This window comes from Rossellomorea yichunensis, from assembly GCF_032337515.1.
GTDB lineage: Bacteria > Bacillota > Bacilli > Bacillales > Bacillaceae_B > Rossellomorea > Rossellomorea yichunensis.
Genome location: NZ_JAVYAD010000001.1, coordinates 557,436 through 615,106, shown reverse-complemented (window position 1 = coordinate 615,106; position 57,671 = coordinate 557,436). Strand labels below are relative to the sequence as shown.

General features: G+C 40.9%; 61 protein-coding genes (1 of these 61 only partly in view). All 61 read right to left on the bottom strand.

The annotated features are described in order from the left end of the window. Positions 1 to 1,065: the 5' portion of a flagellar biosynthesis protein FlhF gene (flhF, locus tag RSX31_RS03105; protein WP_315633244.1), read on the bottom strand. Its footprint begins 93 nt before the window's first position; the window shows 1,065 of its 1,158 coding nt (coding positions 1-1,065); the start codon lies at positions 1,063 to 1,065; its stop codon lies beyond the left edge, outside the window. Next, entirely contained in the window at positions 1,062 to 3,098 is a 2,037-nt protein-coding gene (flhA, locus tag RSX31_RS03100) for a flagellar biosynthesis protein FlhA (protein WP_148968752.1), read from the bottom strand. Before flhA ends, flhF begins: the two co-directional genes overlap by 4 nt. 18 nt (positions 3,099 to 3,116) lie before the next feature. Beyond that, positions 3,117 to 4,199 carry a flagellar biosynthesis protein FlhB gene (gene flhB / locus RSX31_RS03095; protein ID WP_148993618.1) on the bottom strand — a complete coding sequence of 361 codons (1,083 nt, stop codon included), beginning with the start codon at positions 4,197 to 4,199 and terminating at the stop codon, positions 3,117 to 3,119. A gap of 1 nt (position 4,200) precedes the next feature. Beyond that, positions 4,201 to 4,977 carry a flagellar biosynthetic protein FliR gene (gene fliR / locus RSX31_RS03090; RefSeq protein WP_315633243.1) on the bottom strand — a complete coding sequence of 259 codons (777 nt, stop codon included), beginning with the start codon at positions 4,975 to 4,977 and terminating at the stop codon, positions 4,201 to 4,203. 4 nt (positions 4,978 to 4,981) lie between these two features. Continuing rightward, positions 4,982 to 5,251 (bottom strand): flagellar biosynthesis protein FliQ, encoded by a 270-nt coding sequence (gene fliQ, locus RSX31_RS03085; RefSeq protein ID WP_044337389.1) that lies wholly within the window; start codon positions 5,249 to 5,251, stop codon positions 4,982 to 4,984. 14 nt (positions 5,252 to 5,265) lie between these two features. After that, positions 5,266 to 5,931: a flagellar type III secretion system pore protein FliP gene (gene fliP / locus RSX31_RS03080; RefSeq protein WP_148968749.1), complete on the bottom strand. Its 666-nt coding sequence runs from the start codon at positions 5,929 to 5,931 to the stop codon at positions 5,266 to 5,268. Further along, on the bottom strand, positions 5,924 to 6,556 hold the full coding sequence (locus RSX31_RS03075; RefSeq protein ID WP_148993616.1) for a flagellar biosynthetic protein FliO: 633 nt from the start codon (positions 6,554 to 6,556) through the stop codon (positions 5,924 to 5,926). Before RSX31_RS03075 ends, fliP begins: the two co-directional genes overlap by 8 nt. Positions 6,557 to 6,580: 24 nt before the next feature. Next, entirely contained in the window at positions 6,581 to 6,943 is a 363-nt protein-coding gene (locus tag RSX31_RS03070; RefSeq protein ID WP_098351769.1) for a response regulator, read from the bottom strand. A 27-nt stretch (positions 6,944 to 6,970) separates the two neighbouring features. Next, on the bottom strand, positions 6,971 to 8,143 hold the full coding sequence (gene fliY, locus RSX31_RS03065) for a flagellar motor switch phosphatase FliY (protein WP_315633239.1): 1,173 nt from the start codon (positions 8,141 to 8,143) through the stop codon (positions 6,971 to 6,973). Continuing rightward, positions 8,133 to 9,131, bottom strand: coding sequence for a flagellar motor switch protein FliM (gene fliM / locus RSX31_RS03060; protein WP_148968746.1), 999 nt, complete (start codon positions 9,129 to 9,131; stop codon positions 8,133 to 8,135). Before fliM ends, fliY begins: the two co-directional genes overlap by 11 nt. 32 nt (positions 9,132 to 9,163) lie before the next feature. Then, positions 9,164 to 9,589, bottom strand: coding sequence for a flagellar basal body-associated protein FliL (fliL, locus tag RSX31_RS03055; protein ID WP_148993614.1), 426 nt, complete (start codon positions 9,587 to 9,589; stop codon positions 9,164 to 9,166). Next, complete coding sequence (locus tag RSX31_RS03050) at positions 9,586 to 9,801, bottom strand: flagellar FlbD family protein (RefSeq protein WP_148968827.1); 216 nt, start codon at positions 9,799 to 9,801, stop codon at positions 9,586 to 9,588. Before RSX31_RS03050 ends, fliL begins: the two co-directional genes overlap by 4 nt. 83 nt (positions 9,802 to 9,884) lie before the next feature. Then, the gene (locus RSX31_RS03045) at positions 9,885 to 11,108 is read right to left on the bottom strand and encodes a flagellar hook protein FlgE (RefSeq protein ID WP_148993613.1); all 1,224 of its coding nucleotides are present in this window, start codon (positions 11,106 to 11,108) and stop codon (positions 9,885 to 9,887) included. Positions 11,109 to 11,178: 70 nt separating this feature from the next. After that, positions 11,179 to 11,565, bottom strand: coding sequence for a TIGR02530 family flagellar biosynthesis protein (locus RSX31_RS03040; protein ID WP_148993612.1), 387 nt, complete (start codon positions 11,563 to 11,565; stop codon positions 11,179 to 11,181). Between the two features lie 12 nt (positions 11,566 to 11,577). Further along, positions 11,578 to 12,210, bottom strand: coding sequence for a flagellar hook assembly protein FlgD (flgD, locus tag RSX31_RS03035; RefSeq protein WP_148993611.1), 633 nt, complete (start codon positions 12,208 to 12,210; stop codon positions 11,578 to 11,580). An 8-nt stretch (positions 12,211 to 12,218) separates the two neighbouring features. After that, a complete protein-coding gene (locus RSX31_RS03030) occupies positions 12,219 to 13,466 on the bottom strand; it encodes a flagellar hook-length control protein FliK (protein WP_148993610.1) in 1,248 nt (415 codons plus the stop codon). A 29-nt stretch (positions 13,467 to 13,495) separates the two neighbouring features. Continuing rightward, positions 13,496 to 14,086: a MotE family protein gene (locus RSX31_RS03025; protein WP_315633230.1), complete on the bottom strand. Its 591-nt coding sequence runs from the start codon at positions 14,084 to 14,086 to the stop codon at positions 13,496 to 13,498. A gap of 4 nt (positions 14,087 to 14,090) precedes the next feature. Continuing rightward, complete coding sequence (gene fliJ / locus RSX31_RS03020) at positions 14,091 to 14,537, bottom strand: flagellar export protein FliJ (RefSeq protein WP_315633228.1); 447 nt, start codon at positions 14,535 to 14,537, stop codon at positions 14,091 to 14,093. Positions 14,538 to 14,542: 5 nt separating this feature from the next. Further along, positions 14,543 to 15,862 carry a flagellar protein export ATPase FliI gene (gene fliI, locus RSX31_RS03015; RefSeq protein ID WP_315633226.1) on the bottom strand — a complete coding sequence of 440 codons (1,320 nt, stop codon included), beginning with the start codon at positions 15,860 to 15,862 and terminating at the stop codon, positions 14,543 to 14,545. Then, entirely contained in the window at positions 15,859 to 16,635 is a 777-nt protein-coding gene (gene fliH / locus RSX31_RS03010) for a flagellar assembly protein FliH (protein ID WP_315633224.1), read from the bottom strand. Before fliH ends, fliI begins: the two co-directional genes overlap by 4 nt. Further along, a complete protein-coding gene (gene fliG / locus RSX31_RS03005; protein WP_148993605.1) occupies positions 16,628 to 17,647 on the bottom strand; it encodes a flagellar motor switch protein FliG in 1,020 nt (339 codons plus the stop codon). Before fliG ends, fliH begins: the two co-directional genes overlap by 8 nt. 5 nt (positions 17,648 to 17,652) lie before the next feature. Further along, positions 17,653 to 19,251, bottom strand: a complete 1,599-nt coding sequence (gene fliF / locus RSX31_RS03000) for a flagellar basal-body MS-ring/collar protein FliF (RefSeq protein WP_148968735.1) — start codon at positions 19,249 to 19,251, stop codon at positions 17,653 to 17,655. Between the two features lie 33 nt (positions 19,252 to 19,284). Continuing rightward, positions 19,285 to 19,590: a flagellar hook-basal body complex protein FliE gene (gene fliE / locus RSX31_RS02995; protein ID WP_148993604.1), complete on the bottom strand. Its 306-nt coding sequence runs from the start codon at positions 19,588 to 19,590 to the stop codon at positions 19,285 to 19,287. Positions 19,591 to 19,607: 17 nt separating this feature from the next. Next, positions 19,608 to 20,069 carry a flagellar basal body rod protein FlgC gene (gene flgC / locus RSX31_RS02990; protein WP_148993603.1) on the bottom strand — a complete coding sequence of 154 codons (462 nt, stop codon included), beginning with the start codon at positions 20,067 to 20,069 and terminating at the stop codon, positions 19,608 to 19,610. Between the two features lie 2 nt (positions 20,070 to 20,071). After that, positions 20,072 to 20,461, bottom strand: a complete 390-nt coding sequence (gene flgB, locus RSX31_RS02985; protein ID WP_148994268.1) for a flagellar basal body rod protein FlgB — start codon at positions 20,459 to 20,461, stop codon at positions 20,072 to 20,074. Positions 20,462 to 21,215: 754 nt separating this feature from the next. Continuing rightward, positions 21,216 to 21,995, bottom strand: a complete 780-nt coding sequence (gene codY, locus RSX31_RS02980; RefSeq protein WP_148968731.1) for a GTP-sensing pleiotropic transcriptional regulator CodY — start codon at positions 21,993 to 21,995, stop codon at positions 21,216 to 21,218. 96 nt (positions 21,996 to 22,091) lie between these two features. Continuing rightward, positions 22,092 to 23,504 carry an HslU--HslV peptidase ATPase subunit gene (hslU, locus tag RSX31_RS02975; protein ID WP_148994267.1) on the bottom strand — a complete coding sequence of 471 codons (1,413 nt, stop codon included), beginning with the start codon at positions 23,502 to 23,504 and terminating at the stop codon, positions 22,092 to 22,094. A 68-nt stretch (positions 23,505 to 23,572) separates the two neighbouring features. Continuing rightward, positions 23,573 to 24,115, bottom strand: a complete 543-nt coding sequence (gene hslV, locus RSX31_RS02970) for an ATP-dependent protease subunit HslV (protein ID WP_282137999.1) — start codon at positions 24,113 to 24,115, stop codon at positions 23,573 to 23,575. Between the two features lie 19 nt (positions 24,116 to 24,134). Beyond that, positions 24,135 to 25,034 carry a tyrosine recombinase XerC gene (gene xerC, locus RSX31_RS02965; protein ID WP_148993601.1) on the bottom strand — a complete coding sequence of 300 codons (900 nt, stop codon included), beginning with the start codon at positions 25,032 to 25,034 and terminating at the stop codon, positions 24,135 to 24,137. A 61-nt stretch (positions 25,035 to 25,095) separates the two neighbouring features. Further along, complete coding sequence (trmFO, locus tag RSX31_RS02960) at positions 25,096 to 26,394, bottom strand: FADH(2)-oxidizing methylenetetrahydrofolate--tRNA-(uracil(54)-C(5))-methyltransferase TrmFO (protein WP_148993600.1); 1,299 nt, start codon at positions 26,392 to 26,394, stop codon at positions 25,096 to 25,098. 239 nt (positions 26,395 to 26,633) lie between these two features. Further along, positions 26,634 to 28,709 carry a type I DNA topoisomerase gene (gene topA, locus RSX31_RS02955; RefSeq protein WP_148993599.1) on the bottom strand — a complete coding sequence of 692 codons (2,076 nt, stop codon included), beginning with the start codon at positions 28,707 to 28,709 and terminating at the stop codon, positions 26,634 to 26,636. 300 nt (positions 28,710 to 29,009) lie between these two features. Continuing rightward, positions 29,010 to 29,885, bottom strand: coding sequence for a DNA-processing protein DprA (dprA, locus tag RSX31_RS02950; RefSeq protein ID WP_315633215.1), 876 nt, complete (start codon positions 29,883 to 29,885; stop codon positions 29,010 to 29,012). 79 nt (positions 29,886 to 29,964) lie between these two features. After that, entirely contained in the window at positions 29,965 to 30,867 is a 903-nt protein-coding gene (gene sucD / locus RSX31_RS02945; RefSeq protein WP_315633213.1) for a succinate--CoA ligase subunit alpha, read from the bottom strand. Positions 30,868 to 30,883: 16 nt separating this feature from the next. Then, positions 30,884 to 32,044: an ADP-forming succinate--CoA ligase subunit beta gene (gene sucC / locus RSX31_RS02940; protein ID WP_148968724.1), complete on the bottom strand. Its 1,161-nt coding sequence runs from the start codon at positions 32,042 to 32,044 to the stop codon at positions 30,884 to 30,886. A gap of 253 nt (positions 32,045 to 32,297) precedes the next feature. After that, positions 32,298 to 32,579 (bottom strand): EscU/YscU/HrcU family type III secretion system export apparatus switch protein, encoded by a 282-nt coding sequence (locus RSX31_RS02935; RefSeq protein WP_148968723.1) that lies wholly within the window; start codon positions 32,577 to 32,579, stop codon positions 32,298 to 32,300. Beyond that, positions 32,576 to 34,396 (bottom strand): hypothetical protein, encoded by a 1,821-nt coding sequence (locus tag RSX31_RS02930; RefSeq protein WP_315633211.1) that lies wholly within the window; start codon positions 34,394 to 34,396, stop codon positions 32,576 to 32,578. The genes RSX31_RS02935 and RSX31_RS02930 overlap by 4 nt, the downstream gene beginning before the upstream one ends. Before the next feature lie 68 nt (positions 34,397 to 34,464). Further along, positions 34,465 to 35,220: a ribonuclease HII gene (locus tag RSX31_RS02925; protein ID WP_315633525.1), complete on the bottom strand. Its 756-nt coding sequence runs from the start codon at positions 35,218 to 35,220 to the stop codon at positions 34,465 to 34,467. Positions 35,221 to 35,321: 101 nt separating this feature from the next. Then, positions 35,322 to 36,188: a ribosome biogenesis GTPase YlqF gene (ylqF, locus tag RSX31_RS02920; protein WP_148968721.1), complete on the bottom strand. Its 867-nt coding sequence runs from the start codon at positions 36,186 to 36,188 to the stop codon at positions 35,322 to 35,324. Positions 36,189 to 36,216: 28 nt separating this feature from the next. Beyond that, positions 36,217 to 36,756 carry a signal peptidase I gene (gene lepB / locus RSX31_RS02915; RefSeq protein ID WP_282138004.1) on the bottom strand — a complete coding sequence of 180 codons (540 nt, stop codon included), beginning with the start codon at positions 36,754 to 36,756 and terminating at the stop codon, positions 36,217 to 36,219. A 186-nt stretch (positions 36,757 to 36,942) separates the two neighbouring features. Continuing rightward, a complete protein-coding gene (gene rplS, locus RSX31_RS02910) occupies positions 36,943 to 37,287 on the bottom strand; it encodes a 50S ribosomal protein L19 (protein ID WP_032088854.1) in 345 nt (114 codons plus the stop codon). Between the two features lie 136 nt (positions 37,288 to 37,423). Further along, entirely contained in the window at positions 37,424 to 38,158 is a 735-nt protein-coding gene (gene trmD, locus RSX31_RS02905; RefSeq protein ID WP_187443348.1) for a tRNA (guanosine(37)-N1)-methyltransferase TrmD, read from the bottom strand. Continuing rightward, positions 38,158 to 38,676 carry a ribosome maturation factor RimM gene (gene rimM, locus RSX31_RS02900; RefSeq protein WP_148968718.1) on the bottom strand — a complete coding sequence of 173 codons (519 nt, stop codon included), beginning with the start codon at positions 38,674 to 38,676 and terminating at the stop codon, positions 38,158 to 38,160. Before rimM ends, trmD begins: the two co-directional genes overlap by 1 nt. A gap of 17 nt (positions 38,677 to 38,693) precedes the next feature. Further along, positions 38,694 to 39,080 carry a YlqD family protein gene (locus tag RSX31_RS02895; protein ID WP_315633206.1) on the bottom strand — a complete coding sequence of 129 codons (387 nt, stop codon included), beginning with the start codon at positions 39,078 to 39,080 and terminating at the stop codon, positions 38,694 to 38,696. A 238-nt stretch (positions 39,081 to 39,318) separates the two neighbouring features. Then, on the bottom strand, positions 39,319 to 39,552 hold the full coding sequence (locus RSX31_RS02890) for a KH domain-containing protein (RefSeq protein ID WP_148993591.1): 234 nt from the start codon (positions 39,550 to 39,552) through the stop codon (positions 39,319 to 39,321). A 12-nt stretch (positions 39,553 to 39,564) separates the two neighbouring features. Beyond that, positions 39,565 to 39,837: a 30S ribosomal protein S16 gene (gene rpsP / locus RSX31_RS02885; RefSeq protein WP_032088859.1), complete on the bottom strand. Its 273-nt coding sequence runs from the start codon at positions 39,835 to 39,837 to the stop codon at positions 39,565 to 39,567. A 118-nt stretch (positions 39,838 to 39,955) separates the two neighbouring features. After that, positions 39,956 to 41,299: a signal recognition particle protein gene (ffh, locus tag RSX31_RS02880; protein ID WP_148968716.1), complete on the bottom strand. Its 1,344-nt coding sequence runs from the start codon at positions 41,297 to 41,299 to the stop codon at positions 39,956 to 39,958. 12 nt (positions 41,300 to 41,311) lie between these two features. Continuing rightward, on the bottom strand, positions 41,312 to 41,644 hold the full coding sequence (locus RSX31_RS02875) for a putative DNA-binding protein (protein ID WP_148968715.1): 333 nt from the start codon (positions 41,642 to 41,644) through the stop codon (positions 41,312 to 41,314). A gap of 183 nt (positions 41,645 to 41,827) precedes the next feature. Next, the gene (ftsY, locus tag RSX31_RS02870; protein ID WP_315633199.1) at positions 41,828 to 42,817 is read right to left on the bottom strand and encodes a signal recognition particle-docking protein FtsY; all 990 of its coding nucleotides are present in this window, start codon (positions 42,815 to 42,817) and stop codon (positions 41,828 to 41,830) included. 18 nt (positions 42,818 to 42,835) lie between these two features. Further along, positions 42,836 to 46,402 carry a chromosome segregation protein SMC gene (gene smc, locus RSX31_RS02865; protein ID WP_315633198.1) on the bottom strand — a complete coding sequence of 1,189 codons (3,567 nt, stop codon included), beginning with the start codon at positions 46,400 to 46,402 and terminating at the stop codon, positions 42,836 to 42,838. A gap of 11 nt (positions 46,403 to 46,413) precedes the next feature. Next, the gene (gene rnc / locus RSX31_RS02860; RefSeq protein ID WP_148993586.1) at positions 46,414 to 47,160 is read right to left on the bottom strand and encodes a ribonuclease III; all 747 of its coding nucleotides are present in this window, start codon (positions 47,158 to 47,160) and stop codon (positions 46,414 to 46,416) included. Positions 47,161 to 47,342: 182 nt separating this feature from the next. After that, positions 47,343 to 47,588, bottom strand: a complete 246-nt coding sequence (gene acpP / locus RSX31_RS02855) for an acyl carrier protein (protein WP_315633197.1) — start codon at positions 47,586 to 47,588, stop codon at positions 47,343 to 47,345. A 92-nt stretch (positions 47,589 to 47,680) separates the two neighbouring features. After that, the gene (fabG, locus tag RSX31_RS02850) at positions 47,681 to 48,424 is read right to left on the bottom strand and encodes a 3-oxoacyl-[acyl-carrier-protein] reductase (protein ID WP_315633196.1); all 744 of its coding nucleotides are present in this window, start codon (positions 48,422 to 48,424) and stop codon (positions 47,681 to 47,683) included. Then, on the bottom strand, positions 48,425 to 49,369 hold the full coding sequence (gene fabD / locus RSX31_RS02845) for an ACP S-malonyltransferase (protein WP_315633194.1): 945 nt from the start codon (positions 49,367 to 49,369) through the stop codon (positions 48,425 to 48,427). A 1-nt stretch (position 49,370) separates the two neighbouring features. Further along, positions 49,371 to 50,360, bottom strand: a complete 990-nt coding sequence (gene plsX, locus RSX31_RS02840) for a phosphate acyltransferase PlsX (protein WP_315633192.1) — start codon at positions 50,358 to 50,360, stop codon at positions 49,371 to 49,373. After that, on the bottom strand, positions 50,361 to 50,942 hold the full coding sequence (gene fapR, locus RSX31_RS02835) for a transcription factor FapR (RefSeq protein WP_315633190.1): 582 nt from the start codon (positions 50,940 to 50,942) through the stop codon (positions 50,361 to 50,363). Between the two features lie 92 nt (positions 50,943 to 51,034). Next, positions 51,035 to 53,086, bottom strand: coding sequence for an ATP-dependent DNA helicase RecG (gene recG, locus RSX31_RS02830; RefSeq protein WP_282138011.1), 2,052 nt, complete (start codon positions 53,084 to 53,086; stop codon positions 51,035 to 51,037). Beyond that, complete coding sequence (sdaAA, locus tag RSX31_RS02825; RefSeq protein WP_148993580.1) at positions 53,073 to 53,966, bottom strand: L-serine ammonia-lyase, iron-sulfur-dependent, subunit alpha; 894 nt, start codon at positions 53,964 to 53,966, stop codon at positions 53,073 to 53,075. The genes recG and sdaAA overlap by 14 nt, the downstream gene beginning before the upstream one ends. A 50-nt stretch (positions 53,967 to 54,016) precedes the next feature. Next, positions 54,017 to 54,679: an L-serine ammonia-lyase, iron-sulfur-dependent subunit beta gene (gene sdaAB, locus RSX31_RS02820; RefSeq protein ID WP_148968705.1), complete on the bottom strand. Its 663-nt coding sequence runs from the start codon at positions 54,677 to 54,679 to the stop codon at positions 54,017 to 54,019. A 98-nt stretch (positions 54,680 to 54,777) separates the two neighbouring features. Next, positions 54,778 to 56,442 (bottom strand): DAK2 domain-containing protein, encoded by a 1,665-nt coding sequence (locus tag RSX31_RS02815; RefSeq protein WP_148993579.1) that lies wholly within the window; start codon positions 56,440 to 56,442, stop codon positions 54,778 to 54,780. Positions 56,443 to 56,457: 15 nt separating this feature from the next. Then, positions 56,458 to 56,820 (bottom strand): Asp23/Gls24 family envelope stress response protein, encoded by a 363-nt coding sequence (locus RSX31_RS02810; protein ID WP_034755738.1) that lies wholly within the window; start codon positions 56,818 to 56,820, stop codon positions 56,458 to 56,460. A gap of 325 nt (positions 56,821 to 57,145) precedes the next feature. Next, positions 57,146 to 57,334 (bottom strand): 50S ribosomal protein L28, encoded by a 189-nt coding sequence (rpmB, locus tag RSX31_RS02805; RefSeq protein ID WP_034755741.1) that lies wholly within the window; start codon positions 57,332 to 57,334, stop codon positions 57,146 to 57,148. Between the last annotated feature and the right edge of the window lie 337 nt (positions 57,335 to 57,671).

The window sequence follows — 57,671 nt, the reverse complement described above, 5'->3', positions numbered from 1 at the left end:
ACCGATCGTTACATAAGATGTACCGATTTTCACCTCTGTCATCATATTGATCATAGAACCGTAACTGGATGTTTCATCTAGTTTCGTGAAAATAAACCGATCAATGCCAATTGAAGAAAACTGTGAAATGATTTCCTTCATATCCCTGTCCTTGCTCGTCAGGGAAAGAACCAGGAACGTCTCCATGTGGTGGTCGAAGTCAATAATTCCCCGCAAATCCTCTACATATTTCTTTTCCCTGAAATTCCTGCCTGCAGTATCAATGAAGACATGGTCGTAGTCCTGGAATTTATCGATTGCTTTTTTAAAGTCTTCTATTTTATAGACTACTTCAACTGGAACATTCAACAGACCTGCATACGTCTTTAATTGCTCGATCGCTGCAATACGATATGTATCTGTCGTGATGAAAGCTATTTTCATCCGTTTCTCAATGACTGCTTCAGCCGCCATTTTCGCTAAAGTAGTTGTTTTCCCCACACCTGTTGGGCCTATGACGTTAATGTATTTCTTCTTGTAACTCATACCCCCAAGAGCGATTCCTTGCAGAAGACCATCCAGAAAATGTTGGACTTCCTGTTTAGCCCATTCATTTCGATTGTTCCCAGGAAGAAATCCACTCTTGATTCTCTCTTCAAGGTAGTCGCCCAATCGGAAGAGAGTTGTATCACTGATGTCATGATTTTTAAGGAATAGCAAGATTTCTTGAACATCTTCAGGGAATTTCTCGAATTGATTTTTTGATTTAATAGTAGAGATCATTTGTTTTAGTTCTTTTAATTCTGACTCTACCAATTTATTAGGTACTTCGTATTTTTTTTCGGATGGAGAAGGAGGAGCGATTGGTGCATATGTCGCTTTCATTCTACTCATCTCTAACCTTTCACTCTCAACCTCTGGATCAATGGCAGCAATGACTTCAATCATTTTCTTTTTGAATAACCCTATGAAACCGCCCGTATATGCTACTTTAGAGTTTAGGATGACGGCATCATCCCCTAATTCAGATCTTACCTTTTTCATTGCCTCATTCATGGAAGGCGCTGCATATTTCTTTACTTTCATCCGACATTCACCACCCCTAAACTTTGAACTTCTACATTTGCTTCTAATTCGTTATATGAAATGATCGGTACTTGAGGAAAATACCTTTCTGTCAATTGTCTTACGTACATTCTCACAGCCGGGGAACACAGAATGATCGGTGACTCCTCCATAAGAGACAACTGCTCCATTTGTGATGCGACTGCCTCAAGGATTCCTTGAGAATCGTTTGGATCCATGGATAAATAATTTCCATGTTCCGTTTGTTGAATGGCGTCGGCAATCAATTTTTCAACCTTTCCCGACATAGTCACAACCTTTAAGGAAGCATCTCCTTGAACATATTGACTGGTGATTTGCCTTGCCAACGACTGCCTGACATATTCAGCTAAAAGATCTGTATCTGAACTCATTTTGGCATAATCAGCAAGTGTTTCAAAAATAATCGGCAAATTTCTGATAGACACATTTTCCTTTAACAACTTGGCTAATACTTTTTGTACTTCACCTACTGTTAAAGGATTCGGCGTCACTTCTTCCACTAATATCGGGTAGGAGTCCTGCAGGTGATCAATGAGCTGTTTCGTCTCCTGCCTGCCCAGTAGTTCATGGGCATTTGTTTTAATCATTTCGGTTATGTGGGTCGACACCACTGACGGCGGATCCACAACCGTATATCCGAATATTTCTGCCTGCTCTTTCATTTCTTCTGAAATCCATTTAGCCGGAAGACCGAATGATGGCTCGATTGTATCAATTCCCTCAATGGAATCATCCTCCACACCTGGACTCATGGCTAAATAATGATCAAGCAAAAGCTCTCCACGGGCCATCTCATTGCCTTTGATTTTCAAACGATATTCATTCGGTTGAAGTTGTATGTTATCCCGAATCCTTACTACAGGTATGACCAGCCCAAGCTCTATCGCTAATTGACGGCGTATCATTACAATCCGGTCAAGGAGATCTCCTCCCTGATTCGTATCGGCAAGGGGAATCAGACCATAGCCGAACTCAAATTCAATCGGATCAACATTCAGTAAGTTCACGACACTCTCCGGACTTTTCATTTCGTCCTGCTCTACTTCTTCTTCCATTTCCATCATGTCGGATTCAGTTTCCTTCGGTGACCTTGAAAGCATGTAGGCCCCTATCGCTAATAAGGCTGCCACTGGAATGGTTAAGATATCATTAATAGGAGTTGCTACACCCAGCATGAAGATCGTGAAGGCAGCTACATACAGCATTGCAGGATAAGCAAGTAGCTGATTCATGATATCTTGTCCCAGATTTCCTTCAGATGCGGCTCGTGTCACCACGATGCCCGTAGCGGTTGAGATCAACAGGGCAGGTATCTGACTGACGATTCCATCTCCGACTGTAAGTAAGGAATAACGGGTTGCCGCTTCGGCAATAGGCAGCCCTTGTTGTGTCATGCCGATAATAATACCGAAGATTAAATTGATCATGACAATGACTATTCCAGCTATGGCATCTCCCTTAACAAACTTGGAAGCCCCGTCCATGGCACCATAGAAATCTGCTTCCCGACCTACTTTTTCCCGACGATTTCTGGCATCATGCTCTGAAATCATCCCTGCATTCAAATCCGCGTCTATACTCATCTGCTTACCAGGCATCGCGTCGAGTGTAAATCTCGCCGCGACCTCGGACACACGCTCAGATCCTTTTGTTATGACAATAAATTGAATCACGATGAGGATGATGAATACAACTAGGCCGACGAGGATATTTCCTCCTACAACGAATGTTCCAAAGGTTTCCACAACGTCCCCTGCTTCACCTTTACTAAGGATCGATCTCGTTGTGGAAACATTTAGACCTAATCGAAAAAGTGTTAACAATAATAATAGGGAAGGGAATATCGAAAATTGCAATGGTTCATTCATATTCATCGAGGTTAGGAGTACAAGGAGTGCAAGTGAAATATTTACGATGATCAATAAGCTTAATAACCAGGATGGGAACGGGATGATAAGCATGGCAACGATCAATATGACACTGGCTAGTACGGATAAATCTCTTGCTGACATTATTTCTCTCCTAACTGCTTACATTTGATTTTTTATTCGGTAAACATAAGCTAAAATTTCTGCAACTGCTTTGAAAAATTCTTCAGGTACTGCATCGCCTATTTCAGCCGAGTCGTAAAGGGACCGGGCTAAAGGACGATTTTCCACCATAACCACGTCGTTTTCATTCGCGATATATTTAATCTTCTGCGCTAGATAGTCAACGCCTTTCGCCACTACATAAGGAGCATCCATTTTATTCTCATCGTATTTAAGAGCAATGGCAAAGTGAGTAGGGTTTGTAATCACCACATCTGCTTCAGGAACTTCCTGCATCATGCGTCTCATGGCCATTTCACGCTGTCTTTGCTTAATTTTGGATTTAATTAGAGGATCACCCTCGATGTTTTTATGTTCATCTTTTAGATCCTGCTTTGACATTCGAATATTTTTTTCAAAATCATATTTCTGATAAAGAAAATCGAATAATGATAAGAATAGTAACGCCAGTGATGCAGCGATTCCCATTTGGACAGTTAAGCTCGCCATCGTCGCTAATGAATCCCCCACTGATTTAAACGATAAGCTTAACACTTGATCAATATTCATCCAGAGAATGACAAAGGTGATTGCCCCAACAAATGAAATTTTCAAAATGGATTTTAATAGTTCAACGATTGCTCTTAAAGAAAAGATGCGCTTGAACCCTTTAATCGGATCAATCTTTTCAAGCTTCGGCTCCAGCGGTTTCGTGGTGAACATGACTCCTACTTGAATATAATTCGAAAACAATCCGGCAAGTAAGGCCACTAACATAATCGGTCCGAGAAGTAACGCAAGCTCTTTCATAATATCCATGGTTATGACTTGAACTGTATTCTCTGTCAGTTCCATCAGCATATATTCCTGAAAGGTTTGATTGAAGAGATCGAACACAATATTTCCAATATATGAAGCACTGAATGTAAGGAATAAAAAAACGGCAAGGAGGATAATTGCTGTATTCACATCCTGGCTTTTAGCTGTTTGTCCTTTTTTCCGCGCGTCGTCCCTTTTTTTCGGAGTCGCTTTCTCCGTCTTTTCCCCACTGAAAAACTGCAGGTCTAATGATAACCACTTCAATTTATGTGCCTCCAATAATTTTCATTAAATCTCTCATGGTCACGAACATCATTTCAAAAAGCTGCTGCATGACAGCAAACATCACTCCCATTACAATAAACAACACGATAAATGCAACGGCAATCTTGATAGGAAACCCTACGACGAAGACGTTCAACTGCGGTACAGTACGAGCCACAATCCCCAAGGCCACATCTACAAGGAACAGCGTTGCGACAACAGGAATCGACATTTGAAAAGCAATGATGAACATTGAGTTAAAAGATCTCATGACATAGTCAATTAATCTCTCATCTCCAAAAGGTATCCATGGACTATCAATCGGGATCAGCTGATAACTATAAAAAATTCCATCCAGGAGCAGATGATGACCATCGAGAGCAAGCAATAAAAGAAGTGCAAATGTATATAGATACTGTCCCATCAAGGGGCTTTGAGCTCCTGTTTGGGGATCGATCACATTGGCAATGGCAAACCCCATTTGAAAATCTATAAACCCACCGGCTATCTGAATGGCCGTGACGATCATATAGGCAACAAAACCGATGAGAAGTCCGATCATGGCTTCTTTCATGATCAGCAAAAAATAGTGGCCGTTGATTTCAAATGACGTAGATTCAATCGTATAGTACATGACCCAGGAGAGTACCACCGAGAAAGCGATCCGATGTTGTGCGGGTATGTTACGGTATGAAAACAGCGGCATCGTGACAAAAAAAGCCGAAACCCTTACAAACACTAGTAAGTATACCGATAGAATGGGTACAAGCTCTTCCATTCTCTTACCCTACGAACCTTGTTAAATCTGAGAAGATTTGTGAGGTATACGTCACAAGCTTCGTTAACATCCAAGGTCCAAAGAAAACAATCCCGATCAAGACCGCCACGATTTTAGGAATAAACGCAAGTGTTTGTTCCTGTATTTGTGTTGTTGCTTGAAAAATACTGACGATCAATCCTACTACAAGGGCTAAAAGCAGTAATGGACCGGAAACGATGAGGGTTACATATATTCCACGCTCCGCTATCGCGATAACAGATTCAGCATTCATTGAAACTCACCTACTTAAAAACTTTGTAAAAGAGATTTTATTACTAAATACCAGCCATCCACTAACACAAACAGTAAAATCTTGAAAGGCAATGAAATCATAACAGGAGGGAGCATCATCATCCCCATGGACATCAGGACACTTGCTACCACCATGTCGATGACTAAGAAAGGAATAAAAATCATAAATCCTATTTGAAAAGCCGTCTTAATTTCACTTAACGCAAATGCCGGCACTAAGGATGTAAGGGGAATGTCTTCCACAGATTCGGGTCGATCAGCCCCGGAATATTGTAAAAACAACTCTAAATCCTTTTGTCTTGTGTGCTTACTCATAAATTCTTTAAACGGGACCGAAGCCTTGTCGTAAGCTTCTTCAAGATTAATCTCTTCGTTAAAAAGAGGTGTCAATGCTTCGTCGTTTACCTCTTGAAAAGTTGGAGCCATGATAAAAAACGTAAGAAATAAAGAGATTCCAATCAATACCTGATTCGGTGGCATTTGTTGTGTGGCAAGAGAAGTCCTGACAAAGGATAGGACAATCATGATCCGGGTAAAAGATGTCATTAAAATCAAGATACTGGGTGCCAGGGAAAGGACGGTAAATAGTAATAGCAGCTTTACACTTGTCGATACATTATCTGCAGAACTACTATTAAAAAACTCCATGAATTCATTCATCAGAATGATTCTCCTTATTCTTTAGATCCTTGAACATCTTCTTTCTTCCCTTTTTCATTTCCTCCAGCTGTGATTTCAACTGTGATTGAAATGAGCTTGAGTCAGATGATGGCGGAGGACTTTTTAGTTTTGATAACCAACTGGAAACGGTTGTTTTGGCATCAGGAAATTGAGCGTCCTGATAAAAGGATAGTATCTCTTCTTTCTCTTTCTCATCCTGAATCTCTTTCAATAGCTGAATATCTTCTCCTACACCGAGTACCAGTACTTGTTTGCCTACTTTAACAATTTGGACGGAACGATTTCCCCCGAGAGGCGTTCCACCTAAATGATTGATTAATTTAGTTTGTTGAAAGGACCTTCCTTTTTGATTGATAAATTTCAATAAGAAATATATGAGCGCAACTACAAAGATAAGAGCAACGATCATTTTAAGATAATCCGAAAAAGTAACCGAAGTAGCAGCGCCTGAGGTGTCAGCCTCATTATTTTGCTGTTCATTGCATTTCTCTGGATGTTCTATGCAGTCCTTGACATTATTCACTTCTGCAAATGCTGTTACATTTACAGCATTTGCAGTAATGATAAAAACAATAAGACTCACTAGAATTTGAATCTTCTTCAATACATGCACCTTCTTACTAATCTGTTAGCTTAGAGCTTTTTGAATGGCTTCGATCACACGATCGGCCTGGAAAGGTTTAACGATAAAATCCTTTGCACCCGCTTGTATGGCATCAATCACCATTGCTTGTTGACCCATTGCAGAGCACATAATGATTTTCGCACCGGCGTCGATTGCTTTGATTTCCTTTAAAGCTGCAATACCATCTTTTTCAGGCATCGTAATATCCATAGTGACAAGGTCAGGTTTCAGTTCCTTGTATTTATCTACAGCTTGACTTCCATCGGCTGCCTCTCCTACCACATCAAACCCGTTTTTTGTTAAAATATCTTTAATCATCATTCTCATAAAAGCCGCATCATCTACAATTAGAATTTTATTAGCCATTATCGTCATCCTCCATCATCGTCTCTGTTATTTAAGTTTTTTAATACGATCACTTTGACTTACAATGTCCGTAATTCTGACACCAAAGTTCTCATCTATCACTACTACTTCCCCTTTAGCCATCAATTGACTGTTTACAAGGATATCAACCGGTTCCCCCGCTAATTTATCAAGCTCTATTATGGAACCGGACGATAACTCGAGTATGTCCCTGACAGATCGGTTCGTCCTTCCAAGCTCTACCGTGACCTGCAAGGGAATGTCCAGTAACATATTCAAGTTTTTTGTTTCCTGTTGTCCCAATGTTGTCGGTTCAAAATTACTGAACGTAGCAGGTTGGACATTTACCGTTTCTCCATTCACCCCTTGTCCCCCCAGATGCTGAGGAGATGCGTGCTTTTGGGAAGTACGGACAGGTTCCTCATACGTACTGCTATAAACAGGCTCTGGTTGTGGAGCTGCGGGAGATTCCAGGCTCGGAGAAACCGCTGCTGCAACTTCTTCAGAAGCTCCACCATTCATTAATTCATCCACCAGGCTCTTGGCAAAACCTAAGGGCAATAGCTGCATGATGCTAGAATCAATGAGATCGCCGATTTTCAATGTGAAAGATACTTTTACTAATAGATCTTGATCAGGGAGGTTTTCTTCTCCCTCTCCTTGAGGTATGTACATCAAATCGATGGAAGGTGGTGAAATATCCACTTTCTTACTAAATACCGTAGACATGGAGGTTGCAGCAGAACCCATCATTTGATTCATTGCCTCTTGAACGGCACTAAGCTGAATTTCACCCAAATCACCTGATGGGTTCCTTCCATCTCCTCCAAGCATCAAGTCAGCGATGATGGATGCATCAGATTGTTTGATAACCAGCAGGTTCACGCCTGAAAAACCCTCAGTATATTGAACTTGAATGGCGACATACGGATGAGGAAATTCCTCTTCTAAATAATTTTTATCAATAATCGTTACTTTAGGGGTCGTAATCTCAACCTTCTGATTGAGCAAAGTGGATAAAGCCGTTGCAGAACTCCCAAAGGAGATGTTCCCTATTTCACCTAAAGCATCCTCTTCCATAGAACTAATGTAATCATTACTATTTATCTCTTTGCGCTCTTCTGTTTCCTCTTCAGGCTCTGCAGACCCACGGAGCAACGCATCAATTTCATCTTGTGATAACATATCATCACTCATCATCGTCGTCTCCCCCCTTCAACGAATCTAAAATTTGTACGGCCAGTTTCTTATTTGACTTCCCTGGCTGAGCTGTAAATTTAGGAATTTCACCCACTCTGATCGTTAAAGGATCATCGATTCGGGTGTTCATCTCGATTACATCACCAATATCCAGCATAAGGAACTCTTCAATTGAAATATCAGAACGACCTAATTCAGCTACAATTGGCACTTGGGCTTTCTTGATTCTTCTTTCAAGATGTGCCGTTTCTTCCGGCTTACTCTCTTTACGTTTGCTTTCCATCCAATAGCTTCCTGATAATTTCGGAAGGATCGGCTCCAGTACAACGTGTGGAATGCAGATGTTAATCATTCCACTTGTTTCACCTATCGTTGTGTTTAATGAAATAACCACGACCGTTTCATTCGGTGACACCATCTGAAGAAATTGCGGGTTCACTTCGAATTCCGCAAAAAGCGGATCTACATCAGCCACAGTGCTCCAGGCTTCCCTTAAATTCTCAAACGCCTTTTCAAAGAGCTGACTCATAATTCTCGTCTCAATTTCGGTTAAACTCTCTACTTTGTTAACGCTGACTCCCCTTCCACCCATCACTCGATCCATCATCGAATAAGCAATATTCGGGTTGATTTCCATAAGGATCCTTCCATCCAGAGGAGGTAATTCATATACGTTCAAGATGGTCATTTTCGGAACGGAACGGATAAATTCTTCGTATGGGATTTGGTCAGCAGAAGCAACATTTATTTGAACATAAGTCCTTAATTGAGCAGAGAAATATGTAGTCAAGATCCGGGCGAAGTTCTCATGTATTCTCGTTAAACTCCGGATTTGATCTTTAGAAAACCGTAAAGCTCTCTTGAAATCATACACTTTCACTTTTTTCTCTTCTTCTTCTTTTTTGAAATCATCTGCGCTCATCTCTCCTGTATTGAGAGCTGACAAGAGAGCATCGATTTCACTTTGAGATAAAATCTCACTCGCCACCACTTCACCTCCAAACACTCGTAATAGCTTTCTTATTGAATCATCATAGAGGTGATATAGACTTTTTCTACCATTCCTTCTTGCATAAGGGAGTTTACCTTGTCTTTAACCTTCGTTTCGATCATTTCTTTCCCTTTTTTCCCTTGCAGTTCTTCAGCTTTCAATTCTGAAAGCTCTTCTATGATGATGTTATTCACTTGAAAATCTCTTTTTTCCAACTCACTTTTCGCTTTTTTACTATCCGTTTGAATCTTAAAGGAAATACGAATGAAATCATTACTCATTAAATTGGTTGTCATCTCAGGTATGTCCACCGAATTTTCTATCACTTCTTCAATGGAAGGCTCTTTCGTTTCTTCATCTCCTGAAAACTTCAGAATGACAACTAACGCGATCGCACCCACAAGTGTAATCGTAACCAACAGGATCATCATGATCGTCAGGGCTTTACTCTTCAACTGATACTCCCTCCCTCATGGGGCAGGCTGAGTAAATTTGCCTTTTTAAAGAAAGAAAGTGTAAGGGAGTCAACCTCGTCCACCGTTTCTTTCACAACATATCGTCTGCCATTTGTTAATAGAATCGTAGTGTCCGGAAACGCTTCTACTGTTTCTATGTATAAAGCATTCAACGTAAACGACTTTCCATTCAGTCTGGTTAAAGTGATCATTAATTTCAGGACCGACATTCATCCTCCGATTCAACATAATGTAAACCTTTAAGGTGTCAGTCCCTTCCTCCCTTTTTAACGAATTAACGTTTCAAGTTTACAAGCTCTTGTAAGATTTCATCTGACGTTGTGATGATACGTGTATTTGCCTGGAATCCACGCTGAGCCGTGATCATTTCAGTGAATTCTTCGGATAGGTCTACGTTGGACATTTCAAGTGCGCCGGACTGAAGTGCGCCTCTTCCCTCTCCAGCCAATCCCTGATTCGGAAGCCCTGAGTTATTTGAAGCCTGGAACAGATTATTGCCGGCTTTCGTCAAACCACCCGGATTGGAAAAAGTAGCTAATGCAAGTTGACTTAAAACTCTTACTTCTCCATTGGAAAATACTCCGTTCACTTCACCAGAAGAACCTATGTTGAAGCTTTCAAGGTACCCTTCTGAGTTTCCGTCAACAGTATCTACATTAGCGGAGGATGAGCTATCAAATTGAGTGATTTTGGAGAAATCCAAATCGATCGTTTGGGTAGGATTTGCACCAGTTTGATTATTTAATGTTATGGGGAAAGGCACTTGAGAGGTTAATTTACCTTCTTCGTCAAAATTCAAAACGGTATTTTGACCATTGCCGACTGTAACGTCATCGGTCAGACTTGATATTGTTACGTCCCATTCATTTTGACCTGTTTTCTCCATTACTAACTTAATACTAATATCTTTACCCAGTGAATCCTTCACCTTCGTTTCAAGCTCGACTACAGTACCATCGACGGCACTGGACTTTAAGTTCCCATTGTAAGTAGCCTCGCTGGTAGCCTGTGGTGCCATTGTGGTATTAGTATCAATTTTGATATCAGTCACACCACTCTGATTGACTACACCGTCACCGTTGACCGGATACCCCTGTACAAGGTTTCCTTGACCTGTTACAAGGTTTCCATTTGAATCTAAATAAAAGTTTCCAGCACGGGTGAACATTTCGTTATTTCCTTGTCTTACAACAAAAAATCCGTCACCCGAGATGGCTACATCCAAGGATCTGCCAGTTGTCTGCAGACTTCCTTGAGTTTGAATCGTATCAATGGACGACAGTGATGCTCCAAGTCCTACTTGCTTTGCATTTTGACCTCCACGGTTTTCAGTAGCTCTGCTCGCACCGGAAACGGTTTGGTTCATTAAATCCTGGAATGTGACACGCCCTTTTTTATAGCCGTACGTATTTACATTTGCAATATTATTTCCGATTACATCCAGTTTTGTTTGAAAGTTTTTCATTCCACTGATACCCGAATACATTGAACGTAGCATGAATTTTTTCCCCTTTCGTTTTAGCTGCTTCAATCAGTCCACAGCTACAGGCCTCCTTAAAAGGTCCAGCCTATGAATCTATTAATATCGTTCCATTAATGTTGGTGAAAATCTGTGAATGTGCTTCGTCACGGTCTAAAGCTGTAATCACCGTTTTGTTTTTAGCACTTACGATTAACGCGGCGTCTTTCAGAATTACCAGTGAATCCCCGACACCCTTCGTTTTTGCTTCATTCATTTTCTCCCCTATTTTCTCCCATGTTTGTGGAGAAATAGAAATCCCCCGTTGCTCCATCCTTACCTTTGCATGTTTGCTAATCTGTATATGGGGTACATGTTGAATTGCCGAATCTAATTGGGCAGCAAATGATGATGCACTTGAAGGTTTACTAATTGCTTTCGTCTTATTAATTGGTGCAATAGGTTGTGGTAAACGATGAAAGAATGTCTTTTCCATACTACCCACTCCCTAAGATTCAATTTTAATTAATTTATCACTGGAGATTTTGTCACCAGCTTCAGTATGAAACCAAATGAGTGAATCTTTCTTTGAAACGGATTGAACGATTCCGCTCATCTCTCCATCTTCACTGTTCCATGTTACGTTCTTTCCTATTAATAAAGATGCATTAACGAGAGAAGCTTCCGGGGTGTCCGTCGTATTCACTTGTGAAATATTCCCGGGAGTCAGGATTGTTCCGTCCTCCATGATGAATTCAACAGAGTCACCTTTAAAGCGGACTCCTTTTACGAATCCCTGTCCTTCTTGTATTTCGGGTGCATCGCCTGCTTCTGATTCTATGATTTTATGCCATGTCACTTGTTTACCAACAAACTGATTATAAGAAATCAATTGTGATTGACTTTGGTTATCCACGAATTTTTCCATTGTTTTCGTCAGGTTCGTCATTTGCTCTAATGATGAAAAGGTAGCCATTTGTGCGATGAAGTCTTTGTCCTGCATCGGATTTAACGGATCTTGATTCTGTAATTGTGTCATCAGGATTTTCAGGAAGTCATCTTTCCCCAAAATATCCTTACCGCCTTCACGCTGTTTTGTTTGGACGGTGGAATATAGTAAACTCGGATCGATTTTCGTCATATTATCACCTATATTTCGGTATTTACGAGATAATCCTTAAAGGATTGAGTTCTTTCTTCTTCCTGGCTTCCTGCATGGTCGGGTTGATTCTGCTTTTGCTGTTGTGAGGACTGATGTTGAGACTGCCCTTTGGATTGTCGCTCAGCATCTGTTAACGCCTGTGAGATTTCAATCTTCTCTACTTGAAGGTTCTGTGATGTAAACGCATGCTTCAATCCTTGAAGTTGAGAATCCAGCATTTCTTTCGCAGTTGCCGTCGAAGCTAATATTTTCGCAGTCATCACTCCGTTTTGTTGTAGAAGTTCAATCCTCAATGAGCCCAGTTGCTCTGGATACAGCTTGATTAACAGTTTAGTCACGTTCGGCTGTGACAGCATTTGAGATTTATTTAGGATATTCTGAAATTCTTTCACAAATTGTTCATATTGAATGGAACGATTTCCTGATGAGAGACTTATGGAAACGGATTCTGTTTTCGGAAGAACAAAGTGTATGTGGCTTGCCTGAATCGGTTGAATGCTTTTCTTCTCCACAGTGACCCCTTCTGTTGAGGACTGCTTTTCCATTGTTTGCACAGGTGACTGACGTTGAAAAGCATCTTTTAATACCCGGGACCAATCCTTACCCTGATTAAACTCCCTCGCCAAGGTTGCATCTACACCCGATTGAACCATCTTCAACATGTCTTTTAGCTCGGTGGCTTTTGATGCTTCCACCACAAGTAAGTCACGGTTAGCTGCCAAAAATTCAATGACCTTTACAAGTTTGGTTACTTCTTCTATTGGTCCTTTTCCACTTATGCCCCGCACCTCATTTTTTAATGCGGATTGCAGCAGCTGCATCGTTCCCAACAGTATTTCATGAAGATCCTCTGCGCTATCACCTGATGAAGACGAGTATTGCTCAGTCCCAATAAGAGCAGATTGAAGCTCAGAAAAAAGTGTTTTGACGGTTTCTTTATCCACACCAACTATTTCAGCGATTTGGTCATAGTCAAATTCTTTTAATCGGGATATGTCTTCTAATTGTCCGCTTGTTAGTCCAATTTCATCAAGCTCTGTTGCACGTAAGATGCCTTGCAGGCTAACAAGAAGAGATAGTGTCTCAGGCTGTTTTACTTCTTCCCTTTCATCAACATGATTCGATACAAATCCTAATAGTTTCGAAAACCCATCCATTTCTTCCTTGGGAAGCGTTGATCCTTTTCTCATACCCATGGGAAAGTTGGGAGCTTTTGTACCTATTCCGATTTCCACTTTTTCACCTCCTCCCAAAACCTAGTCCATCAATCCACCGTAGAGAGCAGCTCCGTGTATCTGGCAGCATCCTCCGGGGGCATTTTTTCTAAAATATCTGCTAGAGTGTCAGGCTTGATAGTTGATAGAATCTTCATTGCCTCATCATCCCCCATGTTCATCAGAACAGGGGCAGAACTCTTTGCTGACATGGATTCAAATGTATTGACTACCTCTTTAAAGGCCCGTTTGTTTTCTTCACCAATCTGCCGTAATTCTTCAAGCTCTTCTTTTTGCTGCTGAATGGTCGCTTGCAATTGTTCATTATCACTTTCTTTTTTATCTACTTCATTTTGCAGCTGGGCAATTTCCGCCTCTTGATCTTCTATTGAAGCTTGAAGTGAAACCATTCGCTCATGTAATTCGTCAGCTTCCTCGGCTTCATTTGATGGAAGGATATTAGTCAGAAAAGGGATATCCGAGCTGAATGATTGTGCTTTTTCAAATACATTGATTCCTGCAGCTGTCATGATTACGAGAGCGAAGGTTATAGTAAACAAGATAGGAATGAAGAAAATAAACACAACTCTTTGCAAACGGCCAGACTGCTCTTTGTTTTCCTCTTCGATCACCTTTGCCATGAAATCACCTAACTCCCCGTTTCATATATTGAACGACTGATACTTCATCTAATTGTTTATTTTCCGCTTGTTGATTAGTTTGCATAAAGCGATGGAGATCATTTTCCTTCATCTTTTCGTATTTCTTTACTTCTACATTCATATCTACAAGTTTTTCTTCACACCAGTTCATCCGGTTCCTTGCTTGTATCACCAGGTCCTGGTAATAAGAAATGGTTCTTTCAAGATTGGTGATGAACTGTTGATGATGGCGAATATGTTGTACAGACAAACCATTTTGCAACTTGGTTTCTTGATGCTGTTCGAGAGTTTCTTTCTTTTTCAGAAACTCATAAAGCTTCTCGGCAACTTTTTCAAATTTTTCAATGGAACCCCTGTACATTTCCTGCACTTCATCTTTTTCTTTTTCCTTTAACGTTAAAATACGTTGAAACCTATATTGATAACTCACTTGATTCATCCACCTTTTTCCGATAGCTTAATAAGTTCATCAACACTTGCAGGGAGAGAAACCTGTTCATATACTCCCTGTTTCAAGAAGGAGATGATACCCGGATAGTATTGGATGGCTTCATCAACCTCACGGGAAGTACCCCTTTTATAAGCACCAATTTGGATAAGATCCTCAGAATTCATATAAGTACTTAATAACTCCCTTATTCTCGTAGCGGCATGTAAATGTTCCTTAGATGCCAGATGATTCATTAACCTGCTCACACTTTTCAAAATATTGATAGCCGGATATTGACCTCTGTTCGCGATTTGTCTGTCAAGCACAATATGACCATCGAGTATTCCCCTTACCGTGTCAGATATAGGCTCATTTAAATCATCACCATCTACCAAAACGGTGTAAAATGCTGTTATGCTTCCGAGTACATTTGTTCCTGTTCTTTCTAGTAGTTTCGGTAAAATAGCAAATACAGATGGGGTGTATCCTTTAGTGGTCGGTGGTTCACCGACTGCCAATCCGATTTCCCTCTGAGCCATCGCTACCCGAGTCGCGGAATCCATCATAAGCATGACGGTCATTCCTTTATCTCGAAAATATTCCGCAATGGCAGTCGCCGTAAAGGCTCCTTTAATCCTCATTAGTGCAGGTTGATCTGAAGTGGCTGCCACTACAATCGTTCGCTTTAATCCTTCTTCTCCTAAATCCCTTTCAATAAATTCCCTTACTTCCCTGCCCCTCTCACCGATTAACGCAATTACATTTAATTCCGCTTTCGTGTTTCGGGCAATCATTCCAAGCAGGGTGCTTTTTCCTACACCACTTCCAGCGAATATACCGACCCTTTGGCCTTTGCCTACAGTCAGCATGCTGTCGATGGCTTTTACACCAACCTCCATTTTTTCGTTAATGGGCGGTCTTGATAAGGGATTGGGAGGATCTTGTTCTGTGTATGTCGTACTTAAACCATTCGGTAGGTGACTTCCATCGAGTGGATGTCCCAGAGAATCAATCACCTTCCCTATTAAAGATGGTCCAATTTTGATTTCTAATGACTTTGCGGTACCTTCTACTAAACTGCCGGGAGAAATATCCTGCATATTGGTATAGGGCATGAGGATTACTAAATCATCATTAAACCCTACCACTTCTGCCAGAATCACTTTTTGTTTCCCCCTTGAGAGAATATGAATATGACAGACTTCACCTACTGAACTTTCAGGTCCTTGAGATTCGATCATTAACCCCACAACCCTCTTTACCTTTCCAAACTTTTTGAAAGTTGGAATCTGGGGGATTTGGTGAATTAGATCTGCTGCTTTCATTCAACATCACCTTCCAGAATATGAAGAAGCTTCTGCTTTAACTCTCTTAATTGGGAGTCCACACTCACAATGACACGTCCCTGATTGGTTTCTATATAACATTCCTCAGGTTGAAGATCATCATTTGCATAAATAAAGCATTGAACATCCGTGGGAAACATGACTTCAAGCTCATTTTTGTTTTCAACTAAAAGCTTATGCCTGGACGGATGAACATGAATTTGAATATGAGGCAGATCCCTTACCTCCTTTAATCCCCGTTCCACGATCGAAAAGAAATAATCGGGTTCTTCCTGGAGTTTCCGATTCATGATTTTCTCAGCACATGCAATCCCTAAACTGACAATGACCTTCTCTGCATTTTGAATATAGTCTTGATACTGCTGCTTATTTCTTTCGGTCACTTCATTGGCTTCCGATAATCGCTGGTGATATTCTTGATAACCTTTGTTTCTACCCTCTTCTTCACCTTGAAGAAATCCGGCATTATAGGCTTCCTGCATGAGTTGCTCACGCTCAACCATCCATTTTTCTTTCTCGCGTTCAATTTGACTTTGGGCATGGAAAGTCATTTCTTTCGCTTCTTCGATTATTCGGGCCGCTTTCTCATTCGCTTCATCTATAATGTGATTTCCCTCGGCCTCTCTGTTCATTTCAAAGTCGTTGTCTTCATGCTGCTTGAATTCATCCAGTATTTTCACCCTTTTAAGGGATATCAGCTTTTTATTTTCATCCGTGGTTCGAGCAATGGAGGATTTAATGATTCTAGACAATAATATCGTCTCCTCCACCACGGGCTATGATGATTTCACCGGAATCCTCTAATCTCCTTATCACAGCTACAATGCGTGACTGTGCCTCTTCTACATCCCGTAATCGAACCGGCCCCATGAATTCCATTTCCTCTTTAAGGGTTTCCACCATGCGATTAGACATGTTTCTAAATACCACTTCTTTCACTTCATCACTTGATACTTTAAGGGACAGGAGCAGATCTTCGTTATCACAATCGCGAATGACACGTTGAATGGAACGACCATCAAGGGTGACAATGTCTTCAAACACAAACATTCTCTTCTTGATTTCCTCAGCTAATTCAGGATCTTGTATTTCTAATGCATCCAGAATGGTCTTCTCCGTAGAACGGTCTACCCCATTCAGCACTTCCACTACCGCTTCAACTCCACCCGTCTGCGTATAATCCTGGGTCACAGTCGCCGAAAGCTTTCTTTCAAGGATAGCTTCCACTTCACTAATCACTTCCGGCGAAGTTCCATCCATGATCGCTATTCTCCTGGCAATATCTGCTTGAACATCTTGAGGTAGTTCAGAAAGTATTTGTCCTGCTTGCTGTGGTTCTAGATAAGATAGAATTAATGCAATGGTTTGAGGGTGTTCGTTTTGTATAAAGTTGAGAATCTGTGCAGCATCGGCTCTCCGTGCAAAGTCAAATGGCCTTACTTGGAGCGATGAAGTTAATCGGTTAATGATCGCCGATGCTTGTTCTGATCCGAGTGCTTTTTCTAATACGGTTTTGGCATAGCCAATCCCGCCTTGGGATATATAATCTTGAGCAATGGCGATATGGTGAAATTCTTCTAAGATATCCTCTTTCGCTTCAGTCTCCACTTTCTTGACTCCGGATATCTCTAACGTCAACTTCTCGATTTCTTCTTCTGATAAATGCTTGTATACTGATGCGGATACATCAGGACCAAGAGAGATCAGGAGGATGGCTGCTTTCTGTTTTCCTGTTAAATCTTTCTCTCTTCTAACCACATTCATCCCTCCTAATCCTCTGATAACCAGGTCCTTAATAATTTTGCAAATTCTTCAGGCTTTTCTTTGGCCATTTTTTCAAGTTGTTTCCGGCGAATCGATCCTTCTGTTTCTTCTTTAGGCTCAATTTCCGGTATATGGACAGGCTCCCTTGTTTCTTCATATGCCATTTCTTCTATTTTTTCTTTCTTTTTAGAGCGAATCAGGAAAAACACCAGCAGTAGAATGACAATAAGTAGGATTCCCCCGACCACATAGGTCCACCATGGGAGAACAGATTTTTCTTCAGGTGCCATATCGGCTTTACCATTAAACGGTTGAACCGAGACGATCACTTTGTCTTCTATTGCTTCGTCTGTCAGTTCAGGATTAGCTTCCTTATCAATGGAAGTTCGTACAATAGTCGATAAAACTTGGCGGATATCATCCACCCTTTCTTGTGGCAGGGAATTAACCTCATCAGGATTTGGCGGTTCCACCATAACCTGAATCCCAAGATCCCTTATTTTATATGGGCTCTCAACTACCTCTTTACGGATACGATTGACTTCATTGTTAATCGTTTCCTCCATTCGTTCATAATCACCATTTGATTCTGAACCGGAACCATACGTATCCCCTGTGTTCGTCGGCTCATTAGCATCACCGGCTCCAGGTGTCCCACCCGGGTTTGCCCCTTCACCTGAGAAGGTTTCAGTAATACGCTGTGCGCTTACGGCTATTCCTTCCATATTTTCTTCATCCACAGGTGTAACAATGTTTTCTTCACGGTTTTCCTGGGTAAAGTCTATATCAGTTGTTACCGATACAACTACTTTGTTAAATCCAATCAATGTGCCTAACATATTCTGAACTTGACGTTGTATATCGCGTTCAATTTCTTTTTTAACATCCATCTGTTGAACAAAGTTGCCTCCGCCCATGGTATTATTTTGAGATTCCAAGTCAAAATACTCAAAAAATTGATTCATGATGACGATATTCTCTGTAGGGAGATCAGGGACACTTTTGGATACAAGATGGTAAAGTGATTTAATCTGCTTTTGATCAAATGTGAAACCAGGATTTGTATTTAATACAATCGAAGCTGATGCTTGTTGAATGTCATCATTTAAGAATACCTGCTTTTCTGGAAGGTTGATCATGACTTTAGCATCCTGTACTCCTTCGATTCCTTTCATGAGTTGAGCAAGTTCTGTTTGCATCGCATCCAGCTTCAACACATTAAATTCATTATCAGTCATACCAAACCCAGCATTTTGACTAAAAAAGGAGTAATCAATACTGCCTGAGTTAGGAATTCCTTCTGCAGCCAATTCAACCTTCAATGTATCTACTTGTTCTTTAGGAACCATGATGGTTGATCCACCATCGGATATCTCCGATGGGATTCCTCTACCATCGAGATTTTCTTTTATCGTTCCGGTTTCTGAAGGTGATAAATTACTGTATAAGGGAACAAGAGTGGTTCTTGTTGCAAAGAAGCTCACAGCACTAATCAGAATGACTGTAATCAGAAAGGTTGCTCCCATACCTATTTTCTGTTTTTTTGTTCTGCTTGCCCAATAAGACTTTATCTGTTCTGTATATTTCTTAAACGAATCATTCATTACAATCCTCCGGTACATGACTGAATGAGTCTACTACATTGGCATTCTCATTATTTCTTGGTAAGCTTCTACTACTTTGTTACGCACTTCCATGGTCGTTTGTAATGTGATACTTGCCTTTTGTGAGGCGATCATCACTTGATGAAGATCAACATTTTCTCCCCTTACAAGCTTCTCGGTCATTTGATCCGATTGAACTTGCATAGAATTCACTTCGTCGATTGACTGTTTAAGTAACTGGCTGAAGTTCTCAGTAGCTTCTGAAGGAGAGACATTTTTTTTTGCAATTGACGGACTAATAACTCCAGGATTAATCGAATCTATATTATGTATTGCCATAGAACTATAACCTCTTTCTATTTACCGATTTCCAATGATTTCATTAACATCGCTTTATTCGCATTAAATACGGTTACGTTTGCTTCATATGAGCGAGTGGCCGATATGAGGTCAACCATTTCTCTTAATGGATCAACATTGGGAAGCTGCACATACCCCTCGCCATTCGCATCAGGATGTTCTGGATCGTACACCATTTTAAATGGTGTTTCGTCATCTTCTTCGATACTGGAAACTTTTACTCCGCTTCCAACATTTTGATTGTCCCTTGTGTTCATGGCTTTATTTAAAAATGATGAAAATTGATTTTCCTTTGGTGCCATCACAACAGATTTTCTTTTATATGGCTGCCATTCTCCTCCAACCATTTCTCCTCTGGTTGTGTCTGCATTGGCCATGTTTGATGAAATGACATCCATTCTTAAGCGTTGGACAGTAAGGGCAGATGCTGTTGTATTCATACTTGTAAATATCGCCATGATTATTTACCACCCCTTACAACGGTTTGAAGACTGTTAAACTTACCATTCATTCGATCTGTTAATGCATTAAAATAGATTTGATTCGAAGCCATTTCTGACATTTCCTGATCTAAATCCACACCATTTCCATTGTGATTATATTGATAAGCTGTTTTTGTTTTAACTGCTGGATGTTGACTACTTGAGTGAAAGGTGAAATGTCGTTGATCCGTCATTTTTGCATCAAGTTGTTGAACTGACTGGTCTAACATTGCCTTAAATTCTACTTCTTTTGCTTTATAATTTGGAGTGTCGACATTGGCGATGTTTTGAGAAATCACTTTCTGATTTAACGAGGCGTAATTCAGTCCTCTTTCCAGAGTTGTGAAAGTGTTGGAAAATAATTTCACTTTAGGCACCTCTATCCGTTTTTTTGACAAGATACTACTATTTTTTACAAATTTAGCATGCAACAGTATTTATTGTAATGTTTAGCAAGATTAGTGTCTATGAATATTCCGTAAATTTTCGAGAATGAGGGTGATATTCAAAGAATTCGTGACTTTTAATCTATATTTAACCCTTTAATTACCAAGGAAATTTTACCAATTTAATGTGAATTTTTCTAATTTTATTACATATATGTTACATATGAATGTATCTGTCCGATTCGCTTTCATAAGAATGAAATCCAACATTAGTGAGTTCAAGATGGTTTTTTTACCTTATAACACTCTTTTGCACACGAAAACATCACCTTCCAAGAGGTGAATGGCATCATATTACTCACTTTGTCATCTTAATCAACCAAAATGTCGAATATAGTCGTAACATTGTTGTAACTTTATTGTACTATTCGTGCCATATATGACAATACCTTATGAGAGATTACCAATAGTCCATTCGACTTATTTTCCCTTAACAATCAGACATTTCCGCCCATTTGCACTACAAATGCGGAGGGGCTTTGCCCAGAGGCGACAAGCATAAGTCAAGCCGACCTGAAAGGCGCTCCTTGCCTTTTGGGTCGGCTTTGCTTATGACCTCGAGCCTCTAAGCCCCGTAGCTGGATGACACAAAAGCGGAGGATGCCTTCAGAAGCAAGTATTATGGTAACCAAATAAAAAAGCTGTTCCCATTTAACAGGAACAGCTTTTCATTGGATTAATTTGTACGAAGCTTATCTAACTCAACTAAGAATTTATTGTTTAATACTTTAATGTAAGTACCTTTCATTCCCAGGGAACGAGACTCAATTACTCCCGCACTTTCTAATTTACGAAGGGCATTGACGATTACTGAACGGGTAATTCCCACTCTATCGGCAATTTTAGAAGCAACCAAAAGACCTTCATTACCATTTAACTCTTCAAAGATATGCTCAATCGCTTCAAGCTCACTGTAAGATAAAGAACTGATCGCCATTTGCACGACAGCCTTGCTTCTGGCTTCCACTTCAATTTCTTCTGCTTTTTCACGAAGAATTTCCATTCCTACTACAGTTGCACCATATTCACCCATGATCAGATCATCATCTTCGAAGCTTGCTTCAAGACGGGCAAGAATTAATGTACCCAGTCTTTCACCTCCACCAATAATAGGAACGATTGTCGTTAGCCCATTTTTGAAGAATTCTCTATTTTCAACAGGGAAAGCAGTATATTCACTGTTAACATCCAGGTTTGGAGAAGTTTCTTGAACATTAAACAGGTTTTGAGTATACTCCTCAGGAAATTGACGATCTGCAAGCATTTGTTTCATTCGCTCATTTTCAATTTGCTGATTAATGGCGTAGCCAAGTAATTTCCCTCGGCGACTTACAACGAATACATTTGCTTCAATGACCTTGCTAAGTGTTTCTGACATTTCTTTAAAGTTAACTGGTTTACCCGCTGCTTTTTGCAGCATAGCATTAATGGTTCTTGTTTTACCTAATAAATTCATTACATTTCCTCCTACTACAACTTAAGTGTATCTATTATTAAATTTTGTATTCTAATTGATTCATCTATCTTTACCCAATAGAACGAAGGTGAAAACTTATAGAATAAACTGACTCAGATCCTTATTCTTAGCTATGGCCCCTAATTTATCATCCACGTACTTAGGTGTGATATTAACTGTTTCCAATGTAATGTCCGGAGCTTCAAAGGAAAGGTCCTCGAGAAGTTTTTCCATAATGGTATGAAGTCTTCTCGCTCCTATATTATCCGTGTTCTGGTTTACATCATAGGCAATTTCAGCAAGTCTACGAATAGCTTCGTCAGAAAATTCAATTTGTATACCTTCTGTTTCCATTAAAGCAATATATTGTTTAATGATTGCGTTATCAGGTTCAACGAGTATACGCACAAAGTCTTCTGTAGATAGCTTCTGAAGTTCCACCCTGATTGGAAAACGTCCTTGTAATTCCGGAATAAGATCGGATGGTTTACTCATGTGAAAGGCACCTGCGGCAATGAAAAGGACGTGATCTGTTTTCACTGAACCATGCTTTGTGACAATCGTAGATCCTTCTACAATAGGAAGGATGTCTCGCTGAACCCCTTCTCTCGAAACATCGGCTGAAGATTGGCCAGAGCTCTTGCTTGCTATTTTATCAATTTCATCGATAAAGATGATTCCTGATTGTTCTGCACGCACGATTGCCTCCTGGGTTACTTCATCCATATCAATAAGCTTTTGAGCTTCCTCATTTGTAAGAACGACCCTTGCTTCTTTCACCTTTAACTTGCGTTTTTTCTTTTTCTTTGGCATAAAGTTGCTCATAGCATCCTGCATATTCATGCCCATTTGTTCCATACCGGAGCCTTGAAGCATATCGAACATGGAAGGCTGCTGCTCTTCTACTTCAATCGTGATGAACTCCTCTTCGAGTTCACCATTTTGAAGCCTTGTTTCCACTCTGCGCCTTTGCTCTTGAAGGGAAATCTCTTCTTGCTTTTCTTCCTCTTCATCCGAGGTGCCCTGAGTCTGATTACCACCAAAGATCATTTCAAATGGGTTTTTGTAAGAAGTGGCCTTTTTCTTAGATGGTACAACAAGTTCCACTAAGCGGCGGTTAGCATTTTCAGCTGCTCTTTCACGCACCCCTACCATTTTCTCCTCTTTCACCAGGCGGACAGATGTTTCGACTAAATCCCTCACCATTGATTCCACATCACGTCCAACGTAGCCGACTTCAGTAAACTTAGTTGCCTCTACTTTTACAAAAGGAGCTCTGACAAGCTTGGCAATCCTTCTGGCAATCTCTGTTTTCCCGACCCCGGTTGGTCCCATCATTAAAATGTTCTTTGGAATCACTTCATCCTTTAATACATCAGAAAGAAGGCTACGGCGATATCGATTTCGTAATGCTACAGCTACCGCTCTCTTTGCATCTTTCTGTCCTACAATATATTGATCGAGACGTTCAACAATTTGCCTTGGAGTTAAGTGATCAGTACTCTTCATCAAATGGCACACTCCTTACTTTCCCTATAGTGTAAAAGAATATAAAATTTCAATCTGATGATTAATGTTTACAGCTCTTCAACAATAATTTGGTTATTTGTATATACACATATATCAGCAGCGATTTGTAGGGAAGACTGAGCGATTTCCCTGGCGGATAAATAGTCACCTGCGTATTGTTTTAACGCTCTCCCCGCAGATAATGCATAATTACCACCTGATCCAATGGCTAAAATCCCATCGTCCGGTTCAATCACTTCACCAGTACCGGAGATTAGCAGCAAGTGATTTTCATCCATTACAATCAACATCGCCTCAAGCTTTCTTAAGACCTTGTCGCTTCTCCACTCTTTCGCTAATTCAACAGCTGCTCTAGGGAGATTCCCATTAAATTCCTGAAGTTTCCCTTCGAATTTTTCTGATAATGTGAATGCGTCGGCAACAGACCCGGCAAAACCCGCTAATACTTTGCCATTAAATAGCTTCCGTACTTTTTTTGCTGTATGCTTCATCACAACTGTATTACCAAATGTCACCTGTCCGTCCCCGGACATCGCACATTTGCCTTTATGCTGTACGGCAAAAATAGTGGTTGCGTGGAATTGTTCCATATCCTGACCTCCAACTCTTCTAAGCACGTGGATGATGTGCCAAATATGTTTTTCTCAATTGATCCTTCGATACATGAGTATATACTTGAGTTGATGATAATTGTGAGTGTCCAAGTAGTTCCTGAACCGTTCTTAAATCGGCACCATTATTAAGTAAATGCGTGGCAAACGTATGTCTTAACATATGTGGATGGATTTTCCCGGTCAAGGAAGCCTTTTCGATCATTTTATTTAAGATAAGACGTATCCCTCTTTGGGTTAATGCTCCTCCACGATGATTGACCAACAATTGGGTATGAGTTTGATTTTTCATCAACTTAGGCCGGGACTCTGTTATGTATTGTTCTATTGCATCGTGGGCAAAGCTTCCAAATGGTACATATCTCTCTTTGTTACCCTTACCTTTAACAAGGATTGTGGAAAGCCCTAAATCTAAGTCCTTCAGTTGTATGCTTGTGCATTCACTTACGCGAATACCGGTAGCGTAAAGAAGTTCAAAGATGGCCCGGTTGCGAATGTCTAAAGGCTTGTCTCCTCCGCACGCTTCTAACAATGCTTGTATTTCTTCCTCATAAAAAAATTTAGGCAATCGCTGTTCTTTTTTAGGAAGATTCACAAAGGAAAATGGATTTTCGGTGAGCTGCTTTTCCCGATTTAAGTAACGATAAAAACTTCTTAAACTGGATACTTTCCTTGAAATGGAAGATCTCATTAAACCATGATCATGCAACTTAGTTAAAAAAAGTCTCGCATCAGAATACTCGACATCTTTTAATGAACTTAAACCTTGTTCTTTCATAAATACGTAGAACTCTTCAATATCATGACGATATTGTTCAAAAGTGTGAGCAGAATAATGCTTTTCTATTTGTATATATTCAGTAAAGGATTGTAATTGTTCATATAATTGATTTTTCATTTTTAACACCTCACAAGGGCTACTAAATAGTAACACAACCCAGCTGCCCTTGCAATGAATTTTACACTTTTTTCACAAAGTTCTGAATTGTTTCTAATGCCCGATTGGCGTGTTGCTCATTACGCTCTTTTTTGCCTTTGACCTTTTTGGGCAAATCAGGGAGTAGACCGAAGTTAGCATTCATCGGTTGGAAGTTGTTCTTGTTGGCCGTCGTAATATATCTTGCCATACTTCCAATCACTGTTTCATGAGGGAATACCACGGGTGATTCACCTATAGCCAATTTCGCTGCATTGATTCCCGCGATCAGCCCGCTGGCAGCAGATTCCACATAACCTTCCACTCCAGTCATTTGCCCGGCAAAAAACAGGTTCTCATTTTCTTTATGTTGATAGGTATCCCTAAGAACATTGGGAGAGTTGATGAAGGTATTTCTGTGCATCACCCCAAAACGGACAATCTCCGCACTCTCTAGTCCAGGAATTAATTGAAGCACTTCTTTTTGTGGGCCCCACTTTAAATGTGTTTGGAAGCCCACAATATTGTAAAGTGTTCCTGCTGCATCATCTTGCCTTAACTGGACAACAGCATATGGTCGTTTACCTGTTTTAGGGTCTTCTAATCCCACCGGTTTTAAAGGACCAAATAACATGGTTTTCTTCCCTCTGGATGCCATCACTTCTATCGGCATACAGCCTTCAAAGAATATTTCTTTTTCAAATTCTTTTAAAGGCACCGTTTCAGCTGAAATAAGGGCTTCGTAGAAACGATTGAACTCACTTTCTGTCATCGGGCAATTTAAGTATGCCGCTTCCCCTTTGTCATACCGGGATTTCAAATACACTTTGTCCATATCAATGGAATCTTTCTCAATGATCGGGGCGGCTGCGTCGTAGAAATATAAATGTTCTTCTCCCGTTACTTTTCTGATTTTCTCTGAAAGACTCTCACTTGTAAGTGGTCCTGTTGCTATGATGGTGATCCCTTCGGGTAAATCCGTAACCTCTTCATTATATACCGTGACATTCGGGTGATTCTTCACTTTGTCTGTGACATGGGCTGCAAATTCGTGACGATCCACGGCCAATGCTCCTCCTGCAGGAACGGAACAGGCATCGGCTGCTGACATGATGACGGAATCCAATTTCCGCATTTCCTCTTTTAATACACCAACAGCATTGGTTAATGTATTCGCTCTAAGCGAATTACTGCAAACAAGCTCTGCAAATTTATCTGTATGATGGGCAGGTGTTTGACGTACCGGCCTCATTTCAAAAAGGTTAACCTTTATTCCCCTCTTCGCAATCTGCCAAGCAGCTTCACTTCCAGCTAACCCTGCTCCAATAACATTTACTGGCATCTATATAAACCTCCTGTAAATCGATCCTCTTAACCAAATTGTATTGTACACCAATGCACAAAGATAAAAAAGACAAAAGCATATTGAGAATTTGTCCTACTGACTAAATGCAAACAGAAAAGGGCTGACCCAACAGATAATAGAGAAATCACCTGTTGGGACAGTCCCTTGTTACATTGTATAAGTTCATTGTTCAACAATCAATCTTTTTTATTGATCAGAGGAATAGGAAACTCACACTATTTCTGAGGTTCTTCTTTATAATCACAATTCGTACATTGAATTTGATTACCTTTTTTAAGCTTTTTCTCTACAAGTAATTCTGAGCACTTCGGACATTTACGTTCAATCGGCTTATCCCATGATAAGAAGTCACATTCAGGATATTGGTCACAACCGTAGAAAATACGCTTCTTCTTGCTTTTTCGTTCGATGATATTACCTTTTTCACATTTTGGACATTTCACACCGATTTCCTTGACGATCGGCTTAGTATTTCTGCAGTCAGGAAAATTACTGCAAGCCATGAACTTTCCATATCGACCCATTTTGAATACCATTGGATGTCCGCATTCTTCACAATCTTCACCGGCAGGTTCATCGCGGATTTCGATTTTTTCCATCTCATTTTCCGCTTTTTCTAAATGCTTTTCAAAATCCTGATAAAAGCGGTCGATGATTCTTTCCCACTTCACATTGCCGTCTTCAATATCATCCAGGCTCCGCTCCATGTTTGCCGTAAACTCGACGTCAATGATATCCGGGAAGAACTCTCTCACCAGTTCTAAGACGATTTCCCCCAGTTCAGTCGGGATGAAACGCTTATTATCCAGTGTTACATAGCCTCTTCGTTGAATTGTATCGAGAGTCGGGGCATATGTGGAAGGCCGGCCAATACCCAGTTCTTCAAGGGTCTTAACGAGCCTTGCTTCTGTATACCTTGGTGGTGGTTGAGTGAAGTGCTGATTTGGGTCGATGCTTTCACTTTTCACTTTATCATTTTCTTCCAAGGCTGGTAGAAGATTATCTTTTTCTTCTTTCTGATCATCAGATCCTTCAACATACACTTTCATAAAGCCTGGAAACTTCACTTTAGAGCCTGTTGCTCTAAACATGACTGAACCATTTACAATATCAACACTCATCGTATCCATTATTGCCGGGGACATTTCACTTGCTACAAATCGTTCCCAAATCAATTTATAAAGTCTGTATTGATCTCTTGAAAGAAATTCTTTCACTGAAGCCGGATCCCTTAATGTACTTGTTGGACGGACGGCCTCGTGGGCATCTTGAGATTTTTGTTGTTTTTTCTCTTTACGCTCAGACAGTTTAACAAAGTCATTTCCATATTTATTGACGATGTATTCGTTCGCTTCTTTTTGAGCCACTTCAGAAATACGAGTCGAGTCGGTTCTCATATAAGTAATAAAACCAACCGTGCCTTCTTTCCCCATTTCAATTCCTTCATATAATTGTTGGGCAAGCATCATGGTTTTCTTTGCACGGAAATTTAATTTTCTCGCTGCTTCCTGCTGTAGTGAAGAAGTGGTAAATGGCGGAGCAGGATTCCGTTTTCTTTCCTTTTTTGTTACTTTGTTAATTTCAAAGGACTTCCCTTTTACTTTACCAAGCACTTCTTTCACATCTTCTTCGGTCTTCAATTCAACCTTCTTACCGTCCATTCCGTAAAACGATGCCTGGAATGTATCGTTCCCTTTAGTGAATTCAGCTTCTATTGACCAGTACTCTTCTGGAGTAAAGCCTTTGATTTCATTTTCCCGGTCAATAATTAATCTTAGGGCGACGGATTGCACTCTCCCTGCACTCAGACCTTTTTTAACTTTCTTCCAAAGGAGCGGGCTGATGTTGTAACCCACTAATCGATCTAAAATCCTGCGTGCCTGCTGAGCATCGACTAAATCCATGTTGATCGCGCGTGGATGCTTAAAAGACTCTTTAATCGCATCCTTCGTAATCTCATTGAATACCACACGACAGTCGGAAGTGGTGTCCATGTCCAGGCTGTGAGCCAAATGCCAGGCAATGGCTTCTCCTTCTCTGTCGGGGTCAGCTGCGAGGAAGATTCTTTTGACTTTTTTTGCTGCGGTTTTCAATTCTTTTAATACAGGGCCTTTACCGCGTATCGTTATATACTTGGGTTCAAATTCGTTTTCTACATCTACGCCCATTTGACTCTTCGGTAAGTCTCTGACGTGGCCCATTGAAGCCCTGACCTTATATTTTTTTCCTAAATAACGCTCAATTGTTTTCGCCTTTGCCGGCGACTCTACTATTACTAAATAATCTGCCATCCAATAAGCCTCCTTAAAGAGGGAAATAATCACTGTTTATAGCACCTTGGAATGTTTATGATCCAAGTGAAACGGAAACGTTTACACTTTCATTCACATAGGTATAGAATTGATATCAGTTTAGATAATCACTACTTTTAACGATTTATTTCTCTTATATATAGTTTTAGATACCTGTTGCAAAATGTATAACAGTTTCACAATAATTGCAACCATTTTGTATAAATAACTTGTAATTATTCAATCTTTCATGGGAAAAACCCTGCGTTATTAAAAGATTCTATATCATATTTTCCTAATTTATACTCCCAGTTCTGAAAAAATATCTTCTATTGATAAGACAATTCTCGCACCTTCCTGTATCAGACTGTTGGTTCCTTCTGCTAACGGCTCATATATGGATCCTGGTATACACAATACTTCTCTTCCTTCATTTAATGCATAATCAGCGGTGATGAATGTTCCGCTCTTTTTTCTTGCTTCCGTAACAAGAACTGCATCGGAAAGACCGCTGATGATCCTATTTCTAAAGGGAAAGTGCCATTTTTCAGGTTTAATATAAGGGGGATATTCAGATAGGAGAAGCTGGTGCTTCATCATATAACGGGCCAGTCCTTCATTTTGCTTCGGATAAATGTGGTTAAAACCTCCACCAAGGACACCTATCGTTTGACCTCCTGATTGAATCGTTTCGTTATGAGCCACCGTATCGGCACCTTTCGCCAGGCCACTTACAATGACTACCTCTTTCTTCACCAGCTGTGGAATCATATCGCGAAGAATTTTATCTGTATAAGTGGTGGCATTTCTCGATCCGATAATAGCCAATTTCTTTGGAGCATGAAGGAGATTCCTGTTTCCTTTTAAGAAGAGAAGAAAGGGGGGATCGTATACGTTTCTTAGCAGAGCAGGGTAGTCTTCGTCCAAAAGTGTGATCCAGTCTATATCATTTTCCGAATAAAGCTTTTTGTATCGGTCTGAATTAAAGGAATGAAGATCTTTAAAGAAGAGGTCTGAATTGACAGCAGTAGAAAGGGTTATCTGTTGAAGAGTGGAAGGGGATAAATCAAAGATAGAGTGAAATTTCTGGAGGGATTCTAGTATTCTTTTTGTTCCTTTCAATCCAATTCCCCGACAATGATGAATATGAAATAGTATATGACGATGTTCTTTCATTTATTACCTCCTGAATATGTTTAATAGAGAATATAAAACTGAGACTGATAGCTTGAATGCCATCAGTCTCAATACATGATTAATGAGTTTTACACTTATCTAAGATTCCTTCTTCTTTAAGAACCTTTATTAATGTTTCGCCCATATCTGAAGGTGTAGGAGCAACTTGAATTCCGCATTCATTCATAACGCGAATCTTCTCATCAGCTGTCCCTTTACCACCTGAAATGATCGCACCTGCATGGCCCATACGTTTTCCTGGAGGAGCTGTACGTCCACCAATGAATCCTACTACAGGCTTAGTCATGTTGGCTTTAATCCATTCTGCAGCTTCTTCTTCAGCAGTACCGCCGATTTCACCAATCATGATGACGGCATACGTATCTTCATCATCATTGAATGCTTTCAATACATCGATAAAGTCTGTTCCGTTCACAGGGTCTCCACCGATACCGACTGCCGTTGATTGACCGATTCCCGCTTGTGAAAGCTGGTGAACTGCTTCATACGTAAGTGTACCAGAGCGTGAAACAACCCCTACATGACCTTTCGTATGGATGTAACCAGGCATGATCCCGATTTTACACTCTTCAGGAGTGATGACTCCTGGACAGTTCGGTCCTACAAGACGTGTTTTTTTGCCTTCCATATAACGCTTAACCTTCACCATATCCAATACCGGGATATGTTCAGTAATACAGATTGCCAAATCAAGCTCGGCATCTACCGCTTCCATGATTGCATCTGCTGCAAACGGAGCAGGAACATAAATGACGGATGCATTTACGCCAGTTGCTTTCTTTGCTTCTTCAACTGTATTGAAAACAGGTACGCCTTCAACCTCAGTTCCGCCTTTTCCAGGTGTTACACCTGCCACGATTTGTGTACCGTATTCAAGCATTTGCTTCGTATGGAAAAGAGCTGTTGATCCTGTAATCCCTTGTACAACAACCTTGGTATCTTTATTAATAAATACGCTCATTAGTCCCCCGCCTTTCTCAGCCTACTTGCTCAACGATTTTTTGTGCGCCGTCCGCCATAGATTCAGCTGCAATGATATTCAATCCTGATTTATTAAGGATTTCTTTTCCTAAGTCAACATTTGTACCTTCAAGACGAACCACAAGTGGAACTTGAAGACCGATTTGCTTAGCTGCTTCTACAACGCCTGTTGCAATAACATCACATTTCATGATTCCACCGAAGATATTGACGAATATACCTTTAACGTTTTCATCAGAAAGAATGATTTTAAATGCTTCTGTTACCTTTTCCGCTGTCGCACCGCCCCCAACATCAAGGAAGTTAGCGGGATCTCCGCCGTAATGCTTTACGATGTCCATCGTTGCCATGGCAAGACCGGCTCCGTTAACCATACAACCGATATTTCCGTCCAGGGAAATGTAGCTTAGGTCATATTTAGAAGCTTCGATTTCTTTTGCATCTTCTTCTTCAAGATCTCGTAATTCAATCACATCTTTTTGACGGTATAATGCATTTGAATCGAAGTTGAACTTCGCATCCAATGCCATTACGTCTCCATCACCTGTTACAACTAAAGGATTGATTTCAACAATAGAAGCATCCTTCTGGACGTACACGTTGTAAAGACCCATCATGAACTTAGCTGCTTTTCCAACAAGTTTTTGAGGAATATTGATATTGAATGCAATACGTCTCGCTTGGAAACCTGTTAATCCAACAACTGGATCAATATACTCTTTAAAGATTTTTTCCGGTGTTTCTTCTGCTACTTCTTCGATTTCTGTTCCGCCTTCTTCAGAAGCCATCAGGACAACTTGGGAAGTCGCGCGGTCGAGTACCAGACCTACGTAATATTCTTTCTTAATATCACAGCCTTCTTCAATAAGTAAGCGCTTTACTTCCTTACCTTCAGGACCTGTTTGGTGAGTTACTAAAGTTTTACCGATTAACTCATCTGCATATGTACGCACTTCGTCCAGGCTTTTAGCGATTTTAACTCCGCCAGCTTTACCTCGACCACCTGCATGGATTTGAGCTTTCACTACATACACGCTGGAATCTAATGTCTTCGCCGCTTCTACTGCCTCTTCAGCTGTAAAAGCCACTTTACCATTTGGTACGGATACCCCGTAATTTCTGAGGATTTCTTTACCTTGATATTCATGGATATTCATTTTCCATCCTCCTATCAAACTCTTCAAAAAATAGACTGCGCTTTCATTGTATAAAATGACAGTATATCTGTCTACCATTATGCTAAAAATATTATATTAATTTTAAAATTCTGAACTTTAAATAGTAGAATTACTCCATATGTTCCATTGTTCTTGAAGGGATTATCCTTGAAATTATTATTCTTAAAAAATATAATTTACTATTCTAATCCGTGCCAAGCCGTTTAGTGGCATGGTGTATATTAGAAAGAAATTATCCCTTTCCCTCTATATCCCGATCTAATCGGTAGATAAAAGCAAAAACCTCCGCTACAGCGCCATATAATTCTTCAGGTATTGATTCTCCTACATCCAGGTTCCCAAGAAGAGAAAGTAAGCTCTTGTCTTCTTGTACCGGTATTTGATGGTCTTTTGCTTGAGCCAAGATGTTTTCAGCAATGATTCCCTTCCCTTTAGCAAGGACCTTTGGAGCTGATTCACTATTTTGATTGTAGCCTAAAGCAATCGCTTCTTTTCTCTCATGAGGGTTTTTCATATCTTTAAATCAACTCCCGAAAACGTTTTTAAGCGTTCTGCATTGATTTTATCAGAAAGCTCAACCTGATTATCCGGAGCTTTCACCTTTATCATGGATAATTGATAGTCCAGCTTCTCCAGACCTTCTTTTAATCCAGGAATAAATGATCTGGACATTCTCTCGGCGTTTGGGTGGTCATTCCAGATAGTCAAGGAGACCACTCGGTTTTGAACCTGCATATCGATTAATGTCTCTTTCATGATATACAGCTCTAATAAAAATAAAACCCGGCAGTAGTCTCCATCAATCACACCTTTTTCTTTCTCTTTTCCTGTCCATTGAAGGGTGATATCGGTGCTCTGTCCAAATAGAGAAAAAGGGAATTGTTGTACGATTGTTAGAAAAGGAGAACTCTCCTGTGATTGAAGCACTTGGTGGTTCATCTTGAGAACAAGATCATCGGCTAGCATTCGAATATCTGCGAGTGGGTGATTTTGACTTAATCCAATGAGATGCTGCTTGATTGTTGGTTGTTGCTGAAGGTCTTGTCCGTTTTTTTGTAACTGAGCTTCAAAGTTAATCCCAAACGTTCCAATTACTTTCTTCAACACCCTTGCCAGTTCTTCTCCACGGATCGTCTGAGTGAGTTCTTGTTCTATCTGTAGGTGCAGTTTGTGAAATAGCCGTTCCATGTTGGATGAAGGTGCGCCTCTTCCATACGATTGAAAGAGCCTCATATAGTTCATTTCAATGGACCGCCACTTTTCTTCCCCGACCACTCCCATGAGCTCTTTAGCTGTCAGGAAGGAAGGCTTGTCCGTTTTTTCATTTAGTACGGTCTCTGAATTCAATAAAATATTAATCCATTTATCGATTTGAGTACCAGATAGTTTATGAGGTTCCTGACCCTTGCCGATATTAGTAGATAGAAGCTGATCCAGTTCATTTCGAAGTTGTCCCGGTGCTGCACCTGGAATATCCGCCAATCTGGTTCTTAGAAGCTCTATCTTTCTTTCCCACTGTTCTTGTGAAGACTGTTTCACCTCTTCTAGAACCGTTGTCTTTAACCCTTCCCTCCATCGATTCATGGGAATTTCTTTTGGAAAGACTCCTAGTGATTTCAATAGATCGAAATGACCTAAACGATTTGAGAAAGTTCCGGAAGAATCAACTAAACTGGATAGTGCATTTATTACAAGCTTTTCTGACGCCAGCCTATTCAACGGTTTCTGGATCCCGGTAAGTAAATGAAGTATGTCCGTATCCCTTCCAGTTCCCCTTAACTTTGAAGCCAGCTCATTTAGCATGGATAAAAGGCTGCCTGTTGATGTTCCCGCTCTCATCGAGAGAAAGACCCTGTCAGAAAGCGGCATGTCCCTCTTAGCCATTTCAACCAGGGTTTTCACATTTTCTGATGAATCTTTTCCTTTCAAATGTTTCTGTCCGAATAATAGCAGCTCTTTATGAATCGGAATGCTTTTTTTCATGAGCTCCATAACAAAGTCGTTCATTTCTTTCCCACTTGTTGATATGGAGAAATGCTGTAATAGATTTGCTGATGCAAGCTTTCCAATTTCTAATCCAGTCTGCCCACGGTTCGGGATTAGATGTAGACTTACTCTAATTTCAGATTGTTTCACTTCTACCCAATAACGTTCTCCAGCTTCCATTGGCGCTTCCATTTTCGCAATAAACCGTTGACCATTTGCTGACACCAATGCATTGCCCTCTCCTAACAGCTTATGGACGCTGATAAATAGAACTTTTCCACTTTGAATGGAAAAGGGCTTCTGATCAATGGGCTGGTTACTGTTAATACCATGAATATTGCTCATGTCTGTGTCTCCCGTTCATTGTGAATCATAATCAATTCATTGTTTATACAGTCCTACAAGCTGCTAATCTAAAGCAGTTCCTTCACAGGTGCAAAGCTCTTTCGATGAATCGGAGTCACTCCTAATTTCTCCAGCCCGCCTAAGTGATCCTTTGTTCCATATCCTGCATTCTTCTCAAACGCATACCCAGGATAGGTGGTTGCATACTCCTTCATCAGTCGGTCACGTGTCACCTTGGCAATGATGGATGCTGCGGCGATGGATATACTTTTCGAGTCTCCTTTAATGATAGACTGACTCGGAAAGGGTGATTGAATTTTCATCGCATCGATCAGTAAATACTCAGGTTGAACCGGCAAGCTGACGACCGCTTCACTCATAGCCTTTTTTGTAGCCTGATAAATATTTATGGAATCAATTTCATCCGCATGTACCATTCCTACTCCAACAGATATTGCGTGTTCCATGATGTATTCATAGAAATCTTCTCTTTTGGCTTCTGTTATCTTCTTGCTATCATTTAATCCCGCCAAATAGAAGTCATGTGGCAGAATGACGGCAGCCGCTACAACAGGACCTGCCAAAGGACCTCTACCCACTTCATCAATTCCTGCAATGTGGGTGAATCCTTGCTGGTGAATTTCTCTTTCATATTGAGTAAGGAGGGCAAATTCTTCTCTTTCCTTCTCCCGTTTCATCTGCTCGCGTTCAATCTGTTTTAATAGTTTTTGGACACCAATTCTTTCGTCCTTTTTCAATTCCTCAAGAATCGGATCATGAGCAGAAGCAGACTTGATGAATTCCCTTATTTCTTTAATGGTCATATGTACTGTATTCACATTGCTCCTCCTATTTATATCGGATGTACTTCACATAAATAAAGAGGCTGCGCAAAAGAGATCCCCTCTTTTTACAGCCTCTTTTTTTATTCGCTCTCCCGCTCAGTCTCACCAATGATGTCAAACGTCATGGGTCCTAATTGTACATTTCGAATGTCACGTACGATAATTTCAGATGTCTTGTCATAATTCACTTCTCCACCAGCCATCAGACAGCCTCTTTTAGCTCCGATTTTATCGAAACTATCCACTACTTCTTCAGGTATTTCTTCGAGGCCATAGCGCTCTTCTAATCGTTCTGGATAGTGCTCTTCAAGAAATCGCAGACCATAAACAGCGATATCCTGTAAATTCAGGATGGTATCTTTTATGGCACCGGTCAATGCCAGCTTATATCCAACTTGCGGATCTTCAAACTTGGGCCATAATATTCCCGGCGTATCGAGCAGTTCAAGCTCTTTTCCTACTTTGATCCATTGCTGGGCTTTTGTCACTCCAGGAGTATTTCCTGTTTTCGCTATATTTTTCTTAGCCAGGCGATTGATTAATGTGGATTTTCCTACGTTAGGAATACCGACAATCATGGCTCTTATGGCACGGGGTCTCATTCCTCGTGATTTCATGCGGTCGAACTTTTCTTTTAATATTTCTTTAGCGGCTTGAACTATGACCTGAAGTCCTTTGCCAGCCTGTGCATTTACAGCAAGAGCTGTTATTCCTTGCTCTTTGAAATAAGAAATCCATTGATTCGTTCTATTTATATCTGCCATGTCTGCTTTATTTAACAAAACAAGCCGCGGCTTTTGTCCAATAATTTCTTCAATCATTGGATTTCTTGACGATAACGGTATTCTCGCATCTACTAATTCAATGACAATGTCTACAAGTTTTAACTTCTCAGTAACTTGTCTACGAGCTTTAGCCATATGCCCTGGGAACCATTGTATTGTCATATGACCACCTCCAAACAACTTTTTTCTATTATTTCACGAAACCTATATCTTTAACAGGCCAATAGATCACTTTTGTATCACCAATGACTTCTTCCATTGGAACTGTACCGATGTGACGACTATCTTTGCTGAAACGGCGATTGTCACCCATCACAAAGATTTCCCCTTCAGGAACAGTGCCTTTTTCAATGATATCATTTAAAGTGAAATCTTCTGTTAACACACCATTATTTAATTGTTCTTTATACTCTTGTAAGTATGGTTCAGCATACGCTTTTCCATTAATATATAAAGTATCATTTTTGTACTCTACTTTGTCCCCCGGGAGTCCGATGACGCGTTTAATATAGTCTTTTTGTTCAGGTGCATGGAAAACGACGATATCAAATCGCTCCGGCTCCCCTAATTTACTTACAATCATTCGATCTCCGTTATGTAAAGTAGGCATCATTGATAATCCATCGACAACAATGGGTGCAAATAAAAAGAATCTGATAATTGCAGCTAAACCTACTGCGATCAACAGTGCCTTCATCCACTCCCACCACTCATTCTTCTCTTTAACCACATCTCCACCACCCAATGTATTTTTCTATCTTTTTCTATTCTACTAGAAATTCTTGTATTTCTCATTAAAAAAAGGTGGCTTCATTAAAATACGCAGGCCGTCTTCCGCGGACGTTTCATTTATTACATAACAAATCTTGTACAATAAGGAAAAGGAGCTTGTCTCCAAGCTCCTTTTCTTACGTTCTTATCGAATTTCTTTAATACGTGCCGCTTTACCACGCAGGTTACGCAGGTAATAAAGTTTCGCACGACGGACTTTACCGCGACGAATAACTTCTAATTTAGCGATTTTTGGTGTGTGTACTGGGAAAGTACGCTCAACACCTACACCGTAAGAAATTTTACGAACAGTAAATGTTTCGCTGATACCGCCACCGCGGCGTTTGATTACTACTCCTTCGTATACCTGAATACGTTCACGAGTACCCTCAACGATGTTAACGTGTACACGTACTGTATCACCAGGACGGAAAGATGGTAGATCAGAGCGAAGTTGTTCTTTCGTAATATCTTCGATTAATTTGTGCATCTTTTTCAACTCCTTCCAACAGATGCTCTTACAAAAGCGATATATTGCAGCGGAACATCGGGATCAATGACAACAGGGGATATCCCCTCAAGCCACAAAGAATATAATATCACACAGGCAACCAGGATGCAATAGCTTATTTAGACTTTCTCCAATCCTCTATCCAGGCCTTTTGCCGATCTGTGAGTGAATAGCTTTCTAATAGGTCCGGTCTTCTTTCAAAGGTTCTTCTCAGACTCTCTTTCTCTCTCCATTCATCTATCAGACGATGGTTCCCTGAGATCAGCTCATCTGGTACCTTCATCCCCCTAAAGTCCGATGGCCGGGTATAATGGGGATGCTCAAGGAGTCCTGATGAGAACGAATCCTGAATAGGCGAATCTTCATTTCCAAGCACTCCAGGAAGCAGGCGAACTACACTATCGATGACAACCATGGCGCCAAGTTCCCCACCAGTCAATACATAGTCTCCAATTGATATTTCGTCCGTTACAACATGCTCCCTGATCCGCTCATCGTAACCTTCATAATGACCGCATATAAACACGAGATGCTCTTCCTTAGCAAGTTCCTCTGCCTTTTGCTGTGTATAGCGTTCCCCTTGCGGACACATGAGGATGACCCTCGGCTTTGATTGTTGCTCTTTCTTTAATGCATCAACTGCATCAAAGATAGGCTGTGGCTTTAATACCATTCCGGCTCCTCCACCGTAAGGATAATCATCAACTTGATTATGTTTGTTATCAGCGTATTCCCTGAAGTTAATCACATTGTAGCTTACGGCTTCTTTTTCGTATGCTTTCTTAAGAATCGATTCACCAAAGATCCCCTCGAACATAGATGGGAATAGAGACAGGACATCAATTCTCATCATGACAACAGGCCTTCCATCGGTTCAATCGTAACAAGCTGTTCCTCTATGTCGATCGTCTTCACGATATCCTCTATGTAAGGAATAAGGTATTCTTTGCCTCTTTGACCCTTCACAACCCAAACGTCGTTCGCTCCCGGGCTTAGAATCTCTGTTATGGTTCCAAGCTCTTCCCCGGCAGTTGTTAAGACCTTACAGCCAACGATTTCGTGGAAATAGTATTCTCCTTCTTCGAGTTCCTGCAATTGGTCTTCCTGTACCTTCAGGATTCCTTCTTTAAACTTCTCAACCTCATTGATATTTTCATACCCCTCGAAGGTCAATAAATCAAAGCTCTTATGATTTCGATGAGATTTGATCACGAGACTGATCGGTTCTTGGTTTTTACCTTGAAACAAGTATAGTGTGTTCCCTTTTTGATATCGCTCCTCAGGAAAATCTGTCGTAGAAACGATCTTTAATTCACCTTTAACTCCATGAGTATTGACAATCTTACCTACATTAAACCACTTTTCCATCGCTTTCACCTCTTGCATCAACGAATTTCTTTCACAATACCATCTTCAATTATAATTGTCTTAGAAAGTGCTCCTTCTTCCCAATTGTCACCAACTTGTATGTCAATCATACCCTGGACTTCTTTTTCCTTTAGCTCGCTTCCAATAGGAAGAATATTTAACTGCTCGATTTGGAAATCCAAAAGCTTGATCTTTTCAGCCCGCTCGTTCAATTCTCTTTCGAAGTGCTGATTTAATTTATGGGACGGATATTTCTTACCACGTTCAATCTTTTTCATTTCGAACTGTAACTGATCGCTTTCCTTAGCTAAATGAAACTTTTGATTTTCATATCGTTTCATTAACAGATCCTTACTCTTTTCTGTTAACACCTGTTTAATCGTAATCGTATGTATCACATTCAAAAGTTCTTCCTCCTCCTTCTATTCACCCCACGCTGTCGTACTAAATCCTTAGGGTGTTCTCTTGGGGGAGTGTTGGATTGTGCAGGTCTTCCTTAAATTATGCAGCATAAGCCTATGAAAAAGGGGACTGACATCTTAAGGCTATATAGTAACCTTTGTGGGTCAGTCCCCTGATTCAATAGAGTCGGTGTTCAAGGTCATAGGACCCTTTCGTGTAAAGAGCCAAATGTCGGCTTCCTTACTCCACTATCTCTAAGAAGATTTTCTTCTGTTGTGAAGATCCTGCTGCAGCGTATACCACAGTTCGAATCGATTTAGCTACTCTCCCTTGTTTCCCAATGACCTTCCCCATGTCTTCAGGATGGACAGATAACTTATAGGTTATGCCGTTCGCTCCCTCATCGGTTTCGATGTGGACTGAGTCCGGATGGTCAACTAAGGGTTTCACAATCGTTAGAATAAGATCTTTCATCGATCTAATCGATTACTTGCTGTTTTTAGCATTGTGGAATTTTTCCATAATGCCTTGTTTTGAGAATAGGTTACGAACTGTGTCAGATGGTTTAGCACCATTAGATAACCATTTAAGAGCCAACTCTTCATCGATTTTCACTTCAGCTGGTTTAGCAACCGGGTTGTAAGTTCCAACTGTTTCGATTTGGCGTCCATCACGTGGTGAACGAGAATCTGCAACTACGATACGATAGAAAGGAGATTTTTTTGCTCCCATACGTTTTAATCTGATTTTTACTGCCATAATTAAAGCACCTCCGAATAGTTTCACACAAGTTAGTATAATATCAAATGTGTATTTTGTTTGTAAAGTGTTTTTTCTTAACAGTTCAATTTTTCTTGAAAAAAATTGAATGAATTGCTTACATAAATGGGAATTTCATCCCTTTTTTCTTACCTTTTCCTTGCATGCCGCTCATTTGTTTCATCATTTTCTTCATGTCCTCGAATTGTTTGAGAAGTCGGTTTACCTCTTGAATGGATGTTCCGCTCCCCTTCGCAATTCTTTTACGACGCGAAGCATTGATGGTTTCCGGATGAATTTTCTCATCCTTCGTCATCGATTGGATGATTGCCTCAACATGACTGATCTGCTTGTCATCGACTTGAATCTTATCCAAGCCCTTCATTTTGTTTGCTCCAGGCATCATTTTCAGTAACTCATCAAGTGGGCCCATTTGCCTAACTTGACCTAATTGCTCCAGGAAATCATCAAAAGTGAAAGACATGGTACGCATTTTTTGTTCAAGTTCTTTGGCCTTCTCTTCATCAACATTGGCCTGAGCTTTCTCAATTAGGGAAAGAACATCTCCCATACCGAGGATTCGTGATGCCATGCGCTCAGGATGGAATGCTTCTAACGCATCCATCTTTTCACCCATCCCAACAAATTTAATCGGTTTTTCAGTGACGGAACGGATTGATAGTGCGGCCCCGCCTCGTGTATCACCATCAAGTTTTGTCAGCACAACACCCGATATGCCAAGGTCTTCATTAAAGCTTTGCGCAACATTAACCGCATCTTGACCTGTCATGGCATCCACTACGAGGAATATCTCATCTGGATTTGAGAGTTCTTTAATTTCTTTTAACTCTCCCATCAGGTTTTCATCAATGTGAAGTCGACCTGCTGTATCAATCAGAACATAATCGTGATGTTCTTCTTTTGCCTTTTCGATGGCCTTTTTCGCAATCTCAACAGGACTCACCTGATCTCCCAGTGAAAACACAGGCAGGCTTAATTGCTTCCCGATGGTTTCTAACTGCTTGATGGCAGCGGGACGGTAAATATCAGCAGCCACTAATAGTGGTTTGCGATTATGTTTCTTTCGAAGCAGGTTCGCAAGCTTTCCAGTGGTCGTCGTTTTACCTGCACCTTGTAAACCAACCATCATAATGACAGTTGGAGGACGTTTAGCGACGGCAATCTGACTTTGTTCGCCACCCATCAGATTTGTAAGCTCTTCCTGAACAACCTTAATGACCTGTTGTCCCGGTGTAAGACTCTTCATGACTTCTTGTCCGACAGCCCGTTCACTTACTTTCTTGACGAATTGCTTCACCACTTTAAAATTAACGTCCGCTTCCAAAAGAGCAAGACGAACTTCACGCATCATCTCTTTAACATCCGCTTCTGAAATCTTTCCTTTTCCACGGATTTTTTGTATTGTACCTTGCAGTCGGTCGGCTAATCCTTCAAATGCCATTCATGCCGCCTCCTAATCCAATATTTCAAGATCATCAATGAGTTTTAAACAATAAGCAGAATCAATTGATGATTCTCCTATTTTTTGCCTGAGTTGATCAAGAATCTCGTTGCGTTCTTGAAATTTTTTAAATAATAAAAGCTTTTCTTCGTACTCCTCGATCATGGCCTCTGTTCGTTTAATGTTATCATACACTGCTTGTCGACTAACATTATACTCTTCAGCTATTTCTCCTAAAGAGAAATCATCCAAATAATAAAGGGACATATAGCTTCTCTGCTTAGGAGTTAACAAAGATTGATAAAAATCGTAGAGATAATTCATTCTGGTCGTTTTCTCCAGCACGGATATCCCTCCTTGTTAAGTGAAAAACCTTTACATATGAAGAATACAGTGTTTACGGGTGTTTGTCAAGGATACTTAGGGATTTTTCATAGAGAATATCCTTAAGTATCCACACAAAAGAAGAGTAACCTGCAAGACGACTTTATAAAGTCTTCCATGAGGCTACCCTATCGATTCTTAAATCTATTCTTCTTCTTTATCAACCAGGTTAGAGAATAAGCCGTATATATACTTTTCAGCATCGAACGGCTGGAGGTCATCCATCTTCTCTCCCAGACCTACATATTTCACAGGGATATCAAGTTCGTTTCTGATCGCAAGGACAATACCACCTTTTGCTGTACCGTCCAGCTTCGTCAGGACGATCCCTGAAACATTCGTTGCTTCTTTAAAGGTTTTCGCTTGCACCATGGCATTTTGACCTGTGGTCGCGTCGAGTACGAGTAAAACTTCATGAGGAGCTCCTGGAACTTCTCTTTCTATCACCCGCTTCACTTTTTCAAGCTCTTTCATCAGATTCACTTTATTTTGTAATCTTCCTGCTGTATCACAAATAAGAATATCCGCTTTTTTTGCTTTTGCTGATTGAACTGCATCAAACATAACCGCTGCCGGGTCGCTTCCTGCCGCTTGTTTAATGACTGGAACTCCTACACGTTCCCCCCATACTTCAAGCTGTTCGATTGCGCCTGCACGGAATGTATCACCTGCCGCAAGTACCACGTTCTTACCTTGTTCCTTGAACATATGAGCCATCTTCCCAATGGTCGTCGTCTTTCCAACGCCATTCACTCCGACAAACAGCAAAACCGTCAGCTGATCATCCTGAATGTTCAGGCTGCTGTCCTCATCACGATCTCCTTGGTAGATTTCAACAAGCTTCTCTGAAATGACTGATTGAACATCTTCAGTGTCTTGAATATTCTTTCGCTTCACTTCTAGCTTTAGTTCGTCTATCAGTTCCATGACCGTATCAAACCCAACATCCGCTCCGATCAGGATTTCTTCCAGCTCTTCAAAGAAATCTTCATCCACTTTGCGGTATCTCGCAACCAGGTCATTGACCTTTGTTGTAAAGTTATTTCTTGTTTTACTTAGTCCATCTTTAAATTTCTCTGATACGTTGTCACTCGATTGTGTAAATTTATCTTTAAGCTTCTTAAAAAAACTCAACCTTTCACACCCCACTCATTAAGTTTCTATCAATTCCTTTGTTTCTTGCAGTCTGACTGATACTAACTTGGACACACCGGATTCCTGCATCGTTACACCGTACAGAACATGGGCTTCTTCCATTGTTCCTTTACGATGGGTAATGACGATGAATTGTGTTTCGTCACTGAATTTCTTTAAATATTGACTGAACCTCTGTACATTTGCTTCATCAAGAGCTGCCTCTACCTCATCCAGTATACAGAATGGTACAGGCCTGATCTTGAGGATTGAAAATAGCAGGGCAATGGCCGTTAAGGCTCGTTCTCCCCCGGACATCAGCCCAAGGTTCTGCAGCTTCTTCCCTGGGGGCTGGGCTACAATATCAACCCCCGTATGAAGGAGATCAGATGGGTCCGTCAGCTTCAACTGCGCTCTTCCCCCTCCAAACAATGCTCTAAATACCCCTTCGAATTCCACTTGAATAGCCGTGAAGGTTTGATCAAAGCGTTTGATCATTTCTGTGTCCATCTCATTGATGACCAGGTAAAGAGTGTCCTTCGCTTCCGTCAGATCATTCTTCTGCTCTACTAAAAATTCGTATCTTTCCTTCACTCGTTCATACTCATCAATGGCACCGAGATTTACGGTTCCCAGTTCTTCCAAGGCCAATTTCACAAGTTTCACTTTCTTTCTCGCTTCTTCGACCTCAATCGTTAAGGGGTAGTCTGACTTAGCCGCTTCAAACGAAAGCATATACTCATCGCGTAAATGATCAAGTCGATTTTCCAGTTCAACATCCAGACGATTGATTTTCACTTCCTCGTCCCTTAATGCTCCTACCAAACCTTTATGCTGACGCTTTAATTCTTTCAACTCAAGCTCCTCGTCTTCAACCGCATGTTGAAGATTTAAGCGCTCTTCCCGTCGTATAGTAATCAAATTTGAAGTTTCTGATTTTTGAATCGAACACTCTTCAGCCTTCATCCCAAGCTGCTCTTCTCCTGAAAAATTATCCTTCATTTCAGTCTGCAGCCACTCCAAATCATCTTGTAAAGTCGCCTTCCGCTTGTTTGTATCGACGATCGTTTCCTGCACACGAATTAATTGATTACGACTGTTAACCAATTGCTCGTTTCGTGCGGCGAGGTTTGCTTTTATATCACTGATTTCATTCAATAAAGCATCCTTGGACGTTCGTTCACTATTTTTTTGGAGAGTAAGCTCGCTAATCTTTTGATCGAGCCTTTTAATATCTTCTCCAATTTCATCCAGAGACGCTCTTAATTCCTTCGTTCTTGAATCATGCTTCTCTTTAACCGATGTAAAGTCTTTTTTCTCCAAATCATATAGGGAAAGCCTTTCATCCAGGTTCTGCTGGGATAATTCATTTTCACGCAGTTGGGAAAGAAGTTCTTGCTCCTTAAGTCGCAAACGCTCTCCTTTCACTCTCATTTCTTCCAGCTTCTTCTCTCTGAAGCTGCTTTCTTCTTTCAGTGATTTCACTTGAGATTGAAGCTGTTCAGTCTGGCTTTCCATCGTTGTAAGCTTTTCTTTCATTTCTTCAAGCTCACCTTTTCTGGAGAGAAGCGAATTTTTCTTCTGCTTCACGGTACCACCGGACATGGATCCACCGGGATTCACCACGTCTCCGTCCAGGGTTACTAGACGGTAACGATATTGTATAAGCTTTGCGATTTCATTTGCTCCCTTTAAATCCTTCGTGATGATCACATTGCCAACCAGGTTAGAAATCACCATTTGAAAGCGCTCATCATAATTAAGAAGATCAGTTCCAACTCCTATAAAAGAAGAATGACCCTTCAGCATATTTTTTTGACTGTCAGGGATCGATTTCCCTTTGATCACGTTCATCGGCAAGAAAGTAGCACGGCCGTATTGATTCTTCTTTAAGAAAGCAATGGCTTTTCGGCCATCTTCTTCTGTATCGACCACGATATGCTGCATGGAAGCCGCCAAAGCTGTCTCCATAGCCGTTTCATATGATTTAGGTACTGTTATCAGTTCCGCAACCGCTCCTTGGACCCCGGTTAACTGACCGTCACGTTCCTTAAGTACTTCTTTCACACCCTGGAAGAAACCTGTATAGTCATCTTCCATTTCCTCAAGCATTTCTTTCCGGGATTTCGCCTGTTGCAGGAATTGGAAGGCTTGATATAGGGTCTTTTCTTGCTTTTCATATTTAGCCTTCACTGACTCAAGCTTTTGCTGTTCTTCACGATAGAAGAATATGTGCTCATCGATTACCTCTTTTTGCTGCTGCAGCATTTTCGAAAGTTCTTTGTGACTCTGATGCAATTCATCACGCTGAATTACATACTTTTCATTTTCTGCTTCTAATCGGCCGCTTCGATTGGATTGCTGCTCCAGCTGCTGCTCAAGGTACTGAATTTCATTTTTGGCTGACGCCTGCTGATTCAGTTTCTCAATGTAATCACTTTTGAAAGATTCTATTACATCTTCAATATTTTCATTATAATGTTTAAATTGATTCTGTTTCGTAATGAGCAGCTCTTTAAGTTCCTTAACGTCTGAATCGATAGACTTGAATTCCATCTCTGCTTTTTCTTTTTCAGAAGTCAGTTGTTGAATTTGTTCTTCTGCTTCTTCTATCGATTGCTTTAATTGAGTTTCGTTGGAAGACGAATTTTTCTTCCGTTCCACTAATACTTGTTTCCTACCCTCGAGTTTCTCCAATTCTTCACTTGTAGCCAGGAGCACTTCCTGAAGATTTGAGATCGATTCATCAAGAGCCGCAATTTTATCACGGGTTTGGGTCAGAACGGCTTCCTTCTTTTGTATACGCGTGGAAAGTGCCAGTTCCTCTTTTCCATGATGTTCAAATTCTTCACTAAGCTTTTCCCACTGCTTATGTAAATCCTCAATATCATAGACCGTCAATGCGACCTCGAACTTCTCCAGCTCTTCTTTTTTCTCCAAATAATCACGTGCCATCGAAGCTTGAATTTTAAGGGGTTCCACCTGCCCTTCCAACTCATGAAGAATGTCATTCACACGATTAAGATTTTCCTGTGTTTCAAATAACTTATTCTCCGCCTTTTTCTTACGTGTTTTATACTTCAATACCCCGGCAGCCTCTTCAAAGATGGTTCTTCGTTCTTCAGGCTTACTATTTAGGATTTCCTCCACTTTCCCTTGACTGATAATAGAGAACGCTTCTTTCCCTAAACCTGAATCCATAAATAATTCGATGATGTCTTTCAATCGACAAGGTTGTTTATTAAGTAAATACTCACTATCTCCGGAGCGAAACACTCGTCTTGTAACACTGATTTCACTGTAATCGATTGGAAGGGTACCGTCTTCATTATCCAAGACAAGAGTTACCTCTGCTATGTTAAGGGCTTTTCTTGAATCACTACCGGCAAATATAACATCTTCCATTTTTGATCCGCGAAGACTTTTCGCTGATTGCTCACCCAGTACCCAGCGAATCGCGTCTATAATATTGCTCTTCCCACTGCCGTTTGGTCCCACAACAGCTGTAACACCCGGGACAAATTCCACGGATATTCTTTCTGCAAAAGATTTAAACCCCATTACTTCTAGTTGTTTGAGGAACATCTTCTTTCCCCCTATTTAGCGTCTAGCTTTTGTTTTAGCTTCTCAAGAGCCTTTTGTGCGGCTTGTTGTTCAGCTTCCTTCTTAGATCGTCCTTTTCCTATGCCTAATTCTTCGTCATTTAAACTGACCCGGGAAATAAACTGCCTGTTATGGGCTGGCCCGCTCTCTTCAAGGATGCTGTATTCAATCATCCCTGCACTTCCTCGTTGTACCAGCTCTTGTAACTGACTCTTATAATCCATCACATGAGAAAAAGCACCGACGTTAATTTTTGGATAGACAACTTTTTCAAGGATTGAAATCACTGTTTCTAACCCTTGATCCAAATATACCGCTCCGATAAACGCCTCGAAGACATCCGCGAGTAATGCTGGTCTTTCCCGACCGCCTGTCATTTCTTCACCTTTACCAAGTAAGATGAGTTCACCGAAATTCATTTCAATCGAGAACTTAACCAGGGAAGGCTCACATACTATGGCAGCCCTTAATTTCGTAAGTTCACCCTCGCTCATCATTGGATACTTCTTGAATAAGAATTGAGAAACCGTTAATTCCAAAACGGCATCCCCAAGAAATTCTAAACGTTCGTTGTCTTCATAAGGCTTACGACGATGCTCATTCACATAGGATGAATGAGTAAAAGCTTGTTTAAGTAGTTTTTCATCATTAAATTGAATTCCGATTTCATCTTGAAACGTTTTAAACTTACTATCATTTTTATGTCTGGATATTCCTTTGTTTCTACTTTGCTTCCGCATAAGGCACTCCACCTTGCTCTATATGTTCTCTTTTTTCTACTTATCAAGTTTATGCTAAAAAAAGCAATTACGCAAAAAGTTTCTTGCGCACGTTAGAACACAAATAAACTTGGTAGAAGTGAGACCTCTACCAAGTTTCAAATGGTATTGAATGAAAGATCAGCATGCGCTTATCTTTTAATTCAATCTAACGAATAAGCTTTTGCTTTTATGTAGTTCACAGCATCACCTACTGTGCCGATTTTTTCAGCATCATCGTCAGAGATTTCCATGTCAAATTCATCTTCAAGTTCCATAACCAGCTCAACTACATCAAGGGAGTCAGCTCCTAGATCTTCTTTGAAAGAAGCTTCAAGAGTTACTTGAGATTCATCAACACCTAGACGATCTACGATAATTTTTGTTACACGATCTAATACTTCTGCCATTTTTGTCACCTCCCCTCAAGTATTATAGAGCATTTTGACCTCTAATGAAAAGAGTATCCACGAAAACAATTAATAAATTATTATTTTTTGTGTTACATGACCATCCCGCCATCGATATGAAGAGTCTGCCCTGTCATATAAGAAGCAGATTCAGATGCAACGAACGTTACCACCTTCGCAATATCCTGAGGATCTCCAAAGCGGCTTAAAGGAATTTGCTTTAACATTTCATTACGTACGTCTTCCGGAAGCTGATCCGTCATATCCGTGGAAATGAAACCAGGAGCGATTGCATTCACCGTGATGCCCCGGGGTGCCAATTCTCTGGCTGTTGTTTTCGTTAAACCTATCACACCGGATTTAGCTGCCACATAGTTTGCCTGTCCAGGGTTTCCGCTCACACCGACAATTGAAGAAATATTGATGATTCGACCGCTTCTTTGCTTCATCATTTGGCGTGTAACTGCCTTGGTGCAAAGGAAAACGCCTTTAAGATTGATGTTAATGACATCATCCCATTCTGCTTCTTTCATTCTCATTAATAAATTATCCCTCGTGATTCCAGCATTATTAACTAGAATATCCACTGAACCGAATTGGCCAATCGTTTCCTTCACCATTGCTTGAACAGCATCACTATCTGAGACATTACATTGTACGGCAATGGCTTCCCGGCCTAAACCTTTAATCTCATCGACGACTTCATTAGCCTTCGCTTCACTACCAGAATAGTTGACGGCTATATTACAGCCTTCACGGGCAAGCTCAAGAGCAATCTCCCTCCCGATTCCCCGGGATGCTCCCGTTACAAGGGCAACTTTTCCTTCTAAATTCATTTAGCCTTCCTCCTTTAACGCTTGGATGGTTTGTTCCAACGAGGCTTCGTCTTGAACAGCATACGTTTTCACCCGTCTATTCACTTTCTTCACTAAGCCTGAAAGTACTTTACCGGGTCCAACTTCAATGAACGTATCCACATCTAATTCAAGCAATTTCCCGACAGTATCTTCCCATTGAACAGGTGAGTATAATTGTTCGATTAATAAACGCTTGATTTCTTCACGATTGGTCACAGGTTCTGCCGTCACATTCGCAATGACCGGAAAAGCTGCATCTTCAATCGTAATTGAATCCAAAATTGAAACAAATTGATCTGCAGCAGGTTTCATTAATTGAGAGTGGAATGGACCACTCACTTGAAGTGGAATGACCCTCTTCGCTCCAGCTTCTTTGGCTTTCTCTGAAGCAAGTTCCACTCCTTTCACCGTACCTGATATCACAATTTGACCAGGACAATTTAAGTTTGCCAGCCCTACCGGATGTCCGTCTTCCGTTACAAGATCGGTAATCTCTTTTAGTGGCTCTCTTGCCATTCCCAGAACAGCAGCCATCGTGCCTTCTCCACTTGGAACCGCTTCTTCCATGAATTCCCCTCTTTTACGAACAGCATACACCGCATCTTCAAAGCGGAGGGCACCTGCAGCTACCAGGGCTGAATATTCACCTAAGCTATGTCCGGCCGTATAATCTGCTGTTATACCTTCTTTTCTTAAACGATCCAGAATCGCGATGCTCGTTGTTAATAAAGCTGGCTGAGCATTTGTCGTTTGAGTAAGTTCTTCTTGCGGTCCATCAAATATAACACTTGTTAATTCCGATTCCAATCTTTCATCCGCTTTAGCGAAATACGCTTGTACTTCAGGGTATTTGTCAGCTAATTCTTTTCCCATCCCAACAGTTTGAGAACCTTGTCCGGGAAAAATGAATGCAATTTTACTCATGTTATTCTTCACTCCCCTTGATAGCATCTTTAATCGTATTGGAGACATTGTGTTTCACCATTTCCCTGGCTTGTCTCATGGCATTATATAGGGCAACCTCATTTGATGAGCCATGGGCTTTAATCACCGGTGCCTTCAGACCAAATAATCCCGCGCCTCCATACTCTGTATAATCAAGCATATTTTTCATTTGCTTTAAATCATTTTTCACTAATCCTGCAGCCAATTTATTTTTTGTTGAAGCTGTGAACGTCTTTTTAAGCATAGAGAAAACAGAAAGAGCCGTTCCCTCAATCGTCTTCAACACCATATTCCCGGTAAACCCATCGGTAACGACGACATCCGCAGGTCCTTCAAGTAAGTCCCTGGACTCTATATTTCCAATAAAATGAATAGGAGCGTCCTTTAATAATTGGAATGTCCTCTTGGTTAATTCATTCCCTTTTTTATCTTCGGTCCCTATGTTTAATAAGCCTACGCGAGGATTGTTGATCCCTCTTACTTTCTCGGCATATATGCTCCCCATGATGGCATATTGCAACAGATGTTCAGGCTTGGCATCGACATTTGCTCCTAAATCGAGCATAAGAAACCCCTTACCATCCAGTGTTGGAAGCGTAGGTGCCAAGGCAGGTCTTTCAATTCCATCAATTCTGCCTACAATGAACAATCCAGCGGTCATAAGCGCACCTGTATTCCCTGCTGAAATACACGCATCCGCTTCTCCATTATTAACCGCTTGCGCCATCAGAACCATCGATGCATTCTTCTTGCGTTTAACGGCTCTAACAGGTTCGTCTGTTGCCTCGATCACTTCATCCGTATGAACGATTGTCAATCGATCGACTGGTGTGATGTACTGTTTTATTTGATTTTCATCTCCGTATAAGAGCACTTCTATATCATTGAATTCACTTAATGCCCGTTTCACACCAAGAACTATTTCTTTAGGAGCATGATCTCCGCCCATTGCATCTACGGCTAACTTCATCTACGCTTCATCCTTTGCAGATTTTTTAGAGCGATACATCTCAAATTCACCTGTGAAAACGAGTTCGCCACCGACTACACTTTGAACTTCTACAGTTGTTCGATCCTTTTGATCCTTCATATGTATCACTTTCGATTTCGCAACAACACGCTCACCTTCCTTAACAGGTCGGGTAAATCGGATCGTTGACTTGGCTGTTAACGCTAGATCATCATTAATTACGGCAACAGCAAGAGAGTTCGCTTGAGCAAATAAATGATGCCCCCTTGCTATCCCATTCCTCACAAAAACATGCTCTTGTTTTACATCAAAAATGGAAATCGCACTATGATCTAACTCTATATCAATAATTTCTCCAATAATCTCTTCAATAGGCAATGATTTCACTTCATCTTCAAAAGATTTCTCTGCGACATATTTAATCCGTTCACGAAGTTCAGGGATCGATAATTCCATACGATCCAACCTGATTGTCTGCACACTCACTCGAAAACGTTCTGCTAATTCTTCATCTGTTATAAAAGGATTTTCCTTTATCGTGTCTGTAAGGTTCCCCTGTCTTTCCTTCTTTGAAAGTCTCAATATCAACACCGTCCAGTATTAGTACTAGGTACTAATAGTAGTATATAATCAAAAAAAGCAGATTGCAAGAAATAATCTCACAATCTGCCTGTCTAGTCTAGCTTTTCACCCTCTAATATCCCCGATCCGGATAAATACTCCCTGAGCGGTTCATATTCGGGATCCTTCCAAAAATGATCGGATTGAATTAAGCCTGCAGCATCATCTCTAGCAACTTCCAACGCACGATAATCATGCACCATATCTGCCACTTTAAACTCAGGAAGACCACTCTGCTTTCTTCCAAAGAAATCTCCCGGACCCCTTAGTTCAAGATCTTTTTCACTCAGAACAAATCCATCATTGGTTTCCGTCATGATCTTCATTCGTTCTTTTCCAACCTCGGTTTTCGGTTCGGCAAGAAGAATGCAATAGGATTGATGTTCGCCGCGTCCAACCCTTCCCCTTAACTGATGAAGCTGAGATAACCCAAAGCGCTCGGCATCATATATCAGCATGAAAGTAGCGTTAGGAACATTCACACCCACTTCGACAACCGTGGTGGATACAAGCACTTGAAGATGATTTGCACTGAATTCCCTCATCACTTCATCCTTTTCATCGGGGTGAAGCCTCCCATGCATCAATCCGACGTTGTAACGTCCTTCAAAGTAGTGCAGCAATTGATTGTAAACATCTATCGCATTTTGAACATCCAGTTTGTCCGACTCTTCAATCAGAGGACATATCACATAGGCCTGCCTGCCCTGATCTAACTCCTTGTCCATAAACGAAAGCACCCTTGATAGCATATCCGCTTTAGCCCAATAAGTTTCAATCGCCTTTCTTCCTGCCGGCATTTGGTCGATTATACTTACATCCATTTCACCAAAGACCGTAATGGCAAGAGTCCGTGGAATCGGAGTCGCTGTCATAAACAATACATCAGGACTTTCCCCTTTTTCCCTTAGTACACGTCTTTGATTTACCCCAAAGCGATGCTGTTCATCGGTTACAACGAGCCCCAGATGCTTGAATTGAACATCCTCCTGAATAAGTGCATGTGTTCCAATAAGAATATCAATTTCTCCGTCTTTTAATTTTTCTAATAAAAGCCGTCTTCTTTTTCCTTTTACCGAACTTGTTAACAGGGCAACAGAAAGGCCAACTGGTTCCAACAATTCACTCAAAGAGTTTGCATGCTGTTCTGCCAGAATCTCTGTAGGAACCATTAAAGCCCCTTGATATCCTGCAGTTACACTGGAGTATAATGCAATTGCCGATACGACGGTCTTCCCCGAACCAACGTCACCTTGTAAAAGGCGATTCATGCGATAAGGGGACTTCATATCCGCTGAAATTTCATTTACCACGCGCTTTTGTGCATCAGTTAAAGGAAACGGCAAAGAGTCAATAAATGCTTTGACCTTATCTAAATCATAATGCTGCTGCACGCCAGACGAATGTTCTCTTTCAAATTTTCTAAGAGCCTGCATTTTCAGTTGAAACAACAAGAACTCTTCATACACAAATCGTCTTCTTGCCTGCTTCATTTCTTCAGTGGAATCTGGAAAATGAAGATGATAAAGAGCATCCTTGCGACTTGACAGCTTATATTTTTCCATTAGATGATAAGGCAGGTTTTCCGTCAACAAATATCTGTAGTCCTGAAAAGCCTTTTTAATGAATTTTCTAAGTGTGTTGTTTTTAATAGAGCCTTTTAATGAATAAACAGGTTCAAAGTCCCCCTGTTTCCCATGTGGGCCCGACTGAAAATACTGAACCGTTATGATTTGCCTATTCTTATCCCATTTCCCTGTCACCGTCACCGTATCGTGAAGATTTATTTTCTTCTTTAAATACGGCTGATTAAAAAAAACGGCCTGAACTAAATTTCTACCAACCAATATCCGCAGGGTTAAACGGGATTTTTTTCTCCCATAATACATCAGTGCAGGCTCTGAATGGACCTTCCCTTCCACTGTGACACGCTCATCATGGGCGACTTCCTCCAAGTCTCGAAGCCTGTAATCCTCGTACCTGTAAGGCAGGTATTCTAACAAATCCAGAACAGAATAAATCCCCATTGCATTCAGCTGTACAGCTGTTTCTTCACCAATCCCCTTGATGTCCTGGATCGTTAGTCCTTCATTATGATTCTTCACGTTTATTCAGGGAAACCCCAAAGATTTTCGCTTCAAGCTCCCTGCCTGTAGGGGTGGCAGCCAATCCTCCTTGAGCCGTCTCACGGAGAGCCACCGGCATTGTTTGACCGATTTTGTACATGGCGTCAATCACTTCATCACACGGAATACGACTCGTTATGCCTGCAAGTGCCATATCCGCTGCAACCATCGCATTGGCCGCTCCCATTGCATTCCGCTTCACACAGGGTACCTCAACGAGTCCCGCAACCGGGTCACACACAAGCCCTAACATATTCTTTAAGGTAATCGCCATGGCTTCAGCGGATTGGCTGGGTGTTCCCCCGGCCATTTCAACTATAGCTGCTGCAGCCATTCCACTGGCAGATCCAACCTCAGCCTGACATCCACCCGCTGCACCTGAGATGGAAGCGTTATTCGCTACAACAAACCCAAATGCTCCAGACGCAAACAAGAAGCGGATCATTTCATCTTTAGTAGGATTCAGCTTATTTTTAACAGCGAACAACGTTCCCGGAACAACTCCTGCAGATCCTGCAGTTGGCGTCGCACAAATCGTCCCCATTGCAGCATTCACTTCATTGGTTGCTACCGCTTTACTTACTGCATCCAGGATGGTGTCCCCACAAAGTGAGTTGCCTTTTTCAATATACTTTTGTAAAAGCACAGCATCCCCGCCTGTTAAACCTGAATGTGATTTCACACCTTCCAGCCCTCTGGCTACAGCCTGTTCCATCACTTCAAGGTTTCGCTCCATTTGACTGTATACTTCATCAAATGATTTTCCTGTAAATTCAATTTCCTGTTCAATCATAATATCAGAAATTTTCTTATTTTGACTTTCAGCAAGTTCTACTAACTCTGCTACATTTCGAAACATTTAAAATGACCTCCTCGCATGAATGTAAACGCTATCATTATAGTAATTGTTTAATCGGAAATCCGCGTAACTTGAGTAATATTGGGCAGTGACGTTAATTCATTGATGACAGCTTCATCAATCGGCTGATCCACTTCTATTGTCATCAATGCCATCTGACCCTTTTCTTTTCGCGAAACATCCATATGCCCGATGTTCAATTGGTGTTTGGCAATGACATTGGATACAGATGCAATCGCCCCAAATCGGTCGTCATGAACGACCAGAATAGCAGGGTGGTGACCTGACAGTTTGAGTTCAAATCCGTTAAGTTCGATAATTTCAACTTTCCCTCCACCAATGGAGATACCCACTAATTCGATTTCTCCTTTGTCATCTCCCATCCGGATTCGAGCCGTATTCGGATGATCCGTGATGGCATCTTCCTCTTGAAACTTGATCTTTATTCCTTTTTTCTTTGCTACATTGATTGATTCGATAATTCGTTCATCATATGTATCATAATCGAGGATTCCACCTACAATGGCTACGTCTGTTCCATGACCCTTGTACGTTTTTGCAAATGATCCATAAAAGGATATCGTCGCCCATTTCGGTTCCCTGCGAAACAAGTTTCTCGCCAATCTTCCTATTCTGGCAGCACCAGCCGTATGTGAACTTGATGGACCAATCATAACAGGACCGATAATATCAAATACACTTTTGTATTTCATGACTTTTCCCCCTCACTTAACATCCAAACTATACATCCATTCTAACATAATTGAAGGGGACAAACTCCATTTAGAGCTGTCCCCCCTTCCTTTATTCCTTATTCAACTGAGAATATATAGGAGTAAAGTGGTTGTTTACCATTATGAACTTCCACTTCTACATCTTCATAATGCTCTTCTACATACTCTTTTAATGAATGCACGTCCTCTTCTGATACATCTTCACCATATAGGATGGTTAAAATTTCGGAGTCCTCATCCAGCATTTTCTCTAATAAGCTTTGCGCCGACTTTTGACGGTCATGATCAGAAATAACAATCTTACCTTCTGCGATTCCCATAAAGTCATCTTTCGCAATCGCCACACCATCAATATTCGTATCTCTTACAGCAAACGTGATTTGACCCGTTTTGACCTGCTTTGAAGCTTCTGTCATTAACTGTTTGTTGTCTTCAACAGAGGCTGATGGATTAAAAGCAAGTAATGCAGCCATTCCTTGAGGTACTGTCTTCGTTGGGACAACAGCTACTTCCATTTCAAGGACTTCTGCCGCTTGATCTGCTGCCATAATAATGTTTTTGTTATTCGGCATGATAATGACTTTCTTGGCATTCACTTCTTCAACAGCTTTCACGATATCCTCCGTACTTGGATTCATCGTTTGACCACCTTCGATCACAGCCGTAGCGCCGATGCTTTTGAACAAGTCGGAAATCCCTTCACCCATAGCAACCGTAACAATGGCAAAGTCAACTTCTTTTGGTGCAGCAGGAGTCTGAGCTTTCACTGGCTTTGTTTCACCAACGATGCTGCTGTGCTGCTGTCTCATGTTTTCAATCTTGATATTGATGAGACTTCCGTATCTATGACCATACGTCAATACATCACCCGGTTGTTCAGAATGGATATGTACTTTTGCTAATTCATCGTCACTTATGACAAGCAGGGAATCACCGAATCCGCTTAAATCCTGACGGAAATCTTCTTCATCAAATGACTGTTTGTCCTGTTCAAATCTAACCATGAATTCAGTGCAATAGCCAAATTCAATATCCTCCGTACTCATGAAATCTTGAGCTGTTTTATGATGCTCAGCACTCACGAGATCATTCATGGACGGTAACGAAGCTTGATTTGAAACCTTTTCTCCCTTTAGCTCAGCTAAAAATCCTTCATATACAAATAGTAGCCCTTGACCACCACTATCAACCACTCCCACTTCTTTTAGAACAGGAAGTAAATCAGGTGTACGATTTAACGAAGCCTGAGCCTCATCGACGATTGCCTGCATAAGCTTTACGAAATCATTTTCTGTTTCAGCTACAGAAACACCTTTTCTCGCAGCATCTTTCGCAACCGTTAGAATCGTTCCTTCAACAGGTTTCATAACCGCTTTATAAGCTGTTTCTACACCTGTTTGAAGTGCATTGGCAAATTCTGCACTTGATAAGGATTCTTTCCCTTCAATCGCTTTACCAAAGCCTCTGAACAATTGGGATAAGATAACACCTGAGTTACCTCTTGCTCCCATCAACAACCCTTTTGAAAGAGCAGCAGCCACATTTCCAATATGACCTTGAATATGGTTTTGAACTTCCTTCGCACCAGAAGTCATGGATAAGTTCATATTTGTTCCAGTATCACCATCAGGAACAGGAAAAACGTTCAGCGCGTCAACCAGCTGCGCATGGGCAGATAATTGGGTGGCACCTTGTATCACCATTTCAGCAAAACGTTTTCCTTCCAAAGATGTAATCGACACGAATCTTCCTCCTCACTACGGGTTCGTGACACGAACCCCCTGCACAAAAATATTTACTGAATCTACCGCCAAGCCGACGGTCTTATCAAGAGTATATTTAACCTTGGATTGTACATTATGAGCAATCTCAGAAATTTTTGTACCATAACTCACAATAATATACATATCAATATGTACTTCCTCTTCATCTTGACGAACGATCACTCCGCGAGTGAAATTTTCTTTACGTAAGATATCTGTGAAACCGTCTTTAATTTGGTTCTTTGAAGCCATTCCAACAATTCCGTAGCAATCCACCGCTGCACCTCCAGCAATCATTGCAATGACATCATTCGTAATATCAATTTGTCCGTACTGCGTTTTTAATTCGATGGACATGGAATGTTTTCCCCCTTTAATTACATGCTTGGCTAAAAACATTTTACTATAAGTATACTGTTTTTGAAAGCTAAACTATTATCTCTACGTGATTTGTTGGGTCATACCTTCTATTTTTTCCTTAATATGCAAAGATTAATCATTTATACTTCAGGTGAAGTGAGTGATGATAATCGTCTTTACGAGAAAGGATTGTCCATGTTCCAGATACTTAATTAAGATATGTCCTGATTTTCTAGTGACTGGGAGATCACTTTGCCCCACCTCTACCGCCAGAAGATAGAAAAAAGACGCCTAGCAACTAGACGTCTTCTCGTTTTAAGTATTATACGCGTTCAACTTTACCAGATTTCAACGCTCTTGCAGAAACCCATACTTTCTTAGGCTTTCCGTCTACAAGAATTCGAACTTTTTGCAGGTTTGCACCCCAAGTACGCTTGTTCGCATTCATTGCGTGAGAGCGAGCGTTACCTGAGCTAGCTTTACGGCCTGTTACTACGCATTGTTTTGCCATAATATATTCCCTCCTCACTAACAAGAAGCTGAAGTTAATTTCAGTTCCACATTTCGCTTATTATCATAAAGATACTTTAATAATTTATCACACAACTTTCCATAATGCAATACTACAATTAAAACCTTTCAAGAAAAAATACTTTACACCCCGAAAAGCGGAGGCGGCTTGGTAGGCCCGACAAGCATAAGATTAATTAACCGGAAAGGCGCTCTTTGCCTTTTTGGTCAATTTAGCTTATGACCTCGAGGGACTAGCCGCCGGAGCTGGACACACCGAAAAGCGGAAGGGGCTCGCCCTGAGGCGACAAGCATAAGGCGAACTAACCGGAAAGGCG

What these genes read in the sequence shown, in the direction of transcription:
- flhA (WP_148968752.1), bottom strand. Translation starts at nt 3,098, where the DNA reads ATGTCAGCAAGAGATTTATCCGTACTAGCCAGTGTCATATTGATCGTT.
- fliR (WP_315633243.1), bottom strand. Translation starts at nt 4,977, where the DNA reads ATGGAAGAGCTTGTACCCATTCTATCGGTATACTTACTAGTGTTTGTA.
- fliQ (WP_044337389.1), bottom strand. Translation starts at nt 5,251, where the DNA reads ATGAATGCTGAATCTGTTATCGCGATAGCGGAGCGTGGAATATATGTA.
- fliP (WP_148968749.1), bottom strand. Translation starts at nt 5,931, where the DNA reads ATGAATGAATTCATGGAGTTTTTTAATAGTAGTTCTGCAGATAATGTA.
- RSX31_RS03070 (WP_098351769.1), bottom strand. Translation starts at nt 6,943, where the DNA reads ATGGCTAATAAAATTCTAATTGTAGATGATGCGGCTTTTATGAGAATG.
- fliY (WP_315633239.1), bottom strand. Translation starts at nt 8,143, where the DNA reads ATGATGAGTGATGATATGTTATCACAAGATGAAATTGATGCGTTGCTC.
- RSX31_RS03050 (WP_148968827.1), bottom strand. Translation starts at nt 9,801, where the DNA reads ATGATCACTTTAACCAGACTGAATGGAAAGTCGTTTACGTTGAATGCT.
- RSX31_RS03045 (WP_148993613.1), bottom strand. Translation starts at nt 11,108, where the DNA reads ATGCTACGTTCAATGTATTCGGGTATCAGTGGAATGAAAAACTTTCAA.
- RSX31_RS03040 (WP_148993612.1), bottom strand. Translation starts at nt 11,565, where the DNA reads ATGGAAAAGACATTCTTTCATCGTTTACCACAACCTATTGCACCAATT.
- flgD (WP_148993611.1), bottom strand. Translation starts at nt 12,210, where the DNA reads ATGACGAAAATCGATCCGAGTTTACTATATTCCACCGTCCAAACAAAA.
- RSX31_RS03025 (WP_315633230.1), bottom strand. Translation starts at nt 14,086, where the DNA reads ATGGCAAAGGTGATCGAAGAGGAAAACAAAGAGCAGTCTGGCCGTTTG.
- fliI (WP_315633226.1), bottom strand. Translation starts at nt 15,862, where the DNA reads ATGAAAGCAGCAGATCTAATTCACCAAATCCCCCAGATTCCAACTTTC.
- fliG (WP_148993605.1), bottom strand. Translation starts at nt 17,647, where the DNA reads ATGAATGTGGTTAGAAGAGAGAAAGATTTAACAGGAAAACAGAAAGCA.
- fliF (WP_148968735.1), bottom strand. Translation starts at nt 19,251, where the DNA reads ATGAATGATTCGTTTAAGAAATATACAGAACAGATAAAGTCTTATTGG.
- fliE (WP_148993604.1), bottom strand. Translation starts at nt 19,590, where the DNA reads ATGGCAATACATAATATAGATTCGATTAATCCTGGAGTTATTAGTCCG.
- flgC (WP_148993603.1), bottom strand. Translation starts at nt 20,069, where the DNA reads ATGGCGATATTTACAAGTATGAATACAACAGCATCTGCCCTTACTGTC.
- codY (WP_148968731.1), bottom strand. Translation starts at nt 21,995, where the DNA reads ATGAATTTATTAGGTAAAACAAGAACCATTAATGCTATGCTGCAAAAA.
- hslU (WP_148994267.1), bottom strand. Translation starts at nt 23,504, where the DNA reads ATGAAGAGTACTGATCACTTAACTCCAAGGCAAATTGTTGAACGTCTC.
- hslV (WP_282137999.1), bottom strand. Translation starts at nt 24,115, where the DNA reads ATGGAACAATTCCACGCAACCACTATTTTTGCCGTACAGCATAAAGGC.
- xerC (WP_148993601.1), bottom strand. Translation starts at nt 25,034, where the DNA reads ATGAAAAATCAATTATATGAACAATTACAATCCTTTACTGAATATATA.
- trmFO (WP_148993600.1), bottom strand. Translation starts at nt 26,394, where the DNA reads ATGCCAGTAAATGTTATTGGAGCAGGGTTAGCTGGAAGTGAAGCTGCT.
- topA (WP_148993599.1), bottom strand. Translation starts at nt 28,709, where the DNA reads ATGGCAGATTATTTAGTAATAGTAGAGTCGCCGGCAAAGGCGAAAACA.
- dprA (WP_315633215.1), bottom strand. Translation starts at nt 29,885, where the DNA reads ATGAAAGAACATCGTCATATACTATTTCATATTCATCATTGTCGGGGA.
- sucD (WP_315633213.1), bottom strand. Translation starts at nt 30,867, where the DNA reads ATGAGCGTATTTATTAATAAAGATACCAAGGTTGTTGTACAAGGGATT.
- sucC (WP_148968724.1), bottom strand. Translation starts at nt 32,044, where the DNA reads ATGAATATCCATGAATATCAAGGTAAAGAAATCCTCAGAAATTACGGG.
- RSX31_RS02935 (WP_148968723.1), bottom strand. Translation starts at nt 32,579, where the DNA reads ATGAAAAACCCTCATGAGAGAAAAGAAGCGATTGCTTTAGGCTACAAT.
- RSX31_RS02930 (WP_315633211.1), bottom strand. Translation starts at nt 34,396, where the DNA reads ATGAGCAATATTCATGGTATTAACAGTAACCAGCCCATTGATCAGAAG.
- RSX31_RS02925 (WP_315633525.1), bottom strand. Translation starts at nt 35,220, where the DNA reads ATGACCATTAAAGAAATAAGGGAATTCATCAAGTCTGCTTCTGCTCAT.
- ylqF (WP_148968721.1), bottom strand. Translation starts at nt 36,188, where the DNA reads ATGACAATACAATGGTTCCCAGGGCATATGGCTAAAGCTCGTAGACAA.
- rplS (WP_032088854.1), bottom strand. Translation starts at nt 37,287, where the DNA reads ATGCACAAATTAATCGAAGATATTACGAAAGAACAACTTCGCTCTGAT.
- trmD (WP_187443348.1), bottom strand. Translation starts at nt 38,158, where the DNA reads ATGAGAATTGATGTCCTGTCTCTATTCCCATCTATGTTCGAGGGGATC.
- rimM (WP_148968718.1), bottom strand. Translation starts at nt 38,676, where the DNA reads ATGGAAAAGTGGTTTAATGTAGGTAAGATTGTCAATACTCATGGAGTT.
- RSX31_RS02890 (WP_148993591.1), bottom strand. Translation starts at nt 39,552, where the DNA reads ATGAAAGATCTTATTCTAACGATTGTGAAACCCTTAGTTGACCATCCG.
- rpsP (WP_032088859.1), bottom strand. Translation starts at nt 39,837, where the DNA reads ATGGCAGTAAAAATCAGATTAAAACGTATGGGAGCAAAAAAATCTCCT.
- ffh (WP_148968716.1), bottom strand. Translation starts at nt 41,299, where the DNA reads ATGGCATTTGAAGGATTAGCCGACCGACTGCAAGGTACAATACAAAAA.
- smc (WP_315633198.1), bottom strand. Translation starts at nt 46,402, where the DNA reads ATGTTCCTCAAACAACTAGAAGTAATGGGGTTTAAATCTTTTGCAGAA.
- rnc (WP_148993586.1), bottom strand. Translation starts at nt 47,160, where the DNA reads ATGCGGAAGCAAAGTAGAAACAAAGGAATATCCAGACATAAAAATGAT.
- acpP (WP_315633197.1), bottom strand. Translation starts at nt 47,588, where the DNA reads ATGGCAGAAGTATTAGATCGTGTAACAAAAATTATCGTAGATCGTCTA.
- fabG (WP_315633196.1), bottom strand. Translation starts at nt 48,424, where the DNA reads ATGAATTTAGAAGGAAAAGTTGCCCTTGTAACGGGAGCATCCCGGGGA.
- fabD (WP_315633194.1), bottom strand. Translation starts at nt 49,369, where the DNA reads ATGAGTAAAATTGCATTCATTTTTCCCGGACAAGGTTCTCAAACTGTT.
- plsX (WP_315633192.1), bottom strand. Translation starts at nt 50,360, where the DNA reads ATGAAGTTAGCCGTAGATGCAATGGGCGGAGATCATGCTCCTAAAGAA.
- sdaAA (WP_148993580.1), bottom strand. Translation starts at nt 53,966, where the DNA reads ATGTTTCGAAATGTAGCAGAGTTAGTAGAACTTGCTGAAAGTCAAAAT.
- sdaAB (WP_148968705.1), bottom strand. Translation starts at nt 54,679, where the DNA reads ATGAAATACAAAAGTGTATTTGATATTATCGGTCCTGTTATGATTGGT.
- RSX31_RS02810 (WP_034755738.1), bottom strand. Translation starts at nt 56,820, where the DNA reads ATGTCCATCGAATTAAAAACGCAGTACGGACAAATTGATATTACGAAT.
- rpmB (WP_034755741.1), bottom strand. Translation starts at nt 57,334, where the DNA reads ATGGCAAAACAATGCGTAGTAACAGGCCGTAAAGCTAGCTCAGGTAAC.